The following is a 56,098-nucleotide window of genomic DNA, read 5'->3' as shown; positions in this document are numbered from 1 at the left end:
GGCGTCGACCTCACGCACCCGGCCGTCGCCACTGACCACCGCCTGCTCGCGGATCTCGCGCACCTCGTCGGTGATGACGTCGACCTGCGGCTGCATCAGCGCCGGATAGTAGTCATTGGAGATCAGCACGCGCTTGCAGCCGATCCGGTAGTTCGGCGTCAGCTTGGCGCGCAGCCCCGCGTCCGGCACCTGCCGCTCCATGTGCTTGCGCGCCTGGCGCTGCACCAGCGCCATGATCTTCGGATTGACGACGAAGCCGAGCACGCGCGTTTCGAGAAAGGCGTAGAGCCCGGCGCGCATCAGCGTCTGCGTGAACGGCAGGCGGCGGAACAGCTTGCGCTCGACGGCCGAGATCGGGCGATCCGGCTTGGGCATGATCCACGGCGGCGTGCGCTGGTACAGATCGAGGTGCGCGACCTTCGGCACGATCTGCGGCACGAACTGGATCGCGCTGGCGCCGGTCCCGATCACGGCGACGCGCTTGCCGGCCAGATCGTAGTCGTGATCCCACTGCGCCGAGTGGAACAGCTTGCCCTGGAAGCGATCGAGGCCGGCGATCTTCGGCAGCGCCGGATTGCTCAGCGCGCCCATGCCGGAGACCAGCACGCGGCCGGCGAACTCGCGGCCGTCGGCGCTGCGCACGCGCCACAGTGCGGCGGCCTCGTCGTAGTGCGCGCTGCGCACGTCGGTGCCGAAGCGCACATGGCGCAGCAGATCGTAGCGCTCGGCGACGCCCTGCAGGTAGCGCTCGATCTCCGGCTGCTGCGCGAACATGCGCGACCATTCCGGGTTTTGGTCGAACGAGAACGAATACAGATGCGACTGCACGTCGCAGGCACAGCCCGGGTAGCGGTTGTCGCGCCAGGTGCCGCCGACACTCTGCGCACGCTCGAGCAGCGCGAAATCCTCGAAGCCGGCCTGGCGCAGCCGCACCGCCATGCCGAGCCCGGAAAACCCGGTCCCGATGATCAGCACCGACATCGGCTGCTCGCCTGCCCGGCTCGTATCGAACGCCATCGCCGCTCCCCTCGTTAATTGACAACCAGTGTTGTCACGTTACATTTTGACAACCGTTCATGTCAACATTGGTCGATGACAAGGTCGAAGCCCCCCGCACCCGGCCGCCGCTTTCGCGGCCTCGATCCGCAGGAACGCCAGCGCCAGCGTCGCGAACAGCTGATCGCGGCCGGCCTCAACGCGTTCGGCGGCAAGGGCTATCACGCCGTCGGCGTGCGCGAGATCTGCGCCGAGGCGCACCTCACCGAGCGCTATTTCTACGAGTCCTTCGCCAACCGCGAAGACCTGTTCCTGGCCGTCTACCACCAGGCGATCGGCACCATTCGCGCGGCGGTGATGCGCGCGCTCGGCCAGCCGCCGCGCGACGTGCAGACCATGGCACGCGCCGCGGTCCGCGCCTTCCTGGAAACGCTGCGCGACGATCCGCGCCTGTCGCGCATCCTGCTGATCGACGCGCTGACCGTCAGCGCCGAGGTCAGCCGCCAGTCGCAGCTGGCGACGCAGAGCTTCGCCGACATCGTCGGCTCGCTGATCCTGTCGCTGTATCCGCAGCTGCCCAAGCACGGCGTCGACGCGCAGCTGGTCGCCAACGGCCTGGTCGGCTCGACCGTCTACCTGGTCATGCACTGGGCCTTCAACGGCTTCAAGGCGCCGCTGGAGACCATCGTCGAGCACTGCGTGCTGTTCTACGACGCCGCCGGCACCGAGGCCGAGCGCCGCATCGGCCAGCTTGCGGCAGCCGGCAAGCCGCCGCCCGCCCGGCGCGGCTGAGCGCCGCCAGCGCCGATCGGTACATCATTCAAACCATCACCAAAGGGGGAGTTTCCAGATGAAGTTTCTGTTCAAGCTGCTGGCTGCGCTCGTGCTCGTCGCGATCGTCTACGTCGGCGCCGATCACCTGTTCCCGAAGCCGATGGCGCACGGCGCGATGGCCGTGCAGCACGCGCTCGGCGGCCTGACGCGCAAGACCGTGCAGATTCCGGGCTTCGAGATCGCCTATCTCGACGGCGGCCGCGGCGAGCCGCTGGTGCTGGTGCACGGCATCGGCGCCGACAAGGACAATTTCGCGCAGGCCGCGCCGTTCCTGCGTGGTGTCGGCCGCCTCGTCGCGCTCGACCTGCCGGGCTTCGGCGAGAGCAGCAAGCCGGCCGACGCCGACTACTCGATCCAGGCGCAGGTCGAGCACCTGGCGCAGTTCCTCGACGCGCTGCAGATCGCGCGCGCGCACCTCGGCGGCAGTTCGATGGGCGGTGCGATCGTGCTCGCCTTCGCGCGCGCCCATCCGGAACGCGTGCAGAGCCTGTGGCTGCTGGCGCCGGCCGGCGTCGGTTCGGCGCAGGAATCGGAAATGTTCCGCGCCTACCGCGAGCGCGGCGAGTTCCTGCTATTCGCCAAGACCCCGGACGACTTCGCGCGCGTCATGGCCATCGTCATGAGCCACCAGCCGCCGGTGCCGTACAGCGTCAAGCGCGAACTCGCCGCCGCCGCCGCCGCGAACTATCCGCTGCATACGCGGATCTTCCGCGAGCTTTCGGCCACGCCCGCCTTCCTCGAACGGCAGGTCGCCGGCCTGCCGACGCCGACGCTGATCGTCTGGGGCCAGGACGACCGTGTGCTCGACGTCTCCGGCGCCGAAATCCTGCACAAGGCATTGCCGAACTCGCAGCTGATCGTCATGCCCGACACCGGCCATCTGCCGATGCTCGAGGCGCCGTACCGTGCCGCCGCCGACTACAAGGCGTTCCGCGCCGGCCTGGCGCCGGCTCCCTGAGCTGCGTGCTAAGAACCAGGAGCATGGCCATGGACGGCATCGAATACCGCCGGGTTGCGGCGAACGGTCTGAACTTCAACGTGGCGCTGGCGGGCGAAGGTCCGCCGGTGCTGCTGCTGCACGGCTTCCCCGACACGCACCGCGTCTGGCAACAGCAGATCGGCGTGCTCGCGGCGGCCGGCTACCGCATCATCGCGCCCGACCAGCGCGGCTGCGGCGACAGCGATCTGGCGCCGCGCGTGCGCGACTACTGCCTCGAACACCTGCGCGACGACATGCTCGGCCTGCTCGACGCGCTCGACGTGCGCGAGCCGGTGCGCCTGGTCGGTCACGACTGGGGCGCGGTGGTCGGCTGGCAGCTGGCGATCGACGCGCCGCAGCGCTGGCACAGCTACGTGGCGATGTCGGTCGGCCACCCGGCCGAGTACCGGCGCGGCATCGAGCAGAAGCTGCGCGGCTGGTACGCGTTCATGTTCCTCGTCCCCGGTCTCGCCGAAACGCTGCTGCCCGCCGGCAACTGGCGCGCGCTGCGCAGCCTCAGTGCCGCCGACGAAGCCGAGGCGCGCGTCGCGGCGCTGTCGCGCCCAGGCCGGCTGACCGCCGGTCTGCGCTGGTACCGCGCCAACGCCTGGCGCGTCCTGACCGGCCGCTACGGCAAGACGCCGCTGCCGGTCTTCGGCCTGTGGAGCGACGGCGACTTCGCACTCGCCGAAAGCCAGATGCGCGATTCGCAGCGCCAGGTCACCGGGCCGTGGCGCTATGCGCGCATCGAGCACGCTTCGCACTGGCTGCAGATCGACCGCGCCGACGACATCAACCGCCTGCTGCTCGACTGGTTCGCCGCGCGCAGCCCCTGAGCCCGGCGCCGGCGGGTGCGGCCGCATGGCGCCCGCCGGATCGACGATAATGCGCGGCCGCCCCGCCGCGCCTGCCGATGCCTGTTTCCGTCCGCCCCGATCCGTCCAGCCCCTGGCGCTTCTGCGTCGCGCCGATGCTCGACTGGACCGACCGCCACTGCCGCTATTTCCTGCGCCAGATCTCGCGGCATGCGCGGCTGTACACGGAGATGGTGACGACCGGCGCGATCCTGCACGGCGACCGCGAGCGACACCTGCGCTTCGACGCTGCCGAGCATCCGCTGGCGCTGCAGCTCGGCGGCTCGGACGCCGATGCGCTGGCCCGCTGCGCCGAGATCGGCGAGCAGTTCGGCTACGACGAAATCAACCTCAACTGCGGCTGTCCGTCCGACCGCGTGCAGGGCGGCGGCTTCGGCGCCTGCCTGATGCACGAGCCGGCTCAGGTCGCCGCCGCCGTGCGCGCGATGCGCGCCGCGACCGCGCGGCCCGTCACCGTCAAGCACCGCATCGGCGTCGACGATTCGGACGAGTACGACTTCATGCGCCGCTTCGTCGACGCCATCGCCAATGCCGGCTGCGAGGTCTTCATCGTCCATGCGCGCAAGGCCTGGCTCAAGGGCCTGTCGCCGAAGGAGAACCGCGAGATTCCGCCGCTGCGCTACGAGGCGGTCTACCGCCTGAAGCAGGAATTCCCGCAGCTGACGATCGTGCTCAACGGCGGCGTGCGCAGCCTCGACGCCTGCACCACGCATCTGGCGCAGGTCGACGGCGTGATGCTCGGCCGCGAGGTCTACGAGAACCCTTACGTGCTCGCCGACGTCGACGCGCGCCTGTTCGGCGACGAGCATCCGGTCGCGAGCCGCGACGAGATCCTGGCGCGCATGCAGGACTATGCCGCGCAACAGCTCGCCGGCGGCGGTACCGCGCTGAACCACATCACCCGTCACATCCTCGGCCTGTACCGCAACCAGCCCGGCGGCCGCGCCTTCCGCCGCGTGCTCTCGGAGCGTGCCACGCGGCCCGGCAGCGACGCCACGCTGCTCGCCGCGGCACGCGAGGCGATGGATGCGCTACCCTCGCCGGCCGCTGCATAACGACATTCGAAATCCCACCACCGGAAAACCGTCATGACCGACACCAGCCCCGTCCGCGTCCGCATCGACACCACGCTCGGCGCGATCGAACTCGAACTCGACGCCGCCAAGGCGCCGAAGACCGTCGCCAACTTCGTGCAGTACGCCAACGACGGCCACTACGACGGCCTCGTCTTCCACCGCGTGATCAAGGGCTTCATGATCCAGGGCGGCGGCTACGACAGCGAGTACGGCCAGCGCCGCACGCGCGCGCCGATCGCGATCGAATCGAACAACGGCCTGAAGAACGACCGCGGCACCATCGCCATGGCGCGCACCTCGGATCCGAACTCGGCGACCTCGCAGTTCTTCATCAACCACGGCGACAACGACTTCCTGAACTATCCGGGCCAGGACGGCTACGGCTACGCGGTGTTCGGCAAGGTCACCTCGGGCCTCGACATCGTCGACAAGATCGCCGAAACGCCGACCGGCAACGCGCGTCCGTTCGGCCGCGACGTGCCGGTCACGCAAGTCGTCATCGACAAGGTCACGGTGCTCTGAGCGCCCGGCTTCGTCATTGCGTGCGCGAGCGCCGCGAGTGGGAAATCATGCAGCCGCCTGGCCGGATCGGATGACGCTGCGGGATGGCATCGTCGCCGCGCGCCGCGCACTGCCGAAGCATCCCGCAGCCGGGACCGCCGCATGATCCTGCTGCTGTCGGACCTGCACCTGCCGAACGAGCCCTCGCCGCTGCGCGAGGGCTTTCGGCATTTCCTCGCCGGCCCGGCGCGGCAGGCGCAAGGCGTCTACATCCTCGGCGACCTGTTCGAGTACTGGGTCGGCGACGATGTCGGGCTCGAGGACTACGCGCCGGAGATCGCCGCACTTCGCGCGCTGACCGCGAGCGGCGTGCCGGTCTACTTCATCGCCGGCAACCGCGACTTTCTGGTCGGTCGCCGCTGTGCGCAGGCGAGCGGCGTGCAGATCCTGCGCGATCCGCTCGTCGTCGAACTTGGCGGCGTGCCGACGCTGCTGTCGCACGGCGATCTGCTCTGCACCGACGACCGGCGCTACCAGCGCTGGCGGCGCTTCGCGCACAACCGCGTCGCACAATGGCTGTTCCTGCGTCTGCCAAAGGCGCGCCGCCACCGCATCGCCGGCGGCCTGCGCCGGCAGAGCGGCGCCGAAAAGCGCAACAAGCCGGCGGCGATCATGGACGTCAACGAGCAGACCGTGCAGGCGACAATGCGGCGCTACGGCGTGACGCGCCTGATCCACGGCCACACGCACCGGCCGGCCGACCATCTGCTGCGGCTCGGCCCGCAGCGCGGCACGCGGCTGGTGCTGGCCGACTGGCATCCGCAGCGCATGGAGTATCTCAGCGTCGACGCGCAGGGCTGCGTGCGGCGCTGCATCGAGCGCTGAGGCGGCGTCGCGAGCGGCTCATCAGTCGACGCGCAGCCGTGCCGCCGGCGTCGGCTCGCCTTCCGAGGTCAGCAACAGCTCGCCAGCGTCGGCGCTCCAGGCGATCGCCTCGATCTGCGGATCGTCCGGCACCGCGTACGATTTCGGTGGACGCGCAAAGGCCTGCGCCCAGCTCTCGCCCTCGGCGCGCGTATAGATGTAGGCGCGAGTCAGCGTGACGACCGCGGCGCGGCGCGCATCGGCCGCGAAATCCATCGACGTCACCCAGTTGATCGACTCCGGGTCCGGCGCGTCGGCGGCCGCGCGCGGGATGCTGATTTCGCCGAGCGCTTCGGCGACGACCAGCGGCGAAACCGGATGCAGCGGCACGCGATACAGCCGCGGCACGGCGTCGCGCTTGCTGAGCAGGTAGACGCTGCCTTCCTCGGCGTCGACCGCGACCGCCTCGCAATCGCGCGGCCCGTCCGGATAGACCAGCGCGAAGCTGCGCGATACGCGGGTCTCGAGCGCCGCGCCGGCCGCGTCGAGCGCCGGCTCGTCGAGCACGTAGAGGCGCACGGCCGGACGCAGGGCGCTGTTGTCGCCGACGTCGGCGACCAGCAGGCGCGGCACGCCGTCCTCGACGAAGCCGCTGATGTCTTCCCAGTCGAGATTGAGCGCACCCTGCACATGCAGCACGCCGCGCGCCGCTCCCTGTGCGTCGAAGGCGTAGAGGTCGGTCGGACCGCCGCTGTCGTTGTGACTCCAGTACACGCCGGGGCTGCGCCCGGAGCGGGCCAGGCCCGATGACTCGGTCAGCGCCGGCTGCGCGACGACGAAGCGCTCGATCGCCGCCCCGCCCGACGGGCCGGAGCCTCCGTCCTGGCAGCCCGGCAGCGCCACGAACGCGCAGGCGAGAAGCAGCGGAGCAAGCATGCGCATCGGACGAACCCGGGTATCGCGTGGAGCGGGGCGCGCACGCTAACCGGCAGCGATGACAGACGCGTGAAGACGCACCGGCCGCACCGGCGACCCGGCACCCGTCAGGGCACGCAGCCGACGCCGGCGCAGGCCTGCTCTTCGATCTGGATCGTGCTGTGGGTGATGCCGAAGCGGGCCTGCAGCACGCGCTGGATCGCCGACAGGGCGGCGTCGCGGCCGACGTTCTCGCGCAGCGTCGCGTGCAGCGTGACGACCGGCCGGTCGTCGGTCAGCGACCAGGCGTGGACGTGATGGACGCTCGCCACCGCTTCGACGTCGGCTTCGATCGCGCTGGCGATCGAACGCTCGTCGAGTCCTTCCGGCGTGCCTTCGAGCAGCACGTGCGCGGCCTGGCGCGCGATCGACCAGCCGGTGCGCAGCATCAGCAGGGCGACCAGCGCCGACAGCAGCGGATCGGCGATCATCCAGCCGAAGCCCCAGATCAGCGCACCGGCGACCAGCGCCGCGACGCTGCCGAGCAGATCGCCCATCACGTGCGCGAGCGCGCCGCGCACGTTGAGGTTCTGTTCGCCGCCGGACAGGATCGCGAACGAGGCGAGATTGACGAGCAGGCCGAGCACGGCGATGACGACGACGACGCGTCCCTGCACCGCGACCGGCTCCCAGAGCCGGGTCAGCGCCTCGGCCAGGATCCAGACCGCGAGCGCCAGCAGGCCGAGGCCGTTGACGAAGGCGGCGAGCACCTGCCAGCGGTGATGGCCGTAGCTCATCGCCGGCGTCGCCGGCCGGCGCGCGGCACGCACGGCGACGAAGGCCATCGCCAGCGCCGCCGCGTCGGTCAGCATGTGCGCGGCGTCGGCCAGCAGCGCCAGCGAACCGGCGACCAGGCCGCCGATCGCCTCCGCGAACATGAAGCCGCCGGTCAGCAGCAGCGCCCAGAACAGCTTGCGCTCCGACGCGCCGACGCCATGCAGGTGCGGACCATGACCGTGATGGTCGTGGCCGTGCTCATGATGGCCGGCGCCGTGGACGTGCGGCGCAGCGTGCACGGCGTGCGGCGCATGCCGGTGCGCGGACGCGTGATCGTGCGCGTGGTGGTGATCGTCAGGGGCGTGATCGTGCGGCATCGCGAACGGCGGGGGTGGCGAGACGGTCTACAGTATCGCCGTTCGGCGGCCGTCACGCATGCGCCGGCGGCTCGTGGCCGCACAGCTCGGCGTCGGCGAAACCGGCGGCGCGGCGCGCGTCGAGATTGAACGGCGGATGCAGACGCACGCCGTGCTCGTCGAGCAGGCGCCGGAACGTCGCGTCCGGCTCCAGGCCGCGCGCCGCGCACAGATGGCGGAACCAGCGCGTGCCGATCGCGACGTGCCGCACTTCCTCGCGCAGGATCACTTCGAGCACGGCGATGGTGTCGTGATCGCCGAGCTCGCGCAGGCGCTGGATCATGCCTGGCGTCACGTCGAGGCCGCGCGCCTCGAGCACGCGCGGCACCAGCGCCATGCGCACGAGCGGATCGTGTGCGGTCTTCTCGGCCGCTTCCCACAGACCGTTGTGCGCCGGCAGCGCGCCGTAGTCGCTGCCCAGCTCGCGCAGCCGCGCCCGCATCAGCTGGAAGTGGCGCGCCTCATCCTGCGCGACGCTGAGCCAGTCGGCATAGAACGCCGCCGGCAGACCCTCGAAGCGCCAGCCGGCGTCGAGCGCGAGATTGATGGCGTTGAATTCGATGTGCGCGACCGCGTGCGCGAGCGCCGCCCGCCCCTCGCGCGTGCCGAGACCGCGGCGCGGCACTGCGCGCGGCGCGACCAGCGGCGGCTGCGCCGGACGCCCCGGCACCGGGCGCGGATCGTCGCTGCCTTCGTCACCCGCGTCCGGCGCGGCCTCGGCGCGCAGCGCCGCGACACGCGCGCACTTGGCGTCCGGATCGGTCTCGACCAGCGCCGCGTGCCAGGCACGCCGCGTCCGCGCGTCCACGGCGTCTCAGGCCTGCAGGCCGCGCGCCAGATCGGCGCGAAGATCCTGCAGATCCTCGAGACCGACGGCGAGGCGCAACAGACCTTCGGTGATGCCGGACTGCGCGCGCGCCTCGGCGCTGATGCGGCCGTGCGTGGTCGTGGCCGGATGGGTGATCGTCGTGCGCGTGTCGCCGAGGTTGGCGGTGATCGAAATCAGCCGCGTCGCGTCGATGACGCGCCAGGCCGCCTCGCGGCCGCCGTCGACCTCGAAGGCGACGACCGCGCCGAAACCGGACTGCTGGCGGCGCGCCAGCTCGTGCTGCGCGTGCGTGACCAGACCCGGGTAGAACACGCGCCGCACCGCGGCCTGCTCTTGCAGCCACTCGGCGAGGCGATGCGCGTTCTCGCAGTGCGCTTTCATGCGCACCGCCAGCGTCTCCAGGCCCTTGAGGAAGACCCAGGCGTTGAACGGGCTCATGCACGGCCCGGCGGTGCGCATGAAACCGAACACGTCCTTGCCGACGCGCTGGGCATCGCCGACGATCGCGCCGCCGACGCAGCGGCCCTGCCCGTCGATGTACTTGGTCGCCGAGTGGATCACGAAGTCGGCGCCGAGCGTCAGCGGCCGCTGCAGCACCGGCGTCAGGAAACAGTTGTCGACCGCCAGAAGCGCACCATGGCGATGCGCGATGTCGGCGAGCGCGGCGATGTCGACCAGCTCGACCAGCGGATTGGTCGGCGTCTCGGCGAACAGCAGCCTGGTGTTCGGCCGCACGGCGCGCTCCCAGGCCGTCGTATCGGTCTGGTCGACGAAGCTCACCTCGATGCCGAACTTCGTCAGGATGTTGCCGAACAGGCTGAGCGTCGAGCCGAACAGGCCGCGCGACGACACGATGTGGTCGCCCTGCTTGAGCAGCGCCAGGCACAGCGTCAGCACCGCCGCCATGCCGCTCGCGGTCGCCACGCAGCTCTGCCCGCCTTCCATCGCCGCGAGGCGTTTCTCGAAGGCCTCGGTGGTCGGATTGGTGAAGCGCGAATAGATGTAACCGGGCTCCTGCCCGGCGAACACGGCCGCCGCCTGCGCGGCGCTCTCGAACACGTAGCTGGACGTCATCGAGATCGACGCCGAGTGCTCGCGGTTGCCGGTACGCGGCTCCGCGGCGCGCACGCCGAGCGTCGCGCTGCCCCAATCCGGATCGAACAATTCACTGCTCACGGCCTGACTCCTGCGGGCCATGCAAAAGCCCGCCAGCATCGTTCCATGCCAAACGGGCTCACGCCCCGTTTAGCGACATTTGTTGGAAGACCGCGACGGTCTTCCGCGCCTGCAAGCTGGGAGCAAATCGGCGCGCGCGCAAAGGTACGGCCAAATCCTGCCCGCTTCAAGCGGCCGGTCGAAGATGTGCGCGATGGCGTCGCGAGCAAGCGCCAAGGCCGCGTCCGCGGCACACGGCTGTGCGAAGCACAGCGAACCCCACGGGCGCAGCCTTGGCGCGCGCAGCAGCCGGATCGCGCATCTTCAGGCGTTGGGCAGCTCGAGCAGGGTCTGCGCCTTCTTGCGCGCTGCCCGGGCGGCATCGGAGCGGAACAGCTCCAGCTGGTTCAGATACTCGGTGGTGACGTCCTGCGTGATGTACTCGCCGTTGAACACCGAGCAATCGAAGCGCGTGATGTTCGGGTTGCCGGTGCGCACGGCCTCGATCAGGTCTTCCAGATCCTGGTAGATCAGGCGGTCGGCGCCAAGCATCTTCTGCAGCTCCTCGACCGAGCGGCCGTGCGCGACCAGCTCGCTCGACGTCGGCATGTCGATGCCATAGACGTTCGGGTAGCGCACCGGCGGCGAGGCCGAGGCGAAGTAGACCTTTTTGGCGCCGGCGTCGCGCGCCATCTCGATGATCTCCTTCGAGGTCGTGCCGCGCACGATCGAGTCGTCGACCAGCAGCACGTTCTTGCCGCGGAACTCGACGCCGACCGGGTTCAGCTTCTGGCGCACCGACTTCTTGCGCTGCGCCTGGCCGGGCATGATGAAGGTGCGGCCGATGTAGCGGTTCTTGATGAAGCCCTCGCGGTACAGCACGCCGAGGCGCGTCGCGAGTTCAGCACCGGCGACGCGCGAGGTGTCCGGAATCGGGATCACGACGTCGATGTCGTGGTCCGGCCACTCGCGCAGGATCTTCTCGGCGAGCTTGACGCCCATGCGCAGGCGCGCCTTGTAAACGTAGATATCGTCGATCACCGAGTCCGGACGCGCCAGGTAGACGTGCTCGAAGATGCACGGCGAGTAGATCGGATTGGCCGCGCACTGGCGCTTGTGGAGCTTGCCGTCGAGCGTGATCAGCACCGCCTCGCCGGGCGCGATGTCGTCGATCAGCTCGTAGCCGAGCGCGTCGAGCGCGACCGACTCGGAAGCGATCATGTACTCGGGCCCCTTGCTGGTCTCGCGCCGGCCGTAGACCGCCGGGCGGATGCCGTAAGGATCGCGGAAGCCGACGATGCCGAAGCCGGTGATCATCGCCACGCAGGCATAGGCGCCACGGCAGCGCAGGTGCACGCCGGAGACAGCAGCGAAGATGTCGTCCGCGGTCAGGCGCAGCACGCCGCGCTGCAGCAGCTCGTGCGCGAAGACGTTCAGCAGCACCTCGGAATCCGACTCGGTATTCAGGTGGCGGCGATCCTCGAGAAACAGCTCCTGCTTGAGCTCCTCGGCGTTGGTCAGGTTGCCGTTGTGCGACAGCGAGATGCCGAACGGGGTGTTGGTGTAGAACGGCTGCGCCTCGGCCGAAGTCGAGGAGCCGGCCGTCGGATAGCGGACGTGGGCGACGCCCATGTTGCCGCGCAGCTTCGCCATCTGGTCATCGGCATGGAAGACGTCGCGGACCAGGCCGTTCTCCTTGCGCAGGTACAGGCGGTGACCTTCATTGGTGATGATGCCGGCGGCGTCCTGTCCGCGGTGCTGCAGCATGGTCAGGGCATCGAACAGGTCCGAATTGACGGCTGAACTCTGCGAAACGATTCCGGCGATTCCACACATGGCTTAAGAATCCGTAGAAGAAGACTGGGTTGCCGTCGGCGACGCGGCGGGAGACTGCAGATAATCGAGCCAGCGCTGCGGCACGAGCGTCTCGACACCGCGCGCGATGCCGACGAAATGGGGAACGATCGCCGAGCGCTGCCACCAGTTGTCCTGGGCGGCGCCGAGACGGCCGGCGACGAGCACGAAGACGACCAGCGCGATGCCCGCGCGCAGTACGCCGATCCCGCCGCCAAGGGTGCGGTCGGAAGCCGAAAAACGGCTGTCGCGGACCGCCTGCACGGCGATATGGGTGACGATGGCGCCGACGATCAGGGCGGCGAAGAACACCAGGCCGCAGGCCACGGCCTCGCGCAGCGCCGGATCGGCGATGCGCCCGGCGAGCAGGCCGGCCGCCTGGCCGCCGAACAGGGCCGCAGCGGCGAAAGCGAGAATCCAGGTCAGCAGGCTGAGCACTTCGCGGGTGAAACCACGCAATACGCCGATGAGAACAGAGATCAGCGCGAGGGCGACGATGCAGTAGTCGATCCAAGTCATGCGGCACGCGCGGCGTGGGCTGGGCGGGATTTTACCACTGCGTGACGTTCGCTGCGGCGGGAAAAACCCGCTGACGCGACAAGATGGTGCATGGATTCGGATCGGACCGTGCGAAACGGGCGCCGATCGCCGGCTTCAGGCGGCGATCGGCGGCTTCAACAAGCGGCGACGGCCGCCGCACGCTCAGGGCGCAATCAGCTTGGCGTCCGGATAACCGTTGCCGGCGAGCTTGTCGAGCGCTGCCTGCGCCGGTTCGCGACCGGCGTACGGGCCGGCGCGAACCCGGTACAGCGTGCCCTTGCTGGTCTCGGTCGGCGACAGGATGCTCGGCTGCCCGAGTGTCTGCAGCCGCGCCTGAACCTGCCGCGCATTGCCGATATCGGCGAAACCGCCGACCTGCACGAACCAGCTGCCGACGGCGGCCGGCTTGGCAACGGCCGGATCCGGCACTGCCGGCTTCGCTGCCGGGGTGGGCCGCGGCTCGGCCGGCTTGGCCACCGCCTTCGGTTCGGTCGCCTTTGGTTCGACGGCCTTCGGTTCGGTCGCCTTCGGTTCGACCGCCTTTGGCTCGGTCGACGGCTTCGGCGCGCTGGCCGCATCGGGCTTACCGCCCGCTTTCGCCGGCGGCGCCGTGCCGGGTGCTGCCGGCGGCGCGACTTTCTTCGCCGTTTCGTCGGGCCCCGCTGGCAGCGGCTTTTGCGCATCGCCGGTGTCGGCGCCGGCATCGTCGTCGCCCGAGATCACGGTCTCGGCGGCGCCCTCGCCGTCCTCGCCGGCGGGCGTTGCGACGCCAGCGTCGGCCGGGGCCGCGGCGATCGTCGCCGGCGTCGCGGTCGCCGACGGCGGCGGCGGTTCCGGGTTGACGACCTCGTGCAGCGCAATGGTGACGACATCGGTGTCGCCCGGCTGGGCCGCCTGCTCGGGCGTCGGCAGCACCGACACGATCACGAACGCCACCAGCAGCAGCACCGCTGCGCCGGCGAGCCGCCGCTTCAGCTTGTCATCCATGTGCATCCGGATTTCTTTCCAGTTCGTTGAGGGCGGCGGCGACGGTCAGGAACGAGCCGGTCACGACGACACGCCCGCCGGCGCCGGCCTCGCGCCGCGCCTGCGCCAGCGCGACGCCGATATTCTCGCAGGTCTCGGCGCGGATCCCGGCGGCGGCGAGCCGCGCCTGCAGGGCGGCGGCATCGAGGCCGCGCGGACCGCCGAGACCGACGGCGAGCAGGCGTGTCGCGGTGGCGGCGAGCAGGCGCCCGACCGCCTCGACCGGCTTGTCGGCGAGCATGCCGAGCACCACGACCGTCGGCGCCGGCGGCTGCGCCGCGAGAAAGCCGGCCAGCGCCTGCGCCGATTCCAGATTGTGGGCGACGTCGAGCAGCACGCCGCGATATGTCTCGCAGCGGCCACGCAGCCGCAGCAGCGCCAGGCCGCGCTCGCAGTCGTCGCGCCGCAGCGGACGCTGCGCGAGGCCGGCGTGCACGGCGGCGAACACGCCGGCGGCATTCTGGTACTGCACCGCGCCGGCCAGCGCCGGCGGCGGCAGGCGCGTCCAGGTTTCGCCGCGGAGGCGCCAGTTCCAGTTGTGGTCCGGCAGCACCACGTAATCGAAATCGACGCCGAGTCGCAGCGTGCGCGCGCCGAGTGCATCGGCGGCGGCGAGCACCGACGCCGGCGGCTCGCGCTCGGCGATCACGGCGACACGGCCGCTGCGGAAGACGCCGGCCTTCTCGCCGCCGATCTGTTCGCGGTCGTCGCCGAGCCAGTCCTGGTGGTCGAGGCCGACATTGGTCAGCAGCGCGACGTCGGCATCGATCAGATTGACGGCGTCGAGACGACCGCCGAGTCCGACTTCGAGCACCTGTACGTCGACGCGCGCGCGGCGGAACAGCCAGAGCGCCGCCAGCGTGCCGAACTCGAAATAGGTCAGCGCCACCTCGCCGCGCGCCGCGTCGATCGCCGCGAAGGCCTCGCACAGCTCGGCGTCGCCGACCACGGCGCCGTCGATCTGCACGCGCTCGTTGTAGCGCAACACGTGCGGCGAGGTGTAGAGGCCGACGCGATAGCCGGCAGCGCGATAGATCGCAGCCGCCAGCGTCGCGCTGGATCCTTTGCCGTTGGTGCCGGCGACCGTCAGCGTGTACGCAGCGCCGGCTTCACGGCGGGTCGGCAAGCCGAGCCGCGCAGCGACCGCGCGCACGCGCTCGAGGCCGAGCGCGATCGCGCGCGGGCTCAAGGTCTCCTGAAAGCGCAACCACTCGTCGAGGCTGCGCAGGCGCGGCGGGGGCACTGCGGGGGAAACGGCTTTGCTCGGCGATTACTCGGAGGCGGCGCTCTTGGCCTCGGCCGGCGCGAAGTGCGTCAGCATCGCCAGCAGGCGGAAGATCTTCTCGCGCATCTCACGACGATCGACGATCAGGTCGATCGCGCCCTTTTCGAGCAGGAACTCGGCGCGCTGGAAGCCTTCCGGCAGCTTCTGGCGCACGGTCTGCTCGATGACGCGCGGGCCGGCGAAACCGATCAGCGCCCTGGGTTCGGCGATCTGGATGTCGCCGAGCTGCGCGAAGCTCGCCGAGACGCCGCCCATCGTCGGGTGCGTCAGCACCGAGATGAACGGCAGACCGCGGTCGGCGAGCTTGGCGAGCGCCGCCGAGGTCTTGGCCATCTGCATCAGCGAGAACAGCGACTCCTGCATGCGCGCGCCGCCCGAAGCGCTGAAGCAGACGTACGGCACGCCGTACTCCAGGCAGGCGTTGACGCCGCGCACGAACTTCTCGCCGACGACGCTGCCCATCGAGCCGCCCATGAAGCTGAACTCGAAGGCCGAGACCACCAGCGGCAGGCCCATCAGCTGGCCGCGCATGACGACCAGTGCGTCCTTCTCGTCGGTGTCGGCCTGCGCTTCCTTGATGCGGTCGCTGTACTTGCGGCTGTCCTTGAACTTCAGCGGATCGCGCGGCGCGATGTCGTTGCCGATCTCGACGCGCGGCTCGGCGTCGAGGAAGGTGTTGAGGCGGTCACGCGCCGAGATCGGGCGGTGGTTGCCGCACTTCGGGCAGACTTCGAGGGTGCGCTCGAGCTCGGCGCGGTACAGCACCGACTGGCAGCTCTCGCACTTGGTCCAGAGGCCTTCCGGCACGTTGCGCTTGCGCGCGCCGGAAGTCAGCAGCTTCGATCCCGCGATCTTGTCGAGCCAGCTCATCGAATCCGTCATGGCGTTGAGGAAGCGCTAATGGTAACCGGTCTGTCGGTTTTAACGTTGTGCCGCGTCGGGGCCGAGGCTGTCAAGCGCCGCGCGCAACGCCGCGAGCTTTTCCTGCAGCACCGCCGGCAATTCCTGCGGCCGCTCCTGAAGGCGCTCGATCTCGGCGACCAGCGCGCTGCCGACCACTACGCCGTCGGCGATGCCACCGACCGCACGCGCCGACGCGGCGTCACGGATGCCGAAGCCGACCGCGACCGGCAGTTTGGTATGGCGGCGGATCTCCGCCACCTGGGCCTCGACGCTGGCCACGTCGAGCGTGGCGGCGCCGGTCACGCCCTTGAGCGACACGTAGTAGAGATAGCCGCTGGCCGCGCGGGCGATCGCCTCGATGCGCGCCGGCGGGCTGGTCGGCGCCAGCAGGAAGATGCAGTCGAGTCCGTGCGCACGCAGCGTCGGCAGATAGTCCGGCGCCTCCTCGACCGCCAGGTCGACGAGCAGCACGCCGTCGACGCCGGCCGCCTGGGCGCGCGCCGCGAAGGCTTCGAGACCGCGCATCTCGACCGGGTTCAGGTAGCCCATCAGCACCACCGGCGTGTCGGCGTCGCTGCGCCGGAACTCGGCGACCATGTCGAGGATCTGCCAGAGCCCGGTGCCGTACTTGAGCGCGCGCTCGCAGGCCAGCTGGATGGTCGGGCCGTCGGCCATCGGATCGGAGAATGGCACGCCCAGCTCGATGACGTCGGCGCCGCCGCGCACCAGCGCGTGCATCAGGCTAACCGTGACGTCCGGCTGCGGATCGCCGGCGGTGATGTACGGAATCAGGGCCTTGCGGCCCGCGGCGCGCAGGCGCTCGAAGCGCGCGGCCAGTCGACTGCTGTTCATGGCGTCAATCGGTGGGAAACGGGAAATGGAAAGTCCGGGATCATGTCCCGAAGCCTTTTTCGAACACCATCTTCGCGCCGAGGCGGCGCAGTTCCGGGCCGCCGGCGTCGAGCGCGTCGATGATGCGCGCGACGCCCCAGCAGCGGTCCGGCGAGCCGGGCTCGGCGAACGCCTTGCGCAGGCGTTCCTGCTCGGCCGGGCTTTGCTCGACGACGAACTGGCGCACGGCGATCTGCACCAGCAGCCGGTCATCGTCGCCGAGCGGCGGCGAGACGGCGCCGTCGTCACGCGCCGTGGCCATCAGCACGGCGACGAATTCGTCCTGTGCGGCTGCCGGCAGGCGATCGAGCATCGTGAAATAGAGCGGAGCCTTGGCGTCGCTCATGATCGCGTCGCACTCGACCGGCGTGGCGTTGGCGAACAGCGGCCGGAACGCCGACAGCATGCGCACCTTGAGCGCGTCGCTGGCGGTGCGCGTACGGTCGTGCATCAGGCGTCGGCCGATCAAGTAGCCCAGCTGGCGCGAATCGCCCTGGCCGAAGCCGGCGACCTCCTCGTCGCTCATGCCCTGCACGAAGTCGCGCGAGAACGCCGGATCGCCGAGCAGCGCGAACCACGCGGAGGCGTACTTGCGGGCGGTCTGCGAAGTGCCGGGCGCACCCATCAGGCGCGCGCCGAGCGCCGGATCGCGCGCCAGCACCGCGGCCAGACGATTCAGCTCGTCGGCGAGCTTGCTGCGCGCCGGCGTCAGCGGATAGCGCGGCGCCGGCGCCGGCACGGCGGCTGCGGCCGGTGCCGCCGCCTGTACCGGCGCGGCGGGCGCAGCGGCCACGGGCGACGCCGGCCGTGACGCCGGGCCGGCACAGGCGGCCAGCGTCGCCAGCACGCAGACGAGCGCGGCGCGCGGCGACCTCATGTCAGCGTGATGCCCTCGAGCTTGGCGATCGTGAAAATGTCCTTGTCGCCGCGGCCCGACAGATTGACGACGATGCGCTTGCCGGCGCCGAGCCGCGGCGCCAGCTTCTTGGCATAGGCGATGGCATGCGAGGACTCGAGCGCCGGGATGATGCCCTCGGCGCGCGTCAGCTCGTGGAACGCGGCGAGCGCCTCGTCGTCGGTCGCCGACACATAGCTGACGCGACCGCTGTCCTTGAGCCACGAGTGCTCCGGACCGACGCCCGGATAGTCGAGGCCGGCGGAGATCGAATGCGTGCCCAGGATCTGGCCGTTCTCGTCGGCCATGACGTAAGTGCGGTTGCCGTGCAGGATGCCCGGCCGGCCGGCGCTCAGCGGCGCGGCGTGGTCCGGCGTGTCGACGCCGCGGCCGCCGGCCTCGACACCGTACATCGCCACGTTCTCGTAGCCGATGAACGGATGGAACAGGCCGATCGCGTTCGAGCCGCCGCCGACGCAGGCGACCAGCGCGTCCGGCGGGCAGCCGAACTTCTCCTGGCTCTGCACGATCACCTCGCGGCCGATCACCGCCTGGAAGTCGCGCACCAGCATCGGATACGGATGCGGGCCGGCGACGGTGCCGATCACGTAGAAGGTGTCGTCGACGTTGGTCACCCAGTCGCGCAGCGCTTCGTTCAGCGCATCCTTGAGCGTCTTCGTGCCGCTGTGCACCGGCCGCACTTCGGCGCCGAGCAGCTTCATGCGGAACACGTTCGGCGACTGCCGCTGCACGTCCTCGGCGCCCATGTAGACGACGCACTGCAGGCCGAGGCGCGCGGCGATCGTGGCGCTGGCCACGCCGTGCTGGCCGGCGCCGGTCTCGGCGATGATGCGCTTCTTGCCGAGATGCTTGGCAAGCAGCGCCTGACCGATCGTGTTGTTGATCTTGTGCGCGCCGGTGTGGTTCAGATCTTCGCGCTTGAGCCAGATCTCCGCCCCGCCCCAGCGCTGCGTCAGGCGCTTGGCCGGATACAGCGGCGACGGCCGGCCCACGTAGTCGCGCAGATCGGCGTCGAATTCGGCGAGAAAGGCCGGGTCGTCCTTGAGCCGCAGATAGGCCGCCTCGAGCTCGCGCAGCGGCTCCATCAGCGTCTCGGCGACGAACTGGCCGCCATACGGGCCGAAGTGCCCCTTCTTGTCCGGAAAGTCGTAACTCATCGTTTCACCGCTTGCAGTTTCTTTTCGGCGCGCCGCACGGCGTCGACGAAGGCGCCCATCTTTGCCTCGTCCTTGACGCCCGGCTTGCGCTCAATGCCGCTGGAGACGTCGACCGCGTACGGCGCGAGCATGGCGATGCCGCGACCGACGTTGCCGGCGTTGAGGCCGCCGGCGAGCACCAGCGGCTTGTTGATCTTCGGTACCGCAGCCCAGTCGAAGGCCTCGCCGCGCCCGCCGAGTCCGCCCGGCGCATGGCCGTCGAGCAGCAGCGCCGCGGCGCTGCGGTAGTGCCGCGCCGCGCCGCGCAGCGAAACCTTGCCGCCCATCGCGATCGCCTTCAGGTACGGCACGCCGAAGCTCGCGCAGAACGCCGGCGCCTCGTTGCCGTGAAACTGCAGCAGATCGGGGCGCACGGCGTCGATCGCGTCCTGCACGTAGCTGGCGTCCGGGTCCTTGAACAGCAGCACGCTGCTGACGAACGGCGGCAGGCTCGCGCGCAGACGCGCGGCGAGCGCGAAGTCGACGGCGCGCGGGCTCGCCGGGACCAGGATCAGACCGATCGCATCGACGCCCAGCGCCACAGCGGCCTCGACGTCACGGGGACGGCGCAGACCACAGAACTTGATGCGAATGCGGGACACTGGAACCTTGTTCGTTGCTTCACGGCCGCTGCGCGGCCCTCACCCCACCATTCGCTTCGCGAACGGTCCTCCCCTCTCCCGCTACGCGGGCGAGGGGCGGTGGCGTCGCCGCGCGACCCTTACGCTCCGGGGAACCACGGCTGCGGCGGTTTCGGGAGCGCGAATTCTGCCGGATATTGCGGCCCTACGAAATAGAGCCCTTCGGCCGGCGCCGTCATGCCGGCTTTCGTGCGGTCGCGTGCGGCGAGCACCTGCGCGACCCAGGCGACCGGCTGCTTGCCGAGTCCGACCTCGACCAGGGTGCCGGTGATGTTGCGCACCATGTGGTGCAGGAAGGCATTGCCGGCGATGTCGAGCACGACGAAATCGCCGCGCCGCTGCACCTCGATGCGGCGCACGTTGCGCATCGGCGTCGGCGACTGGCACTGCGAATCGCGGAACGAGCTGAAGTCGAGCTCGCCGACCAGGGCCTGCGCGGCCTCGTGCATCGCCGCGGCGTCGAGCGGCCGCGGCCAGTGCGCAGTGCGGCCGCCGAGCAGTGCGCTGCGCGCGCGCCGGTTGTGGATCACGTAGCGGTACGAACGCTCCACGGCGCTGTGACGCGCGTGAAACCCGATCGGCACCGCCTGCACCCAGCGCAGGCTGACGTCGGCGGCCAGATTGCTGTTGGTGCCGAGCAGCCAGGCGTAATCGCTGCGCACGGCGTCGCTGTCGAAGTGCACGACCTGCTGCATCGCGTGCACGCCGGCGTCGGTGCGGCCGGCCGCGGTCACCGTCAGCGGATGGTCGGCGACGCGGCCGAGCGCGCGTTCGAGCTCGGCCTGGATCGTGTGCAAGCCGGTCAGTGCCTGCCAGCCCGAGTACGCCGCGCCGAGATACTCGACACCGGCCGCGTAGCGCGCCACGCGCCCGGACCCGTCAGCGCGCTGCGCGCATCAGCCGAGGCGGCCGAGCAGGTTGCGCGCTTCCTGCTGCTGCGCGTCGTTGCCCTGCTGCAGCACCTCGTTCAGCAGGCCGCGCGCCATCTCGTTGTCGCCCATGTCGACGTAGGCCCGCGCCAGATCGAGCTTGGTGCCGGCCTCGTCGCCGGAGATCTCGCCGGCATCGGTCGGCACCACGTCGAAGTCGAACTCGTCGAGACGGATGCCGGCGCTCGCCTCGGCAGCAGGCGCAGCCGCGCCCGCAGGCGCCGGCGCGGCGGGCGCCTCGATGTCGAAAGCGCTGAGATCGAATTCGACGGTGTTGCCGGCATCGGCCGCGGCCGGCGGCGGGGCCGGCGTGGCGGCAGGCGTCGGATCGAGATCGAACTCGCCGAGGTCGAACTCGACCGTCTCGGCCGGCTTCGGCGCCGGCTCATCGAGCTTGCCGGCGTCCAGCGACGCCAGTTCGAGATCCTCGAGGCGGAATTCCAGCGACTCCTCGCTCACGGCGTGCGTCGTCGCGGCCGGCGTCTCGGTGGCGGACGGCGTCTCCAGCGGCGTATCGAAGCTGAAATCGAGATCGGTCTCGAGCGGCACGTCGGCGCTGGCGCCGTCGGCGAACAGCGGCGACGCCGGCGCGATCTGCCGCCCCATGATCGCCAGCTTCTGCCACTCGGCCGGCGGCACGCGGTCCTTCAGTACCGCAGCGGTCTGCTCGAAATCCTCGGCCTTGCCGGCGGCGAAGTAGGTCTCGGCCAGCTTGAGGCCGATGTCGAGGCGCTGCGGTTCCTTCTCGGCGGCCTGGCGCAGCAGCAGCGCGGCTTCGTCGTAGAGCCCGTAGGCCAGATGGAAGTCGGCTTCCGACACCGGGTCGTTGGCGTCGAGGTCGATCTGCACCGTCTGTGTCGCGAACTGTCCGGTGAGATCGAAATCGACCGGCGGCAGATTGGCGTCGGCGGTCGCCGGCGCGGCATCGAACACTTGCGCCGCGGTGGGCGCGGCCACGTCCGCTTCCGGCGCCGTGTCGAGGCTGTCCTGCAGGCGTTCCAGCGCCTCGCGCGCGCTGAGCTTGTCGGCCGCCACGTCGGCGACCGGCGCGGCGGCAGCCGCGGCGACGCCGCCGGCAGCGGCCATCTTGCCGGCCGACGGCCGCGAGCGCATGTCGCGCATGTCGGGAGCGAGCGCGGCCGGTGCGGCGTGGGCATCGCGACGCTGCTTCCAGCGCGTGTAGAGATAGCCGATGCCGCCCAGCGCGAGCAGGCCGAGCACCAGCGGGATCAGCAGGCTTTCCAGCAAGCCAGCTTCCTCGCCGCGGGCCGGAGCCGGGGCCGGCGGGGTCGCCGGCTTGGGTGCCGGCGCGGCGCTCGGTTCGCTGGCGGCCGGAGCGGCGCTCGCATCCGGCGCCGGCGCGGCATGCTCCGCCGCCGGCTCGGCCACGGGTTCAGCGCTGGCGGCAGCCGGAGCGGCCGATGACGGCGACGCGGCGCTCGGCGCTGCGACGGCAGCCGGCGCCGGTTCGGGCAGCGCGGCGGCCGGCGCCGCGGCTTCGGGAGCCGGGACGGCCGGCGCCTCGGCGGCCGGCGTCACCGCCGGCGGCGGCGCGATCTGCGCCGGTTCGATCTGCGGACGCCGCGGCCGCGGCGCGACGCGACGCGCGGCAGCGCCGGCCGGCAGCGCGCGCAGGCGCGCGACCTCGGCCTTGGCGTCGGCGGCGCCGGTCGCCGTCATGTCGGCGGCGCTCGGCACGCGCAGCATCGCGCCCTTCAGCAGGCCGTTGAGGCCGCCGTCGAAGGCGCGCGGATTGCTGTTGTAGATCGCCAGCAGCACCTGATCCATGCTGATGTCGGGACTCGGCCGCATCCGCGTGGCGATGCTCCACAGCGTCTCGGCCGGCTTGACAGGACCGTACAGCTCGCCCGCTTCGGCCATGCCGGTTTCGCCTGCGGCGGCGGGCGCGTCGCTGGCCGCCACCGGCGCCTGGGCGCGCGGCGCCGGCTTGCGCGGCGCCGAACGCACCGGCTCTTCGAAGACGATCGTCGGCTTGGCCTCGCCTCCCGCGGCGGCGGGCGCCGGCGCGGCGCTCGCCAGGCCCGGCGGATCGAGCAGCACGGTGTACTGGCGCAGGATGCGGCTGCCACCGCTGCGGATCTCGAGCAGCAGCTGCAGATAAGGTTCACGCGCCGGCTGCGCGCTGCTGATCTCGATGCGCGCCGGACCATCGGTGCGCACGGCGAAGCGCAGCGTCGACAGATAGGCGTTGCGGTCGAGGCCGGCGCGGGCGAAATCGTCGACGCTGGCCAGCGTCACGCGCAGACCGTCCGCCTCTTCGGCGCTGACCGCGGTCAGCGGAATCGTGGCGCTGAAATGCTGGTTCAGATGCGAACGCACCTGAATGTCGCCAAGGCCCAGCGCGGCCGCCGACGACAGCCACAGTCCGACGACGATCGCCGCCGCAGGCTTCACGATGCGCTTCATAGCCCTCCAAGCCCCCCTTGGACCCGTCGCGAGCGCCGCACCGAATTTCATGCTGCGGCTTAAATAAAGCATATAAGCCCTTTTATACATGATGATTTATAAATAGTCACGGACGACGATTTCGGCATTCGCCAATGCATTCAAGGCACTGCAGCGACGGATGTTGTCGGCGGTCAGCCACAGCGCCAGCGCATGCGGCTCGCCGCGCACCGCGCGCAGCCGGCCGAGGCGCACGTCGGTACTCATCGCCGCGTCGGTGACCGGAGTGGCGCCATCCTCGGCGAGGCGCGAAGCCTCGAGCGAGAAGCCGGGCAGCGCCGACAGGCGCTCGGCGGCGAGTTCGAGATCGACCGGCTGTCCAAAGCGCAGCTCGATGCTGGCGGCGTCGCCGTAGAACACCGGGACCTGCACCAGCGTCGCCTGCACCGCCAGCCGCGGCCGGCCGAGCAGCGCCGGCAGTTCATCGGCGATGCGACGCTCGCGCTCGGTATAGCCGTCGACGCCGGCGTCGCCGTCCTGGCCGAGCACGTTGAAGGCGATCTGCCGCGCGTAATAGCGGCGCTCGTAGAAACGGGCGTTGAGCAGCGCCGTGGTCTCGCGGGCGAGATCCTCCAGCGCGGCGCGGCCGCCATCGGAGGCGGCGATCAGCCCGGTCAGCGTCACCGCGGTCAGGCCGAACGCGGCATCGAGCGCGGCGAGCACCGGCGCCAGCGCGACGTTGAGGCGATCCGGCGAGGCGACGATGCCGCGCTCGTTGAAGGCGGCCAGCGCCTTCGCGTTGACCTCGGGCACGACCACCGGGATCGCCGAATCAGGCCAGGCCTGGCCGCTGGCGTCGATCACGACGACGCCGGCATCGGCGGCACGCTCGGCCTGCGCCGACAGCTCCGGATCGTCGTCGGCGAGGAACGCGAGCTGCACCTGCGTGAAATCGAACTGGCGGGCGTCTTCGAGCAACAGCGCCTGCCCGACGAAGCGGACGTCGGCCTCCGAGGCCGGATCGAGCACCAGCGCCGAAGTCTCGCCGGCCGGGAAGCGACGCTCGGCCATCAGTTCCAGCAGCGCCTCGGCGATCGGGCTGTCGGCGCCGATCACTGCGATCTCATACCGCTTCGACATGCACTCTCCTCTGTGAACGATCCGTACGGCGGCCTTGCAGCGTAGCGCGAACCGGCCGTGCGCTGACGACCCGGCTGACGCACGGCGCGCATGACGCCGCCCAACGAAAAAGACCCGCCGGCGAGACGCCGGACGGGTCTGCGCGAAGGGGCGCCATTCTAGGGCCTGTCGGCGCGGCTAACATCGCGCCGACAGGCCCGCGGGCGACCGCGCCGCGATGTTCAGCGCGCGAGCAGGATGCGCAGCATGCGACGCAGCGGCTCGGCAGCGCCCCACAGCAGCTGGTCGCCGACGGTGAACGCGCCGAGATAGGTCGGGCCCATGTTGAGCTTGCGCAGGCGGCCGACGGCGACGTTCAGCGTGCCGGTGACGGCGACCGGGGTCAGCGCCTTCATCGAGTCCTCGCGCGTGTTCGGCACCACGCGTACCCATTCGTTGTGGGTGCGGATCATCTGCTCGATCTCGGCGACCGGCACGTCGCGCTTGAGCTTGATGGTCAGCGCCTGCGAGTGGCAGCGCATCGCGCCGATGCGCACGCACAGGCCGTCGACCGGGATCGGGTCGGCCGCGCGGCCGAGGATCTTGTTGGTCTCCGCCTGACCCTTCCATTCTTCCTTGGACTGGCCGTTGTCGAGCTGCTTGTCGATGTACGGGATCAGCGAACCCGCCAGCGGCACGCCGAAGTGCTGCGTCGGGAAATCGGCCGAGCGCTGCGCGGCGGCCACCTTGCGGTCGATGTCGAGGATCGCCGACGCCGGCTCGGCCAGTTCGGCGGCGACCGTGCGCTCGAGCACGCCCATCTGCGCCAGCAGCTCGCGCATGTTCTGCGCGCCGGCGCCGGACGCGGCCTGGTAAGTCATCGCGCTCATCCACTCGACGAGGCCGGCTTCGTACAGCGCGCCGACCGCCATCAGCATCAGCGACACCGTGCAGTTGCCGCCGATGTAGTTCTTCACGCCCTTGTCGAGCGCGGCGTCGATCACGGCGCGGTTGACCGGATCGAGAATGATGACGGCGTCGTCGGCCATGCGCAGTGCCGAGGCGGCGTCGATCCAGTAGCCGTCCCAGCCGGCGGCGCGCAGCTTCGGGAACACCGCGTTCGTATAGTCGCCGCCCTGGCAGGTGATGATGATGTCCATCGCCCGCAGCGCCTCGACGCTGTTCGCGTCCTTGAGCGCCGGCGTGTCGCGTCCGCCGATCTTCGGGCCCGCGCCGCCGACGGCGGACGTGCTGAAGAAATGCGGCTCGACGTGAACGAAGTCGTTCTCCTCCTGCATGCGCTGCATCAGCACCGAGCCGACCATGCCGCGCCAGCCGACCAGACCTAGCTTCTTCATCTCTCTACCCTTCAGGACATCTCGTGTGCGGAGCGCCGTCGCTCCGCGTTGGAAATCATGCGCGCCGACGCGCGCGTCTCAGGCCAGGCGCTTGAGCGCCGCGACCACCGCGTCGCCCATCTCGCGCGTGCCGATCACCTTCTCGCCCGGCTGCGCGATGTCGCCGGTGCGATAGCCGTCGCGCAGCACCTGCTTGACGGCGGCGTCGATGCGATCGGCGACGTCGCCGCGGCCGAAGCTGTAGCGGAACATCATGCCGACCGACAGGATCGTCGCCAGCGGATTGGCCTTGTTCTGGCCGGCGATGTCCGGCGCGCTGCCGTGGATCGGCTCGTACATGCCCTTGTTGTTCGCATCGAGCGAGGCCGAGGGCAGCATGCCGATCGAGCCGGCCAGCATCGAGGCTTCGTCGGAGAGGATGTCGCCGAAGATGTTGCCGGTGACGATCACGTCGAACTGCTTCGGCCGCTTGAGCAGCTGCATCGCCGCGTTGTCGACGTACATGTGCGTCAGCTCGACGTCCGGATACTCCTGGCCGATGCGGATCACCACCTCGCGCCACAGGCGCGAGGTCTCCAGCACGTTCTCCTTGTCGACCGAGCAGACGCGCTTGTGGCGCTTGCGCGCGGCCTCGAAGGCGACGCGGGCGATGCGCTCGATCTCCGGCACGCTGTAGTGCATGGTGTCGTAGCCTTCGAGCTGGCCGTCGGCATTGGTGCGGCGGCCGCGCGGCTGACCGAAGTAGATGTCGCCGGTCAGCTCGCGCAGGATCAGGATGTCGAGCCCGGCGATCACCTCCTTCTTCAGCGACGACGCGTCGGCGAGTTCCTCGAAGGCCAGCGCCGGCCGGAAGTTGGCGAACAGGTTCAGATCCTTGCGGATGCCGAGCAGGCCGCGCTCCGGGCGCAGCTCGCGCGGCAGCTCGTCGTACTTCGGGCCGCCGACCGCGGCGAGCAGGATCGCGTCGGCCTCGCGCGCCGCCTTCTGCGTGCTCGGCGGATACGGATGGCCCTCGGCGTCGTAGGCGGCGCCGCCGAGCAGGCCGAAGCGCCACTCGATCGCCTCGCCGCCCGCCTTCAGCACCTCGAGCACCTTGACCGCCTCGCCCATGATCTCGGGGCCGATGCCGTCGCCGGTCAGAATCAGGATCTTCTTCGTCGTCATTGTCGTGTCGTCTGTCGTTCGTGAAATCGATGGGAACGGCGTGCCGCGGCCCCTCAGGCCGGCCGCCGCTTCATGGCGATGAAACGCAGCCGGACGTAGTCGGCGGTCCACTGTCCCGCCGCGCTGGCGAGCCGCGGCGCCAGCGCGCTGCGCACCTCGTCGACCAGCGCCGCGCGCCCGGCCTCCGGCACCGCGGCGAGAAAGGCCTGCGCGAAGGTCTGCAGCCAGCCGCGGATATCGCCCGGCAGCCGCGTCGGCCGCGCGAAGGTCTCGATGCCGGCGATCTCGAAACCGGCCGCCTGCAGGCGGCGGCGATAGTCGGCGAGCGTCGGGAAGAACCAGGGATCGGCGGCGGCGGCGTCGAGGCCGCGCCGCGCCATCGCCTCATGCACGGCACCGCGGATCGCAGCGACGTTGCCGGCCGCGCCCATCTCGGCGACGAAGCGGCCGCCGGGCTTCAGCGCGCGCGCCACGCCGGCCAGCACCGCGTCGGGATCGCGCTTCATCCAGTGCAGCGCCGCGTTCGAGAACACGGCGTCGAACTCGGCGTCGAACGGCAGCGCCTGAGCGTCGAGCACGCGCGCGTCAAGGCCGCGCGCCCGCGCCGCCGCAACCAGTTCGGGGCTGGCATCGGCGCCGACTACCGTGGCGCCGCGCTCGACCAGCTGCTCGGTCAGCGCGCCGTCGCCGCAGCCCAGATCGAGCACGCGCTCGCCCGGCGCCGGCGCCAGCCAGTCGACCAGATCGGCGGCCAGATCGGCGACGAAACGGCCGTTACGCGCGTAGGCGCCAGCGTCCCAGGCCTGACCGGCGGCGATCGCGTTCACGCCTGGAACAGCCACGGCGCTTCTCCGCGGCGGCGCGCTTCGTAGGCGCGGATCGCGTCCGCCTGCTGCAGCGTCAGACCGATCTCGTCGAGACCGTTGACCAGGTTGTGCTTGCGGCCGGCATCGATCTCGAACGAGAAGGCCTTGCCGCACGGCAGCCGCACCTGCTGCGCCGGCAGATCGATCGTGAACTGCGCATCCGCATTCTTGGCGATGCCGTCGAAGATCGCCTGCACTTCCTCGGCCTTCAGCACCACCGGCAGCACGCCGTTCTTGAAGCAGTTCGAGAAGAAGATGTCGGCAAAGCTCGGCGCGATCACGGCGCGAAAGCCGTAGTCGTCAAGCGCCCACACGGCGTGCTCGCGCGACGAGCCGCAGCCGAAGTTGTTGCGCGCGATCAGGATCTGCGCGCCCTTGTGCGCGGGCTGGTTCAGCACGAAATCCGGATTGACGCGGCGCGTGGCCGGATCGATCTCCAGATCGCCGGCGTCGAGATAACGCCAGTCGTCGAACAGGAACGGGCCGAAGCCGGTGCGGCGGATCGACTTCAGGTACTGCTTCGGGATGATCGCGTCGGTATCGACGTTCGGACGATCGAGCGGCGCGATCTTGCTGCTGACGACAGTGAAAGCTTTCATTCTGATTCTCCGGTGCGCCGCTCAGAACGAGCGCACGTCGACGAAGTGGCCGGCGATGCCGGCGGCGGCCGCCATCGCTGGGTGAGCCGGGGCTTTCAAGGACTGCCCGTGGCAGTCCTTGCCCGGCGAACGCCCGATCGCCGGCGATCGGGCCGGGGCGGTGCTCCGGCGATGCAGGGCAACGCTTGCCATCACGACAAAGTCCTGACGTCGACGAAATGCCCGGCAATCCCCGCCGCGGCCGCCATCGCCGGAGAAACCAGATGCGTACGACCGCCGGCGCCCTGGCGGCCTTCGAAGTTGCGGTTGGACGTCGACGCGCAGCGCTCGCCCGGCTCCAGACGGTCGGCGTTCATCGCCAGACACATCGAGCAGCCCGGCTCGCGCCATTCGAAGCCGGCCTCGACGAAGATCCGGTCGAGCCCTTCGGCCTCGGCCTGCTGCTTCACCAGACCCGAGCCGGGCACGACCATCGCCAGCTTGACGTTCGCCGCCTTCTTGCGGCCCTTCACGACGGCCGCGGCGGCGCGCATGTCTTCGATGCGCGAGTTCGTGCACGAGCCGATGAAGACCTTGTCGATGGCGATCGCATCGATCGGCGTGCCGGCGGCGAGACCCATGTAGGCCAGCGCCTTTTCCATGCCGTTGCGCTTGACCGGATCGGCCTCGCGCGCCGGGTCCGGCACGCAGGCGCCGACCGGCAGCACCATTTCCGGCGAGGTGCCCCAGCTGACCTGCGGCTCGATCGATGCGGCGTCGATCTCGACCACGCGGTCGAAGCGCGCGCCCGGGTCGCTCTTCAGCGTCTTCCAGTCGGCGACCGCCGCGTCCCAGTGCTCGGGCTTCGGCGCGTACAGCCGGCCCTTCACGTAGGCGATGGTCTTGTCGTCGACGGCAACCAGGCCGGCGCGCGCTCCGCCCTCGATCGCCATGTTGCACAGGGTCATGCGACCTTCCATCGACAGGTCCTCGATCACCTCGCCGGCGTATTCGATGACGTGTCCGGTGCCGCCGGCGGTGCCGATGCGGCCGATGATCGCCAGCGTGATGTCCTTGGCGGTGACGCCGGGGCCGACGTGACCGCTGACGCGGATCAGCATGGTCTTGGCTTTCTTGAGCACCAGCGTCTGCGTCGCCAGCGCATGCTCAACCTCGCTGGTGCCGATGCCGAAGGCCAGCGCGCCGAACGCGCCGTGCGTCGAGGTGTGCGAATCGCCGCAGACCACGGTCATGCCCGGCAGCGTCGCGCCCTGCTCCGGGCCGATCACGTGGACGATGCCCTGGCGCAGGTCGTTCATGCGGAATTCGGTGATGCCATATTCCGCGCAGTTGGCGTCGAGCGCGTCGACCTGGGCGCGCGAGATTGGATCCTTGATGCCCTGCACGCGATCCGGCGTGGTCGGCACGTTGTGGTCGGCGACCGCCAGGTTGGCGCCCAGGCGCCAGGGCTGGCGATGGTTCAGGCGCAGGCCGTCGAAGGCCTGCGGGCTGGTCACTTCGTGCACCAGATGGCGATCGATGTAGATCAGCGCCGAGCCGCCGCCGAGATCCTTGACGACGTGGGCGTCCCAGATCTTGTCGTACAGGGTGCGGGGGCTGGCTGCGGTCATCGTGGCTCTCCGGTAAGTCGTGTCGGGCGGCGTCGCGGCGGACGCAGCCCTCATCAGGCGGCGGCGATTCTAGGTCCGCCGCTTCGATAACTCCAATGAATCGTTTTTATGCAGTCCATTCCACAATAGAATGCGAAGGTCCCGCCGCCCGGAGCCCCGATGGAAACCCAGTTCCTCGCCGCCTTCGTCGAAGTCGCCGACGGCGGCTCGTTCACCCAGGCCGCCGCAAGCCTGCATCTGTCGCAGCCGGCGATCAGCAAGCGCATCACCGCGCTCGAGGCGCAGATCGGCCACGCGCTGTTCGACCGCGTCGGCCGCCGCGTCACCCTGACCGACGCCGGCCGCACCCTGCTGCCGTACGCGAAAAAGACCCTGCAGGACATCGAGGACGGCAAGCGCGCGCTGTCGAAGCTGCACGAGGAAGTCGGCGGCCGCCTGTCGATCGGCACCAGCCATCACATCGGCCTGCACCGTCTGCCGCCGGTGCTGCGCGCCTACACGCAGCAGTATCCGAACGTCGATCTCGACATTCACTTCATGGATTCGGAAGTCGCCTGCGAGGCGGTGCTGGCCGGCAAACTGGAACTCGGCATCGTCACCTTGCCGACCGTGCCGCTGCCGCAGCTCGAACAGCGCGTCATCTGGCCGGATCCGCTGGTCGTCGTCATCGCCGCCGGCCACCCGCTGCTCGGCCGCCGCCGCGTACCGCTCGCCGAGCTCGCGGCGCTGCCCGCGGTGTTCCCGGACGAGCAGACCTACACGCGGCGCATCGCCACCCGCGAGCTCGAACGCCACGGCCTGAAGCCGCGCATCCGCCTGTCGACCAATTATCTGGAGACGCTGAAGATGCTGGTCGGCATCGGCCTCGGCTGGAGTGTGCTGCCGGAGTCGATGATCGACGACACGATCCGGCCGCTGCCGATTCCGGAGCTGAAGATGCACCGCGAACTCGGCGTCGTCTGGCACGAGCGACGCACCGTGTCCGGCGCCGCCCAGGCGCTGCTGCGCGAGCTGGCCGCGGCCTGAGCGCGCGCCGCCGCGTGATACCGGCGGCCGGAGTTGATAGCATCGCGCCTCAATCGTTCCTCCAATCGCCGCCGGCCCGACCTTGATCGCCCGTCTCCGCCGCAACTGCCTGATGCTCTGGCTCGCGCTCGCCGCGATGCTGGGCCACGGCCTGCTGCCGCAGGGCTTCATGCTCGGCCGCGACGCCGCCGCACCCGACCGCTACGGCCTGATCTTCTGCAGCGGCGGCGAAGCACAAGCCGTGCGCGGCAGCGGCCACGGCCTGCCCGATGGCGGCGCGACGATCGAACTCGGCCAGGCCTGCGCGTTCGCGATGGCGGCGATGGCGGCCCTGCCGCCGCCGCTCGCCGCCGCCCTCGACGTGCCGGCCCGCACGCTGCCGACGCCGCCGCCGACGCCCCTCGATCGGCCGGCCACGCCCTACCGGCGTCCGCACGCCACCGGCCCTCCCGCTCTCGCCTGAAGCCCGCCTCCGCCACCGGCATCGCCGGCGGTGCGTCTTGTCCGCTTCCCAGGGAGAGTCTTCATGTCGTACGCACGCGCGGCGCTGGCCGCGTTCGGTTTCACCATGTCCGCGCTGCCCGCGGCCGCACTGGCGCAGCACGCCGCCACCACACCCACCATTGCGCCGGCAGCATCGGATACCGAGGCGCGGCGCGCCGAACTGCTGCGCCAGCGCGAAGCCATCGAGCGCGAACTGCGCACGCTGGACACGACGCCTAGCGCCCATGCCGAGCCCGCCGCGGCGGCTGAAGTCCCGGCGCGCGGCGACGGCATCGAAACCGTCGTCGTCACCGGTCACAGCAGCGATCCCGCGCCGGCGCAGAGCGCGACGACGCTGACGCGCGAAGACTTCGCGCACGTGCCGGCGCTGAACATCGCCGAAGTGCTAACGATGAGCCCGGGCGTCAGCTTCCAGCCCGGTAACGGCCCGCGCGATGTGTCGATCTCGGTGCGCGGTTCGAACAACCGCCAGACCTATGGCGTACGCAACATCAAGGTCTTCGAGGACGGCTTCGACGTCACCCAGCCGGACGGACTGGCGCGCACCGACCTCAGCGATCCGCATGCCTACGGCGCGATCGACGTGGTGCGCGGCCCCTCGTCGGCCTGGTTCGGCAATTACGCGACCGGCGGCGCGATCGACTTCCGCAGCCGCCGCGGCCGCGAGATCGGCGGCGGCGAAGCCGGTCTCGACGCCGGCAGCTACGGCACGCTCAACGTCTACGCGCTCGCCGGCGACCGCCTCGACGCGCTCGACTACGCGGCCTTCGTCAGCAATGTGCGCGGCCGTTCGGCGACCGCGCACACCGACTATCTGACGACGACGGCCAACCTCTCCGCCGTCTGGCAGGCGACCGCCCGCGATCGCCTGGTCTTCAAGTTCATCGACAACGAACTCGACGCCGACCTCTCGCTGCGCCTGTCGCTGGAACAGTACCGGCTCAATCCGTACCAGCGCGGCTGCGGCGAGCTCGCGGCGGACGGCTGCGCGTCGGTGAATCTGCTCGTCAACGGCTACACCGGCGCGCGCCAGGCGACGAGCGCGGCCGCCGCCGGCCTCGGCCGCCACGACCGTCGCACGATCGCCGGCGCCCGCTGGGAACACGCCTTCGACGCACGCACCGAGTGGCGGACGCAGCTGGTCTTCGACAACCGCGACATCAAGCAGCCGACCAGCGCGCAGTCGTACGACGGCACCTATCCGTCGTTCAATCTGCGCAGCGATCTGACGCGCCGCCACCCGCTGTTCGGCGCCGACGCCGAAACCGCCGGCGGCCTGTTCTACAACTACGAGGAACTCAACTCCACCGTCTACAACGTGACGCCGGACGGCCACGCCACGCGCGGCGGCCTGACGCAGTCGGTCAACGGCCATCATCTCAACGCCGGCCTGCGCCTGCGCGAGCAGATCCGCTTCGACGCGCACTGGAGTCTGGTGACCGGCATCGGCGGCGAGTACACGCAGATCGAAGGGCTCAGCACCAGCTACCGCTACGCCGCCGACGCCACGCCGACGCTGCAGCGCATCGACGCGCGGCGCGAGTTCCATAACCTCGCGCCGGAACTGGCGCTGCAGTACGCGCCGGACGAGGCGTGGACGCTGCACGCGCGCCTCGCCGCCGGCTACGGCACGCCGCAGCTCGGCAATCTGTTCGTGACGCCGGCCGGCGTCGCCGGCAACAACACCAGGCTCGATTCGCAGCGCAACTACGGCCTCGATCTCGGCGCCGAATGGCGGCTCGGCGAGATGCTGCGCCTCAGCCTGTCCGGCTTCTATGAATTGTTCCGCGACGAGCTGGTCTCGCAGTCGGCCGGCGTCAGCCTGCAGAGCTACACCTTCAACGCGCCGCGTTCCGAGCACCGCGGCGTCGAGCTGGGCCTGCACGCGCAGCCGCTGCCGCGGGCGCTGCCGGGCCTGTACCTGAGCGCCGCGTATACCTACGACGACCAGATCTACCGCGACTACGACGAGCGGCTCAGCGCCGGCAGCTACAGCAAGGTGTTCAAGCGCGACGGCAAGAAGATTCCCGGCATCCAGCCGCAGGTGCTCAGTGCGCGGCTCGGCTACGAACAGCAGCTCGGCGCGCTGCAGGGCCTCGGCGCGTATCTGGAATACCACTGGCGCGACGACTTCTACCTCGACAACGCCAACCTGCTGAAGGCCCCGGGCTACGAGCTCGCGAACCTGAACCTGCACTACGACCGGCCGGGCGCCGGCGGCGGTGCCTCGCGCTTCGGCCTGTACCTCGCCGTGCAGAACCTGTTCGACAAGACCTACATCGGCTCGGCCGGCAATCTGTCGAACAGCCTCAATGCGGCGACCGGCGAACAGAACGGCGCCGACCTGCTATCGCTGGCCGGCGGCTCGATCTACGCCGGCACGCCGCGCACCTACTACGGCGGCATTCGCGTGCGTTTCTGATGGAGGCCTCGGCAATGGCAAGCGGTGAATCGACAGCGCCGCGCCGCGCGGCGGCGCAGCGCACGATCTGGCGCTGGCATTTCTATGCCGGACTGTTCTGCCTGCCGTTCGTGCTATGGCTGGGGGCGACCGGCGCGATCTACCTGTTCAAGCCGCAGATCGAGGCCCGCCTCGAACGCGGCTACGAGAACCTGCCGGTCGACGGTGCATCGGCTGCGCCGCACGAACAGGTCGCCGCGGCGCTGGCCGCGGTGCCGGGCGCGACGCTGAACGCCTACGAACTGCCGCGCACGCCGCAATCCGCGGTGCGCGTGCTGGTCGGCCGCGGCAGCGAGCTGACGCGCGTCTACGTGCATCCGCAGACCGCGCAGGTGCTCGGTGCGATTCGCGAGGAGGACCGTTTCATGCGCCAGGTCTTCCGCCTGCACGGCGAGCTGATGCTCGGGCCGCGCGGCTCCTGGCTCGTCGAGCTGGCAGCGTGCTGGGCGATCGTCATGCTCGCGACCGGCCTGTACCTGTGGTGGCCACGCTCGGCGCGCGGACTCGCCGGCGTCGTCTATCCGCGGCTCGGCGCCGGCGGCCGCACGTTCTGGCGCGATCTGCACGCCGTCACCGGCCTGTGGGTCTCGGCCTTCGCGCTGTTCCTGCTGCTCAGCGGCCTGCCGTGGGCGAACTTCTGGGGCGGCTACCTCAAGGCGCTGCGCACGCTCGGCGACGGCGCCGTGGTCGAGCAGGACTGGACCACGAGCCGTGCCGAGGAGCGCGCGCGCCACCTCGCCGCCAACACGCCGCCGGCCGGCCATGAAGGCCACGCGATGGCGGCGTCCGGCCCGCAGGCGCTGCCCGGCACGGCGGGGACGGCCTACGTCGAGCTCGATCGCCTGGTCGCGCCGGTCGCTGCACTGCGGCTCGCGCCGCCGGTGCTGATCGCGCCACCGTCGCGGGCCGCAGCGTCGTGGACGGCGCGCTCGGACGCGGCGAACCGTCCGCAGCGCGTCAACCTGACGCTCGACGGCGAGCGCGGCACGATCGTGCGGCGCGTCGACTTCCGCGAGCGGCCGCTGCTCGACCGCATCGTCGGCACCGGCGTCGCCGCGCACGAAGGCCAGCTGTTCGGCTGGCCGAACCAGCTGCTCGGCCTGCTCACCGCGCTCGGCCTCGCGACACTGTGCGTCAGCGCCGCGACCCTGTGGTGGCGACGCCGGCCGGCCGGCGTGCTCGGCGCGCCGCCGCCATCCGGCGCGCGCGTCGCGCCGAGCCTGATCGCGCTGGCGCTGATTTTCGCGCTGCTGTTCCCCCTGCTCGGCGCCTCGATGCTCGCCGTCTGGCTGCTCGAAGCGCTGCTGCTGCGACGGCTCGGCGCGACGCGCCGCTTCATGGGTCTCGCCGACGCCCGATGAGCGCGATCCGCCGCCATCGTCCGCTGGCGCTGCTGCTCGCGCTGACAGCGCTGCTCGGCCAGCTGCTGCTGCCGCAGCTCTACAGCGGACTGCGTGCCGAGCGGCTCGCCGAGCCGCGTCTCTACGCCTTCTGCGGCGTGGATCGGGCCACGCCGGACGCTCGGGCGCGTGCGCCGCGCGGCGCCGCGCCGGCGCCGGCGCATGACGGCGGCTGCGCCTGGTGCGGCGTCCTGCATGCCGTCCACCACGCCACGCCGACGCTCGCGGCCTTCCATCTGCCGACGCAGCGCCCGCCGCGCCGCGGGGTCGTGCCGCTCGCGCGCGCTCCGGCGGTCCGGCTCGTGCACCTGCCGCAACTGCGCGGACCACCGCTTTCGTTCTGAACCCGCCGTCACCGAGCGACACCCGCGCGCCGCATCCTGCGCCGCGCCTCGCGTCCACCCGACGCCACGCTGCATCCAGAGAACGAAACATGTCACTGCATCATTCCGAACCGGCGACCCCGCGCCGCCACCTGATCGCCCTCGCCGCCTCGCTGTTCGCCGCACCGGCGTTCGCCCAGACCGCCGCAGCGCCGGCGGCCACCGCGACCGAACTGCCGGCCGTCGCCGTCGAGTCCGCCGCCCAGGCGCTGCGCGACGCACCGCTGGCGAGCGCCACGCTGACGGCGGCCGAACTCGAACGCCAGCGCTCGCGCAGCAGCGACGTCGCCGAACTGCTGCAGGGCCTGCCCGGCGTCAGCGCCTACGGCGGCGGCGGCGTGGCCAGCCTGCCGGCGCTGCACGGCCTGGCCGACGACCGCGTCAAAGTCGTCGTCGACGGCCTGCCGATCGACAACGCCTGTCCCAATCACATGAACCCGCCGCTGTCGTACAGCGATCCGCAGACACTGAGCCGCGTGCAGGTCATCGCCGGCATCACGCCGGTCAGCCTCGGCGGCGACAGCCTCGGCGGCACGATCGTCGTCGACAGCGCCGAACCGCGCTTCGCCGCCGCCGGCGCGACGCTGTTCGACGGCTCGCTGAACAGCTTCTATCGCAACAACGGCGACGCCTTCGGCGGCGCGCTCGCCGCGACGCTGGCCAGCGAGCGCTACCACCTCGGCTACAGCGGCTCCGGCACGCGTGCGCGCCACTACGACGGCGGCGGCGACGACGGCGTCGTGCGCTCGACCGAATACGAGAAATACGATCAGACGCTGAAGCTGGCGACGCAGAACACGCTCGGCCTGTTCGAGCTGGCCGGCAATCTGCAGCACTCGCCGTACGAGGGCTTTCCGAACCAGTACATGGACATGACGTTCAACCGCTCGGCGCAGGGCAGCGCGCGCTACCGCGGCGTGTTCGACTGGGGCGATGTCGAGGCGCGCGGCTACTACCGCGACACCGAGCACAAGATGAACTTCCTCGACGACAAGGGCGGCACCGCCAGCGGCGGCATGCCGATGGACACCCGCGTGCGCGGCGCCGGCTACCTCGTCAAGGCCGATGTGCTGCTCGACGGCGGCGACACGCTGCGCATCGGCAACGAACTGCAGCGCCAGAGCCTCAACGATTACTGGCCGCCGGTCGCCGGCAGCATGATGATGGGCCCGGACACCTACATCAACGTCAACGGCGGACACCGCACCCGGCTCGGCACCTTCGCCGAATGGGAGGCGCGCTGGAACGAGCGCTGGTCGACGCTCGCCGGCGTGCGCAACGACACGGTCTGGATGAATACCGGCGACGTGCAGCCGTACGCGACGACCGGCATGATGAATGCCGCCGACATCGCCGCGGCCGCTGCGTTCAACGCCGCCGATCACAAGAAGACCGACACCAACTTCGACGCGACCCTGCTGGTCCGCTACCAGGCCTCGGCGGCGACCGCGCTCGAATTCGGCTACGCGCACAAGACGCGCTCGCCGAACCTCTACGAGCGCTACGCCTGGGGCCGCGGCTCGATGTCGAGCCGCATGATCGGCTGGTACGGCGACGGCAACGGCTACGTCGGCAATCTCGATCTCGATCCGGAAGTCGCCGACACCGTCAGCGCGACCCTGCGCCACAGCGGCGGCCTCGCGCAGCCGTGGACCGTCAGCGTCACGCCGTACTACAGCCTCGTGCACGACTACATCGACGCCGACAAGCTCGCCGACCTGTCGAACGGCTTCGTGCAGCTGCAGTTCGCCAACCACGATGCCGAGCTGTACGGGCTCGATCTCGCCGGCGCGCTGCAGCTCTGGGACACGCCGGCCGCCGGCCGCACTCAGCTCAAGGCCACCGCATCCTGGGGCCGCGGCCGCAACCAGGACGACGGCGGTTCGCTCTACCACCAGATGCCGCTCAACGGCCGGCTCGCGCTGCTGCACGCGCTCGGCGGCTGGGACAGCCAGATCGAGCTGGTGCTGGTCGACGCCAAGACGCGCGTCGATGCGACGCGCCAGGAGCCGGAGACCGGCGGCTACGCGCTGCTCAACCTCGGCACGCGCTATCGCTGGCAGCGCTACCACGTCGACTTCGGCGTCGACAACGTCCTCGACCGCGCCTACGCCGCGCCGCTCGGCGGCCAGTCGATCGGCGACTTCAAGGCGACCGGCGAGCTGCGCCCGGTGCCGGGCCGCGGCCGCTCGCTGAATCTCGGCCTGGGGCTGAGCTTCTGATGCAGGCCGCGCCGCGCGCCGCGGACGATCGCGAGGCCGGCGTGCCCCGCGATCCGCGGCGCGCGCGCCGGCTCGCCGGCGCCGGCCTCACCGCGCTGCTGCATCTCGCGGTGATCGCCGCCCTGCTGCGCGCCGGACCGTCGCCGCCACCGGCGGCGGCACCCGGCGCGGTCAGCGTGCGCCTGCTGCCCGCGCTCGCCGCGCCGCTGCCGCCTCCGCCGACGGCCCGTCCCGAACCCCGAACCGCGACCCCAATGCCCCGCGCGGCGCTGCGCGCGCCAGCCGTGAAACCGGCCGCGACCCTTGCGCACGCAGCCCCGGCGCCTTCCGCAGCGGCCTCGACCGCCGCCGCGCCGGACCTCACGCCCTCGGCATCGCCGCCCGCGTCCGACGCCACGGCAGCCGCCGATCCGCACGCTGTGGCAGCGGTCGACGATGCCCGCATTGCCGCGGCCTACGTCCAGGCCCTGTGGACGCAGATCGCCGCGGCCCGGCCGAGCGGCACGGCCCTGCACGGCGAAGCGCTGGTCGGCTTCTCGCTCGATGCCGACGGCCGGCTCGTCGCACTCGAACTGCTGCAGTCGAGCGGCAACGGCCTGCTCGACCGTCTGGCGCTGCGCACGGTGCGCCGCGCCGCGCCGTTCCCGCCGCCGCCGGCCGCCGCCGGCCGCGAGTTCCGCATCGCCTTTCATTTCGGCTGAGAACGCCCGCGGCGCTGCCAGAGCAGCGCCAGCGCACTGCCAATGTCAGCAGCCAACTGGCAGTCCGCGCCGCCGATGACTGCCACGCGAAAGCTCAACAAACTGATTCGAAAGCGCTTTGCGGATTACCGCCGGCTGGCCCGCATTTTGTTGCGCCGAGCGCAGGCCCGCTGCTGACGCTCGCCATGCGCCTTTCCTCCATCGTCCTGTCCGCATCCCTCGCGTTGCTGGCGTTCGGCGCCGGCGCCGAACCGCCGACCCCCTCTGCCGCCGCTGCCGAAACACCGGCGGCCGCAGCGCAGGCGATCGCCACGCGTTTCCAGCAAACGCTCGGCGCCCGCCTGCAGGCGGCGATGGCCGACGGCGGCCCGGTCAATGCCGTACGCGTCTGCCGCGACGAGGCGCCGGCGATCGCCGCCCGCCTGTCGCGTGAAAGCGGCTGGCAGGTGCGCCGCATCGGCACGCGCGTGCGCAATCCGCTGACCGGCGTCGCCGACGCCTGGGAGCAGACCCAGCTAGCCGACTTCGACCGCCGGCTCGCCGCCCACGCCGCGCCGGATGCGCTGACCACCTACGCCGAGCTCGACGAACCGGCCGGCCGCTATCAGCGCTACATGAAGGCGATCGTCGTCGCGCCGCTGTGCCTGACCTGCCATGGCGAAGTGGACACACAGCCGCCGGCGCTGCGCGCCGCGCTGCAGGCGGACTATCCGTACGACGCCGCCGTCGGCTACCGGCTCGGCGAGCTGCGCGGCGCCTTCTCGCTGAAGCGGCGCGCGCCATGAGTCAGCAACGGCGTCGCGCCGCCCTGCCCTGGGTGTTCGCGCTGATCATGGGCGCCGGCATGACCGCCGTCATCAGCGGCGTGCTCAACGCCGTCAACGGCGGCGACCTGCGCCACTGGCTGCTCAACTGGCTGCTGGCCTGGAGTCTGGCGGTGCCGACCATCGTCTGGCTCGCGCCGCGGGCGCAGCGCCTCGCCGCCCGTATCGTCCTGCCGCCGACGTCCGGAGGTTCCCGATGAGCGCCACCGATTACCGCTACCACCTGCCCGACCTGCATTGCGAATCCTGCGAGCGCGCCGTGCGCCGGCGTCTGGCGCGCGAGCCGCAGGTCGAAAGCGTCGACGTCGATCTGGCCGGTCGACAGATCGTCGTCCACGGCCGCGCGCCGGGCCTCGACGCCGCGCTGCGCGCGGCGCTGCAGTCCGCCGGCTTCCAGCCGCAGCCGGGAGCGCCGGGCGATGCGTGAGTTCTGGGATCAGCGCTACGCCGCGCCCGAATACGCCTACGGCACCACGCCGAACCGCTTCCTCACCACCGCCGCGGCGGCGCTGCCGGCGCATGCCGACGTGCTGCTGCCCGGCGACGGCGAAGGCCGCAACGGCGTGTGGCTGGCGCAGCAGGGCCATCGCGTGCTGTCGGTCGACCAGTCGCAGACCGGCCTCGACAAGGCGCGACGCCTCGCCGAGCAACAGGGCGTGACGATCGACACGCTGTGCGCGGACCTCGCCAGCTGGCAGCCGCCGCCGGCCGCGTTCGACGCGCTGGTGCTGATCTTCCTGCATCTGCCGCCGGCACAGCGCCACGACATCCACCGCCGCCTGCTCGGCGCGCTGCGCCCGGGCGGCCGCCTGATCCTCGAAGGCTTCGAGCGCGGCCACTTCGGACTGCCGGGCGGCGGCCCGCGCGACATCGACTGGCTGTTCACCACCGAGGACCTGCGCCGCGACTTCGGCGGCCTCGAGGACCTGCGCATCGAACCGGTCGAGACGGTGCTCGACGAAGGGCCGTTCCACCACGGCGCGGCGCGCGTGATCCGCTGCACCGGGCGCGTGCCGGCGGCGCGTTAGCCCAGCGCGGCTAGCCTTCGCCGATGTCCTCGTTCCACACCTCGGGCTGCGCGCGAATGTAGTCCGCCAGCAGCTGCGCGCATTCCGGCGAGTCGAGGTCGATGACCTCGACGCCGTTGGCGCGCAGCCAGTCGACGCCGCCGCTGAAGTTGCGCGATTCGCCGACGACGACCGTGCCGATGCGGAACTGGCGGACCAGACCGCAGCAGTACCAGCACGGCGCCAGCGTCGTGACCATGATCTTGTCGCGATAGCTGCGCTGCCGCCCGGCCTTGCGGAAGGCGTCGGTTTCCGCGTGCACCGACGGATCGCCCTCCTGGACGCGGCGATTGTGCCCGGCGCCGAGCAGGCGGCCGTCGCGCGTGAAGATCGCCGCGCCGATCGGCACGCCGCCCTCGGCGAGGCCCTGCCGCGCTTCGGCCAGCGCGACGCGCAGCATCGCCTGATAGTCCGGCTGTTGCGTCGATGTCATCGTCTGCTCCCGATCGTCTTCATCCCGAGCCTTGCCTTCGCGCGCGCCGAACCGCGTGCGCGCCCCGCGTTCAGCCGAACTGCCGCCGGAAGCGCGACAGGCCGCTGGCGACGATCAGCACGCCGAGACCGGCGATGCCGAGCACCGACGGCCAGATCACGTCGAGACCGGCGCCCTTGAGCAGGATCGCGTAGCCGGCATCCGAGTAGTAGTACAGCGGCGAGATGTGCACGAGCATGCGCACCGCCGGCGGCATCGCCTCCGGCGGCGTCCACACGCCGGACAGGAACATCATCGGCGCGAGCACGAGAATACCGAGCATCGCCGCCTGCGCGAGATTGCGCGTCAGCGTCGCGATCAGCAGACCGAGCCCCGACAGCGTGACGATGTAAAGCGTCGTCACCAGCGCGAACAGCAGCAGGCTGCCGCGGATCGGCACATCGAACAGCGGCTCCAGCACCAGCAGCAGCGAGGCCGAGATGCCGATGTGGATCATGATCACCATCGCGATCACCTTCGGCGCGGTGATCTGCAGCGCCGACAGCGGCGAGACCAGCAGCTGCTCGATCGTGCCGCGCTCCTTCTCGCGCACCATCAGCGCCGCGGTCAGCAGGATCGCGAACGCGGTGACGACGTTGAGCATCTCGGAAATGCCCATGAACCAGGCATCCTCCTGGTTCGGGTTGAACCAGACGCGCACGCGGTTCTCGACCTGCGGCAGCTCGGCGGCCGCTGCCTCGCTGATGCCCTGCCGGCGCAGCGCCTGCTCCAGGCCGAACTGCGTGATGATCTGCGTCGCGTCGGCGTAGCCGAGCGTCGCCAGCGCGGTATTGGTGGCGTCGATCTGCAGCTGCACCGGCGCCGTGCGGCCGGCGGCGAGATCGCGCGAGAAGCCCGGCGGCACTGACAGCACCATCAGCGCCTGGCCGCGATCGAGCAGCTTCTGGCCCTCGCCGTCGCGTTCGAGCGGCGCCAGCGGCACGAACTGCGGCGGCTGCAGCCGGCCCGCCAGCTCGCGCGACGCGGCGCTGCGGTCGAGATCGAAGACGGCGACGGCAGCGGACTTGAGCTGCAGGGTGACGCCGGAGGCGGCGTTGTAGACGTCGAAGGTGAAGCCGTAAAAGATCACGAACAGCAGCACCGGGTCGCGCAGCAGCAGCAGCAGCTCCTTGCGCGTCATCGCCGCCAGGCGACGCAGCCAGATGCCCAGGCCCGGCCGGCGCAGTGCCGCGTTCATGTCGCGGTCCGCTTGTGGAACAGGCGATAGCCGGCGGCGAACAGCACGGTCGCGTACAGCGCCAGCGCCAGCACGTCCGGCCACAGCTCGCCGAGATTGACGTCCTTGAGGAAGCTGCCGACGGTGATGTTGGCAAAGTACATGCCGGGCAGCAGATGCGCGATCACGGTCGCCACGCTCGACAGGCTGGAGATCGGAATCAGGATGCCCGAGTACAGCACCGCCGGCACGATGGTCAGGATCGCGGTGCCGAGCATCGCCGCGACCTGCGTGCGCACGGCGACCGACACCAGCAGGCCGATGCCGGTCGTGCAGATCACGTAGAGCAGCGCGGTCAGCGCGAAGAACAGCGCATTGCCCTTGAACGGCGCGCCGAACACGAAGCAGGCCAGCACCCACAGGATCAGGACGTTGAGGAAGGAAATGCCGACGTAGGGCGCCAGCTTGCCGACCAGGAACTCGCCGCGCGTGACCGTCGACGAATAGATGTTGAAGATCGAACCGCTCTCCTTCTCGCGCACGATGCCGAGCGCGGTGAGGAACGGCGGCGAGATCATCATGATCGCCATCAGCAGCTTCGGCGCGATCGACCAGACGCTCTTGACGCTCTGGTTGTAGAGGTAGCGGACTTCGACCGGCACCGGCTGCAACGCCGCGGCAGCGTCCTCGACCGACACGCCGCGCACCTGGGCGATCGCCGTCGCCAGCACGCCGGCGCTGAACGAGGCATTGATCGCGGTGATGTAGCCTTTGCTGGTCAGCGAGCGAAACGGGAACGTGCCGTCGACCAGCGTCTGCACCTCGGCCGGGCGCCCGGACAGTAGACGCTGCGCGAAGTGCTCGGGAATGACGACGACGGCGCGCACCTGGCCGCGCATCAGCAGCGCGTCGGCCTCGCGCAGATCGCTCAGCTGGCCCTTGAAGTCGAAGTAGCGCGAATCGCTGAAGCGGTGCGCGTACTCGCGCGACAGTGCGCTGCGGTCGTAGTCGACGACCGCCAGCGGCACGTTCTCGACGTCGAGCGACAGGCCGAAACCGAACAGCAGCGTCAGCGTCGCCGGCACCACGAAGGCGAGCGCGAAGAACAGGCGGTCGCGCACGATCTCGCGCCACTCCTTGACCACGATCGCGGCGATTCTTTGCAGGTTCATGCGGCTTGGGCGGCCTTGCGGTCCGCCGCCTCCAGGGCAGTGACGCGATGGACGAAGACGTCCTCCATGCTCAGGCTACGGCGCTGTGCGCGCGCCGGGCCGAGTCCGGCGGCGTCGAGCCAGGCCGGCAGCTGCGCCAGATCGCGCTCGGGCTGCGGCGTCAGCACGTGCAGCTGCGCACCGTAGACCCAGCAGTACGCATAGCCGCGCTGTTCGAGCAGCGCGCGCGCCGCCTCCGGTTTGGCGCAGTCGAGCGCCAGCAGCACGCCGGACTCGCGCTCGACGGCGGCCTTCATGCCGGCCGGGCTGTCGGCGGCGACGACGCGGCCCGCATACATCAGCGCCAGGCGATCGCAGCGCTCGGCTTCGAGCATGTAGTGCGTGGTCAGCAGGATCGCCACGCCGTCGTTGCGCGCCAGCTGCTGCAGCGTGGTCCAGAACGCGCGGCGGCCGATCGGGTCGACGCCGGAGGTCGGCTCGTCGAGGAACAGCACGCGCGGCTCGTGCACCAGCGCGCAGCCGAGCGCGAGGCGCTGGCGTAGACCGAGCGGCAGACGCGCGGCGCGCTCACCGCGCCAGGCGCGCAGCTCGGCGCTGTCGAGCACCCAGTCGAGCCGCGCGCCGATGCGGCGGCGGTCGACGCCGTAGATGTCGCCGTAGAGGCGCACGTTCTCCTCGACGGTGAGGTCGAGATACAGCGAGAACGCCTGCGACATGTAGCCGATGCGTTCCTTGATCGCGAAGCCGGCGCTGCGCATGTCGGCGCCGGCGACGCGGCCGCGGCCGGCGCTCGGCTGCAGGATGCCGGTCAGCATCTTGATGACCGTGCTCTTGCCGGCACCGTTGGCGCCGAGCAGGCCGAAGATCTCGCCCGGATGGACGTCGAAGCTGACTGCGTCGACGGCGCGGAACGCGCCGAAGTCGCGCGTCAACGCCTCGCAGACGATCGCCGGCTCGCCGCTTTCGCCGGAGGCCGGCTTGAGCACCGCCGGCGGCGGCAGCGTGGCGATGCCGCGCTGGCGCGCCAGCGCGATGAAGCTGTCCTCGAGATCCGGCGCGTCGTACTCGGCGCGCGCGCCGGGCACCGCGGCCAGCAGCGGACCGAGGCCGGCGCGCGCCGTCTCGCGCGTACCGTCGATGAAGATGCGGATCTGCGCGCCGAGCCGATCGACCTGCGGATAGCGCCCGCCGAGCGCCTGCAGCAGCGCGGCGCCGTCCGGTGCCTGAACGCTCGCCATCGTGCCGCCGACCTGATCGCGCACGTCCTCCGGCGTGCCCTGCGCGAGCAGCTGGCCGCCGAACATCAGGCCGATGCGGTGGAAGCTGCTGGCCTCGTCCATGTAGGCGGTCGACACCAGCGCGGTGATGCCGCGCTCGCGCAGCAGGCGGCCGAGGATCGCCCAGAAATCGCGCCGCGAGACCGGATCGACACCGGTGGTCGGCTCGTCGAGCAGCACCAGCTGCGGCTCGTGGATCAGCGTGCAGACCAGGCCGAGCTTCTGCTTCATGCCGCCCGACAGATGCTTCATCGCGCGATCGCGGAAACGTTCGAGACGCGTGATCGCCAGCAGCTCGGCCTTGCGCCGCTCGGCCTCGGCTTTCGGCACCAGGCGCAGCTGCGCGAAGAAATCGATGTTCTCGTCGATCGACAGCTCGGCGTAGAGGTTCTGGCCGAGTCCCTGCGGCATCAGGCCGATGCGGTCCTTGATACGCTCGGCGTCGGCATCGCCGGCCAGCGACTGGCCGAACACCGACAGCTCGCCTTCCTCGAAGCTGAGCACGCCGGCGGCGGCCTTGATCAGGCTGCTCTTGCCGGCGCCGTCCGGGCCGATCAGGCCGAACAGCTCGCCGCGTCCGACGCTGAGGTCGATGCCGCTGACCGCGCTGCGGCCGCGATAGCGCTTGCCGAAGCCGCGCGCGACGATGGCCGGTGCGTCTACCAATGCGGCCGCTTCCATTCGACGCCGTCCTTCCAGCGGATCACCGCGTCGGCCGGCAGGCCGGGTCCGAGCCGGTGCTCCGGATTGGCGTCGAGATACAGCTTGACGGCGTAGGTCAGCTTGACGCGCTCGTCGGTCGTCTGCACTTCCTTGGGCGTGAACTCGGCGCGCGAGGCGATGTAGCCGAGCTTGGCCGCGAACGGCTGATCCGGCAGCGCGTCGGTATAGATCTGCGCCGGCAGGCCGAGGCGCAGGCGGCCGATCGACGACTCCGGCACGTAGGCTTTCAGATACAGGCGATCGAGATCGACGATCTCGAGCAGCGGTCCGCCGGCGCCGACGACCTCGCCGCGATCGCGGATGCGCGTGGTGACGACGCCGGCGCCCGGCGCGCGAATCGTCAGATCGTCGACCACGCTCTGCGCCTCGGCCAGCGCGGCGCGCGCCTGGCCAAGCTGCGCTTCGAGCGCGCGCACCTGATCCTCCTGCGCGCGTACCCGCTGCGGACCGAGACGGGCCTCATCGGCGACGCGCGCGCCGCGCTGCTGCGCGGCCTCGGCGGCGGCGGCATCGGCCTCGGCGGCGACCGCCGCCAGCCGCGCCAGCTCGGCGCGCTGCGCCGGCGCGGTGCCGCGCTGCGCGAGTTCTTCGAGGCGCTGCGCGTCGCGGCGGTTCTGTTCGGCCGCGGCCCTGGCCTTGGCGAGCGTCGCCCGCGCCTGGCGCACCGCCGCGTCGGCCTGCGCGATCTGCAGCGGCACCTGCTCACGCAGTGCCTGCAGTCCGGTCTGCGCGGCCTGGTGCTGCGCCTCGAGCGCGGCGACCGCGGCCTGCGCCTGACCGAGCTTGGCGCGCAGCTGCGCGTCCTCCAGCTGCGCGAGCACCTGACCGGCGGCGACCGTATCGCCCTCGCGGACCTTGAGCTCGGCGATGCGGCCCGGCAGCTTGGTGGCGACCACCACGGTGTCGCCTTCGAGGCGGCCGTTGGCGAGCAGCAGGCCTTCGGGCATCGACGGGCCCGAGAAGAACAGCCGCCAGACGACGACGGCGCCGATCACCAGCGCGGCCGCGATCATCGCGTACAGCGGCAGGTGCTGGCGGAGGCCGAGCTTCTGGGTCAGAGCGGAAGCGTCCATGGAGCGTCTCGTGAGATCTAAAGCGTGCCGACCGCGCGCCGCAGGCGCAGGCCGGCGAGCACGTTGTCGTAGGTGGCGTCGTAGTAGCCGGTCTGCGTCTTCACGCGCAGCGCTTCGGCGTCCAGCACTTCGGTATTGGTGCCGAGGCCCGAGGTGTAGCGGTCGCGCGCGACGCGCAGATTCTCCTCGGCCTGCTCGCGCGCCTGCGTGGCGACCGCGACGCGGCTCCAGGTTTCGTCGAGCTGCAGCCATTCCTGCTGCACCTGCAGGCGCACCAGCGATTCGGCATCGCGGCGCATCGCGTCGGCGGCGGCGGCCTGGCGGCCGTAGGCGCGCGACTTGGCGCCGCTCAGGCCGCCGTCGAACAGCTTCCACGACAGCGACACGCCGCCGGCCCAGAAGGTGTCGTCGACCAGCTGATCGTTGCGCCAGCTGTAGCGTCCGCCGAACAGACCGACCGTCGGCCACTGCTCGGCGCGCACGCTGGCGGCCTGTTCGCGCAGCGCGTCGACCTGATGGCCGAGCGCCTGCAGCTCGCTGCGCTGCGCGACGGCCTGCGTGCGCAGCTCGGCCAGCGCGCCGGACGACGGTGCCGGCGCCAGCTCGTCGAGTGCGACCGGCGCATCGAACGGCCGGCCGAGCAGGCGGTTGTAGGCGGCGCAGGCCAGCTCGTTGGCGTTGCGGGCGCGCAGCTCGTCCTGCCGGGCGTTGGCCAGCGCGACTTCGGCGGCCAGGCGGTCGTTGCGCGCGACGAAGCCCTTGTCGAACAGATTGCGCGCGTCGGCGACGTGCTCCGTCAGCGTCGCCACGCTGCTGGCGGCGAGTTCCTGCAGATGCCGGCTGCGCAGCACGTTGACGTAGGCCTGCGCGACTTTCAGCTTGAGGTCTTCCTCGCTGCCGCGCAGCTGGGCGCCGGCGCCGTCGTGCGCCGCCTCGGCGGCGCGGATGCCGTGCGTGATGCGGCCGCTGGTGAAGACCGGCACGCTGAGCTGCAGGCCGTAAGCCGTCGACTCACGATCGGCGAGCGCCATCTGCAGCGGCGGCATCTGCAGTACCGCCGGCAGCTCGACCTCCACCTGCGGCGCCTGATCCAGACGCAGGTACGCACCGTCGAAGGCCAGCGACGGCAGCCGCGTCGCCTTGGCGGCCGACAACTGCTCGCGCGCCGCCGCGGTCTGCTCGCGAGCCGCCTGCAGCGCCGCATCCTGCTGTCCGGCGATCGCAAACGCCTCATCGAGCGTTTCGGCATGAGCCGGAACGCTCGCGGCGACGGACAGGCAGAACACGAGGGGTCGTAGACGCAAAGGAAGAAACGTCACGGGGACTGGCCTTTCGACGACGGAACGTGATGGTCGACATCTTAGCGGCTCTATCGCGATGCAGCATTGATGTTCGTCAAACCGCCTCGCCGCGCTCACCGCCGATCGCATGCACAACGCTGACGCGAAACACCGTTTTACGGCGCTGCGATGGACATCGTGCGCCTGCGCCGTACACTGACGCGCGCCCGCTCCCACTCACGCCTGCCCGCAGACTTCGATGAATCCGTCCACCCAGCTGATCGAACGCTATTACGCCGCCTTCAACGCCGCCGAATGGGAAACCTTCTTCGGCCTGCTGACCGAGGACGTCGCGCACGACATCAACCAGGGCGCACGCGAATCCGGCAAGGCCGCGTTCCGCGACTTCATCGCGCGCATGAACCGCAGCTATCGCGAGCAGATCGTCGACATCGTCATCATGAGCAACGCCGACGGCAGCCGCGCCGCGGCCGAGTACGTGGTGCTGGGCACCTATCTGGCGACCGACGAAGGCCTGCCCGAAGCGCACGGCCAGACCTACCGCCTGCCCGGCGGCGCGTTCTTCGACATCCGCGACGGCAAGGTCGCGCGGGTGACGAACTACTACAACCTCGAAGACTGGCTCCGCCAGGTCGGCGCGTGAACGACGCCGCGGCCCTGCGCATCGAAACGCTGCGCGGCGCGCAGATCGCGACGCAGCTCGATGCGCTCGCCGAGCTGCGCATCGCCGTGTTCCGCGACTGGCCGTACCTCTACGAGGGCAGCGCCGACTACGAGCGGCACTATCTGCAGATGTACCTCGATTGCCCGCGCAGTCTCGCGATCCTGGTCTGGGATGGCGCGCGCTGCGTCGGCGCTTCGACCGTGCTGCCGCTGGTCGACGCGCCGCGCGAACTGCAGCTGCCGTTCCTCGACGCCGGACTGGCGCTGGCACCGATCGACTACTTCGGCGAATCGGTGCTGCTGCGCGCGTATCGCGGCCGCGGCCTCGGCGTGCAATTCTTCGAATTGCGCGAACGGCACGCGCGCGAGCTGGGCCTGTCGGTCTGCGCGTTCTGCTCGGTCGAGCGCCGTGACGACGACCCGCGCCAGCCGCCCGGCTACGTACCGAATGACGCGTTCTGGCACAAGCGCGGCTACCGCAAGGAACCGGGCCTGCGCGCGACGCTGTCCTGGCCCGATCTCGGCGAGGCGGCTTCGACCGACAAGCCGATGACCTTCTGGATGCGCAAGCTGGAGGCCGTCCGATGAAGCTCGCCGTCGCACAGTATCCGGTGTCCGAGCCGCGCCGCTGGGATGAGGTCGAAACGCAGCTCGGGCGCTGGGTCGCCGAGGCGGCGCAGGCCGGCGCGCAGCTGCTGCTGTTCCCCGAGTACGCGTCGATGAGCCTGGCCGCGCTGTTCGACGCCGCCACGCGTGCCGATCTGGCGCGGCAGGTCACGGCGCTGCAGGCACTGCGCGACGACTATCTCGACCTGCACCGGCGGCTGGCGCAGCAGCACGGCGTCTATCTGCTCGCCGGCAGCTTTCCGTGGCAGCTGTCGCTGGACTGCACCGTCAACCGCGCCTGGCTTTGCGCGCCGGACGGCCGCGCCGCCTTCCAGGACAAGCAGATCATGACGCGCTTCGAGCGCGAGGTCTGGGACATCTCGGCGGCGCCGGACAGCGGCCTCAAGGTCTTCCGCACGGCGCTCGGCGTGCTGGCCGTCGATATCTGCTACGACAGCGAATTCCCGCTGCTGGCGCGCGCCCAGTGCGAAGCCGGCGCCGAGCTGATCCTGGTACCGAGCTGCACCGACACCGCGGCCGGCTACTGGCGCGTGCGCGTCGGCAGTCAGGCGCGCGCGCTGGAGAACCAGTGCTACGTCGCGCAGGCGCCGCTGGTCGGCGAGGCGCCGTGGTCGGCGGCGATCGACGTCAACGTCGGCCGCGCCGGCGTGTTCGGTCCGCCGGATCGCGGCTTTCCGGATTCCGGCGTGATCGTCGAAGGCCAATGGAACGCGGCGGCCTGGGTCTACGCCGACGTCGACCTCGGCGCGGTGATGAAGGTGCGCAACGAAGGCCAGGTCTTCAATCACCGCCACTGGGCCGAACAGGGCGACATCAGCCTGCCGGCGGTCGACGTCGTCGACCTCTGAACCCGGCCGACGCCGCGGCTACGCGTCCGCCGCCGGCAGGCGCCGGTAGGCGACCCACCAGCCGATCGCCGCGACCAGGCCGGCCGCGAGGTACACCGTTTCCGGCGACTGCGCCTGCCACAGATAGCCGGCCGACAGGCTGCCGACCGAGCCGCCGATGCCGTAGGCGGCAGCGTTGTAGATCGCCTGCCCGCGGCCCTGCAGCGCACCCGGAAACAGGCGCTGCACGTAGTGCATCGCCACCGCGTGATAGCTCGCGAAACTCAGGGCGTGGCTGATCTGCAGCGCGATCAGCAGCGGCCAGGCATCGACGCACAGCGCCGTCAGCGACCAGCGCAGCGCCGTCGCCGCCAGCGCCAGGACCATCAGCCGCCGCGCGCCGACTCGCGCGATCAGGCGTCCGGCGTAGACGAACATCACGATCTCGGCGATCACCGCCAGCGACCACAGCAGACCGGCGACGCTGCGCGCGTAGCCGTGGCGGTCGAGGAACAGCGTGAAGAAGTTGTAGTACGGCGCGAAGCTCAGCTGCGAGCAGAAGCAGACCACCAGCAGCGCGAGCACGCCGGGCTGGCGCAGCGCCGCCAGCAGCGAGGCCGGTGCGCCGGCGGCGGCGGCGCGCAGCGGCGGCGGCTCCGGCACCAGCCAGCTCGACAGCGCCATGCCGAGCCAGAACAGACCGACCAGCCACGGCAGCCACAGCATGCCGACGCGATCGAGCAGCAGGCCGAGACCGAGCACGGTGACGATGAAGCCGACCGAGCCCCACAGCCGCACGCGCGCGTAGTCGCCGCCGCGCGCCGCGGTGTGACTGAGCGCGACGACCTCGAACTGCGGCAGCAGCGCGTGCCAGAACAGCGTGTAGGCGACCATCACGGCGCCGACCCAGAACACGCCGGGCACGAACGGAATCGTCAGGAACGACAGCAGCGCGGCGAGGCTCGCGGCGCGGATCAGGCCGACGCGCTTGCCGCGATGGTCGGCGTACCAGCCCCAGGCCAGCGGCACGAAGGTGCGCATGCCGCCCATCAGCGCATAGGCGATGCCCATCTGCGCCGCCGAGAAACCGCGCGCCGCCAGGTACGGCGACCAGTACGGCATGAAGGCGCCGACCGTCGCGTAGTAGAAAAAGTAGAAGCTCGACAGCCGCCACGCCAGACGGTCGACGCCCGCTCGGGGCTGCGTCATCGGCTCAGGCCATCCGCTCGGCGCGGCAGGTTCGCGCGCCGCCGGCGCCGCGCGCCCGGCGCGGACAGCGGCCGGCGCTCATCCGTGGCGCGCGCCGGGAATGCGCGGCGTCGGCGGCACCACGTCGGCGTTCTGCGCGCGCTGGCGCAGCGCGTGGTCGATCAGCACCAGCGCCAGCATCGCCTCGGCGACCGGTGTCGCGCGCAGGCCGACGCAGGGATCGTGGCGGCCGGTCGTGCGCATCTCGGTCGCCTGCCCGGCTTCGTCGATGCTCAGGCCCGGCGTCGTGATGCTCGACGTCGGCTTGATCGCGTAGCGTGCGTAGACGGTCTGGCCAGTCGAGATGCCGCCGGTGATGCCGCCCGAGTGATTGCCGAGAAAGCCGTCCGGCGTCAGCTCGTCGCGATGCTCGGTGCCGCGCATTCGCGCGACCGCCATGCCGTCGCCGATCTCGACGCCCTTGACGGCGTTGATCGACATCAGCGCGTAGGCGATCTCGGCGTCGAGGCGGTCGAACACCGGCTCGCCGAAGCCCGGCGGCACGTTCGTCGCTTCGACGTAAAGCCTGGCGCCGATCGAGTCGCCTTCGCTGCGCAGGCGGTCGATCAGCGCTTCGAGTTCCGGCACGCGGGCCGGGTCGGCGCAGAAGAACGGGTTCTGCGTCACCGCATCCCAGTCGAGCTGCGCGCAATGAATGTCACCGACCTGCTCGACACAGCCGCGGATCCGGATGTCGTACTTCTCGCGCAGCCACTTGCGCGCGATCGCGCCGGCGGCGACGCGCACGGCGGTCTCGCGCGCGCTCGAACGGCCGCCGCCGCGATGATCGCGGATGCCGTACTTCTGCACATAGGCGTAGTCGGCGTGGTTCGGCCGGAACACCTGCTTGATCTTCTCGTAGTCGTACGAGCGCTGGTCGGTGTTGCGGATCAGCAGCGCGATCGGCGTGCCGGTGGTCCGGCCCTCGAACACGCCCGAGAGAATCTCGACCTGATCGGCTTCCTTGCGCTGCGTGACGTACTTCGACGTGCCCGGCTTGCGCCGGTCCAGCTCCGGCTGGATATCGGCCTCGGACAGTTCCAGCCCCGGCGGACAGCCGTCGACCACGCAGCCGATGCCGGCGCCGTGCGACTCGCCGAAGCTGGTGACGCAGAAGAGTTTCCCGAACGTGTTTCCCGACATCGTAAGCTCAGTTCCTAGCGATCGTCCGCGGCCGGACGGCATTGCCCGATGAAGCCCGGCCCGTGCGCCTCACAGGTTCGCGACCAAATCGGCGCGCGAGATGATGAAGACGCCGTCGCCACCGCGCTCGAACTCGACCCAGGTGACCGGCAGCTTCGGCCAGCGTGCCTCGAACTCGGCGACGCTGCCGCCGACCTCGCAGACCAGCCAGCCTTCGTTGGTCAGATGGCGCGCGGCACTGTCGAGGATGCGCGCGACGATATCCATGCCGTCGGCACCGGCGGCCAGCGCCATTTTCGGCTCGTGCCGGTACTCGGTGGCGAGCGCCTTCCACTCGGCATTCGGCACGTACGGCGGATTGGTGACGATGAGGTCGTAGACCTCGTTGACGAGCCCGTCGAAGACGTCCGACTTGATGACGCGGACCTGGTTGCCCATCGCATGGCGGGCGACGTTGCGGCGCGCCACGGCGAGCGCCTTGGCGCTGATGTCGGCGAGATCGACCTGCGCGTCCGGAAAGGCCGCGGCACAGGCGATGCCGATGCAGCCGCTGCCGGTGCACAGATCGAGCACGCGCACCGGCGCCTGCGTCAGCCACGGCGCGAAGTGGCGTTCGATCAGCTCGCCGATCGGCGAACGCGGAATCAGCACGTTCTCGTCGACCTCGAAGTCCAGGCCACAGAACTCGATGTGGCCGAGCAGATAGGCGGCCGGCTTGCGCGTGGTGATGCGCGCGCGCAGCAGCTTGAGCACGGCGGCGCGCTCGCGCGGCGTGACGTTGCTTTCGAGATAGAGCGCCGGCACGTCGGCCGGCAGCGGCAGCGCGTGCAGGACCAGATGGAAGGCTTCGTCGAGCGCATTGTCGGTGCCGTGGCCGAAGCTCAGGCCGGCTTCGATGAAGCGACTGGCGCCCCAGCGCACGAGGTCGCGGACGGTGACGAGGCTGGCCGTATCGTCGGCGTGGACGGATCGGGAAGAGCGTGGCATGGCCGCAGACGTCGTGGCGAACGAGGGCGCGAATTATGCGGTGCCGCGGTCCATACCGACAAACCGGCGCACGGCGGACCGCGGCGCCTGTGGAATAATGACGCTTCCCGCGCCGCCTCCGCCGCCATGCCCTCGAACCACGCCACGCCCCGCAGTCTGCTGTTCGTCATTTTCGGCGCCGGCGCGCTGGCCGTCGGCCTGCTCGCGGCGATCTGGCTGCAGAAGCCGGCGACGGTCGCCCTGCAGTCGGGCACCCTGCTGCAGCAGCCGCGCGCGCTGGCCGAGTTCAGCGCCACCGACCAGGACGGCCGGCCGTTCACGCGCGACAGCCTCACCGGCCACTGGACGCTGATCTTTCCCGGCTTCACGTCCTGCCCCGACGTCTGCCCGACCACGCTGGCGATGCTCAAGAACGTGGTCGCGCAGCTGGGCCCCGACGCCGCGTCGCTGCGCGTGGTGTTCCTGTCGGTCGACCCGGAACGCGATACGCCGCAACGCCTCAAGCAGTACGTGCAGTATTTCGATCCGGGCTTCACCGCCGCGGTGACGCCGGAGCCGGGGCTGCAGCGCCTCGCGCAAATGCTCGGCGTGGCCTACGCCAAGGTGCCGGGCGCGACGCCGGAGGCCTACACGATGGACCACTCGGCGGCGCTGATCCTGATCGACCCGCAGGCGCGCATCGCCGGCTACATGACGCCGCCGTTCGACGCCGCCCGACTCGCCGCCGACCTGCGCGCCGTGGCGGCGCGCTGACCAGCCCTTCTTCCTCCTCTGTCCCGACGCCCCATGACCCAGGCGAGCCCCGACGCGCCCACCGATGCCCGCTTCACCGACCGCGCCTTCGTGCTGCTGCAGCTGTGCCTGCCGACGCGCTGGCTGTCGCAGCTGGTGTTCCGGCTGACGCAGATCCGCAACCCCGGCTTCAAGAACGCGCTGATCCGCCTGTTCCTGCGCGGCTACACGATCGATCTGTCGGAAGCCGAGTTCAGCCGCATCGAGAACTACAACAGCTTCAACCACTTCTTCACGCGCGCGCTCAAACCCGGCGCACGGCCGATGCCGGCCGACCCGCAGGCCTTCGTCAGCCCGGTCGACGGCACCGTCAGCCAGTTCGGCACGATCGGCGAAGACCGCCTGATCCAGGCCAAGGGCCATGCCTACAGCCTCTACGACCTGCTGCCGGGTGACGCCGATGCCAAGGCCTTCGTCGGCGGCGAGTTCTGCACGATCTATCTGGCGCCGTACAACTATCACCGCATCCACATGCCGATCGACGGTCGCCTCGCGCACTGGACCTACGTGCCGGGCCGCCTGTTCAGCGTCAACGCCGCGACGGCGCGCGCGCTGCCGAACCTGTTCACCCGCAACGAGCGCCTCAACGCCCGCTTCGACACGCCGGCCGGACCGGTCGCACTGTCGATGGTCGGCGCGCTGTTCGTCGGTTCGCTGGAGACGGTCTGGGCCGGCCGCGTGACGCCGCCGCACCTGCGCCGCCGCGACAGCGAGCAGTACGCGCCGATGAGTCCGGTGACGCTGGCACGCGGTGCGGAGATGGGCCGCTTCAACATGGGCTCGACCGTCATCCTGCTGGCGCCGCCCGGCGGCATCGAATGGAAGGCCGGACTTGCGCCCGGGCAGCCGGTGCGACTCGGCGACACGCTCGGCCGCTGGCGGCCGCGCGCCGCTTGAAGCGCGATCGCCGCTGTTCGAGACGGCGCGAACTTCCGCTCGCGCCGGCGCTCTAAAGCGGCGTACGTATCCACCGACAGGCAGCCTCCCTCCCGCATGAACGCTCTGCTGCGATCGCCCCTGGCGCGCCGGATGCTGCCGCTCTTCGTCGCCGCCACGGTCCTGGTCAGCGGCCAGGCCGCGGCGGTCTCGACCTCGGCGCTCGATCTGCCGCAACTCGGCGAGCCGGCCGACAACACCCTGTCGCCGGCCCAGGAGAAGGCGCTCGGCGCCCGCGTCACCGCCGAGCTGTACCGTGAGAACTACACGATCGAAGACCCGGAGCTGATCGACTACATCAACGCGGTCGGCTACCAGCTCGCCGGCGCCAGCAGCACGCAACCGCCGCCGCTGACGGTTTTCATCGTTCAGGATCCACGCATCAACGCCTTCGCGCTGCCCGGCGGCTACATGGGCATCAACGCCGGCACGCTGCTCGCGGCCAACAGCGAAAGCGAACTCGCCGGCGTCATGGGCCACGAGCTCGCGCACATCACGCAGCGCCATATCGCGCGCACCGTCGAGGACACCGAAGTCGGCACGATCGCCACCTGGCTCGCGGTGATCGCCGCGATCATCGCCGGCTCGGCGAACCCGGACGTGGTGATGGGCGCGCTGGCGATCGGCCAGGGTATCAACTACCAGCGCCAGGTCAGCTACACCCGCGCCCACGAGCAGGAGGCCGACCGCATCGGCATCCAGACCATGGCCGCGGCCGGTTTCGATCCGAACGGCATGGCCAGCTTCTTCGGCAAGCTGCAGCAGCAGTCGCGCCTGTACGGCAACGGCATTCCCGAGATCCTGCTGACGCACCCGCTCAGCACCAATCGCATGGCCGAAGCCACGGCGCGCGCCGCCGAGCTGCCGAAGGTCCGCCACGAGGATTCGACCGAATTCGCGCTGATGCGCGCACGGGCACGCGTGCTGTCGTCGGACCGCACCAGCGAGGCGCTCGACTACTTCGCCAGCCAGCTGAAGTCGGGCCGCGACAGCGCCGAGAATCGCTACGGCCTGGCTTACGCGCAGCTGCTGCAGAGCCAGGTGCCGGCCGCCATGGACACGCTGCAACCGCTGCTCGAGCGCTATCCGCGCCAGGCCAACATCCAGTTGCTGAACGCCGCGCTGCTCGCGCAGAACAGCCGCCGCGACGTCGCGCTGGCCGCCTACGAGCGCGTGCTGCAGATGTATCCGCGCTACGCGCCGGCCGTGCTCGGCTACGCCGAAGCGCTGATGAACGCCGGCCAGCCGGACGCCGCGCGCCAGTATTTGGTCGGCCCTGAACAACCCGCCCGCCCCTTACCCGGCGCGGGCTGAGCACCCTTGAGGCCTTGCCGAATCCTCCAGTTTCCAGTGCAATCGCATTCACTTTCTGGAAGATTTGGAGCGCAGGTTTTCAATGACCACCCCGGACTTTTTCCGCGCCCGGCTGGATGCGATGATCGATCTGCGTCACCCGCTCGCGGTATTGGCAACCCGCATGCCGTGGGCCGAGATCGAATCGGCGCTGGCGCCGTGCTTTGCCCGTCAGGACCGGCAGGGACGCCCGATCGAAGGCCTGGATCTGTTCGGCCC

54 protein-coding genes and 1 pseudogene (1 of these 55 cut by a window edge) are annotated in these 56,098 nt (G+C 70.6%); 24 read left to right on the top strand and 31 right to left on the bottom strand.

Features of this window, described 5'->3' with window-relative positions; genetic code table 11:
- A protein-coding gene (locus H149_RS21010) for a flavin-containing monooxygenase (protein WP_020650305.1) crosses the window boundary here: on the bottom strand, nt 1–1,017 show its 5' portion. It extends 507 nt beyond the left edge of the window; 1,017 of the gene's 1,524 nt are visible here — the first part of the coding sequence; it begins with the start codon at nt 1,015–1,017; the stop codon falls past the left edge of the window.
- Nucleotides 1,018–1,092: 75 nt separating this feature from the next.
- Here H149_RS21010 and H149_RS0113535 point away from each other — a divergent pair, with 75 nt between their 5' ends.
- From H149_RS0113535 to H149_RS0113510, 6 genes are all read left to right on the top strand, one after another.
- Nucleotides 1,093–1,788 (top strand): TetR/AcrR family transcriptional regulator, encoded by a 696-nt coding sequence (locus H149_RS0113535; RefSeq protein WP_020650304.1) that lies wholly within the window; start codon nt 1,093–1,095, stop codon nt 1,786–1,788.
- 58 nt (nt 1,789–1,846) lie between these two features.
- Complete coding sequence (locus H149_RS21005) at nt 1,847–2,788, top strand: alpha/beta fold hydrolase (RefSeq protein ID WP_020650303.1); 942 nt, start codon at nt 1,847–1,849, stop codon at nt 2,786–2,788.
- Nucleotides 2,789–2,817: 29 nt separating this feature from the next.
- Nucleotides 2,818–3,645: an alpha/beta fold hydrolase gene (locus H149_RS0113525; protein ID WP_020650302.1), complete on the top strand. Its 828-nt coding sequence runs from the start codon at nt 2,818–2,820 to the stop codon at nt 3,643–3,645.
- A 77-nt stretch (nt 3,646–3,722) separates the two neighbouring features.
- On the top strand, nt 3,723–4,739 hold the full coding sequence (gene dusA, locus H149_RS0113520) for a tRNA dihydrouridine(20/20a) synthase DusA (RefSeq protein ID WP_083930971.1): 1,017 nt from the start codon (nt 3,723–3,725) through the stop codon (nt 4,737–4,739).
- Between the two features lie 33 nt (nt 4,740–4,772).
- Nucleotides 4,773–5,282: a peptidylprolyl isomerase gene (locus H149_RS0113515; protein WP_020650300.1), complete on the top strand. Its 510-nt coding sequence runs from the start codon at nt 4,773–4,775 to the stop codon at nt 5,280–5,282.
- 141 nt (nt 5,283–5,423) lie between these two features.
- Nucleotides 5,424–6,146: a UDP-2,3-diacylglucosamine diphosphatase gene (locus tag H149_RS0113510; RefSeq protein ID WP_020650299.1), complete on the top strand. Its 723-nt coding sequence runs from the start codon at nt 5,424–5,426 to the stop codon at nt 6,144–6,146.
- A 21-nt stretch (nt 6,147–6,167) separates the two neighbouring features.
- Here the strand turns inward: H149_RS0113510 and H149_RS0113505 are convergent, their stop codons facing one another.
- The 21 genes from H149_RS0113505 to leuC all read right to left on the bottom strand — a co-directional run bounded on the left by H149_RS0113505 (nt 6,168) and on the right by leuC (nt 29,520).
- Nucleotides 6,168–7,061: a hypothetical protein gene (locus H149_RS0113505; RefSeq protein ID WP_154654805.1), complete on the bottom strand. Its 894-nt coding sequence runs from the start codon at nt 7,059–7,061 to the stop codon at nt 6,168–6,170.
- 107 nt (nt 7,062–7,168) lie between these two features.
- Nucleotides 7,169–8,194 (bottom strand): cation diffusion facilitator family transporter, encoded by a 1,026-nt coding sequence (locus H149_RS0113500; RefSeq protein WP_020650297.1) that lies wholly within the window; start codon nt 8,192–8,194, stop codon nt 7,169–7,171.
- Nucleotides 8,195–8,246: 52 nt separating this feature from the next.
- Nucleotides 8,247–9,041, bottom strand: coding sequence for a ferritin-like domain-containing protein (locus H149_RS0113495; RefSeq protein WP_020650296.1), 795 nt, complete (start codon nt 9,039–9,041; stop codon nt 8,247–8,249).
- 6 nt (nt 9,042–9,047) lie between these two features.
- Complete coding sequence (locus H149_RS0113490; RefSeq protein ID WP_245540526.1) at nt 9,048–10,238, bottom strand: O-succinylhomoserine sulfhydrylase; 1,191 nt, start codon at nt 10,236–10,238, stop codon at nt 9,048–9,050.
- A gap of 303 nt (nt 10,239–10,541) precedes the next feature.
- Entirely contained in the window at nt 10,542–12,053 is a 1,512-nt protein-coding gene (purF, locus tag H149_RS0113485) for an amidophosphoribosyltransferase (protein ID WP_020650294.1), read from the bottom strand.
- A gap of 3 nt (nt 12,054–12,056) precedes the next feature.
- Nucleotides 12,057–12,590: a CvpA family protein gene (locus H149_RS21000; protein WP_020650293.1), complete on the bottom strand. Its 534-nt coding sequence runs from the start codon at nt 12,588–12,590 to the stop codon at nt 12,057–12,059.
- Nucleotides 12,591–12,773: 183 nt separating this feature from the next.
- Nucleotides 12,774–13,598: an SPOR domain-containing protein gene (locus H149_RS0113475; protein WP_020650292.1), complete on the bottom strand. Its 825-nt coding sequence runs from the start codon at nt 13,596–13,598 to the stop codon at nt 12,774–12,776.
- Nucleotides 13,591–14,880 (bottom strand): bifunctional folylpolyglutamate synthase/dihydrofolate synthase, encoded by a 1,290-nt coding sequence (locus tag H149_RS20995; RefSeq protein ID WP_020650291.1) that lies wholly within the window; start codon nt 14,878–14,880, stop codon nt 13,591–13,593. Before H149_RS20995 ends, H149_RS0113475 begins: the two co-directional genes overlap by 8 nt.
- A gap of 27 nt (nt 14,881–14,907) precedes the next feature.
- Nucleotides 14,908–15,792, bottom strand: coding sequence for an acetyl-CoA carboxylase, carboxyltransferase subunit beta (accD, locus tag H149_RS0113465; RefSeq protein ID WP_039749020.1), 885 nt, complete (start codon nt 15,790–15,792; stop codon nt 14,908–14,910).
- Nucleotides 15,793–15,843: 51 nt separating this feature from the next.
- Nucleotides 15,844–16,677, bottom strand: a complete 834-nt coding sequence (gene trpA / locus H149_RS0113460; protein ID WP_020650289.1) for a tryptophan synthase subunit alpha — start codon at nt 16,675–16,677, stop codon at nt 15,844–15,846.
- A gap of 40 nt (nt 16,678–16,717) precedes the next feature.
- Nucleotides 16,718–17,509 carry a hypothetical protein gene (locus tag H149_RS0113455; RefSeq protein ID WP_154654804.1) on the bottom strand — a complete coding sequence of 264 codons (792 nt, stop codon included), beginning with the start codon at nt 17,507–17,509 and terminating at the stop codon, nt 16,718–16,720.
- An 80-nt stretch (nt 17,510–17,589) separates the two neighbouring features.
- The gene (gene trpB / locus H149_RS0113450; protein ID WP_020650288.1) at nt 17,590–18,789 is read right to left on the bottom strand and encodes a tryptophan synthase subunit beta; all 1,200 of its coding nucleotides are present in this window, start codon (nt 18,787–18,789) and stop codon (nt 17,590–17,592) included.
- The gene (locus H149_RS0113445) at nt 18,786–19,430 is read right to left on the bottom strand and encodes a phosphoribosylanthranilate isomerase (RefSeq protein ID WP_039749010.1); all 645 of its coding nucleotides are present in this window, start codon (nt 19,428–19,430) and stop codon (nt 18,786–18,788) included. Before H149_RS0113445 ends, trpB begins: the two co-directional genes overlap by 4 nt.
- Nucleotides 19,431–19,549: 119 nt before the next feature.
- On the bottom strand, nt 19,550–20,335 hold the full coding sequence (gene truA, locus H149_RS0113440) for a tRNA pseudouridine(38-40) synthase TruA (RefSeq protein ID WP_020650286.1): 786 nt from the start codon (nt 20,333–20,335) through the stop codon (nt 19,550–19,552).
- A gap of 30 nt (nt 20,336–20,365) precedes the next feature.
- Nucleotides 20,366–22,825: a motility hub landmark protein FimV gene (locus tag H149_RS22260; RefSeq protein WP_020650285.1), complete on the bottom strand. Its 2,460-nt coding sequence runs from the start codon at nt 22,823–22,825 to the stop codon at nt 20,366–20,368.
- A 96-nt stretch (nt 22,826–22,921) separates the two neighbouring features.
- Nucleotides 22,922–23,944, bottom strand: coding sequence for an Asd/ArgC dimerization domain-containing protein (locus H149_RS0113430; protein WP_020650284.1), 1,023 nt, complete (start codon nt 23,942–23,944; stop codon nt 22,922–22,924).
- A gap of 221 nt (nt 23,945–24,165) precedes the next feature.
- Nucleotides 24,166–25,281, bottom strand: coding sequence for an aspartate-semialdehyde dehydrogenase (gene asd / locus H149_RS0113425; RefSeq protein ID WP_020650283.1), 1,116 nt, complete (start codon nt 25,279–25,281; stop codon nt 24,166–24,168).
- A 78-nt stretch (nt 25,282–25,359) separates the two neighbouring features.
- Complete coding sequence (gene leuB / locus H149_RS0113420) at nt 25,360–26,445, bottom strand: 3-isopropylmalate dehydrogenase (RefSeq protein WP_020650282.1); 1,086 nt, start codon at nt 26,443–26,445, stop codon at nt 25,360–25,362.
- Between the two features lie 53 nt (nt 26,446–26,498).
- On the bottom strand, nt 26,499–27,287 hold the full coding sequence (locus H149_RS0113415) for a class I SAM-dependent methyltransferase (RefSeq protein ID WP_211213604.1): 789 nt from the start codon (nt 27,285–27,287) through the stop codon (nt 26,499–26,501).
- Complete coding sequence (leuD, locus tag H149_RS0113410) at nt 27,269–27,910, bottom strand: 3-isopropylmalate dehydratase small subunit (RefSeq protein WP_020650280.1); 642 nt, start codon at nt 27,908–27,910, stop codon at nt 27,269–27,271. Before leuD ends, H149_RS0113415 begins: the two co-directional genes overlap by 19 nt.
- Nucleotides 27,911–28,101: 191 nt before the next feature.
- Entirely contained in the window at nt 28,102–29,520 is a 1,419-nt protein-coding gene (leuC, locus tag H149_RS0113400) for a 3-isopropylmalate dehydratase large subunit (protein ID WP_020650278.1), read from the bottom strand.
- Nucleotides 29,521–29,679: 159 nt separating this feature from the next.
- Here leuC and H149_RS0113395 point away from each other — a divergent pair, with 159 nt between their 5' ends.
- The 11 genes from H149_RS0113395 (at nt 29,680) to H149_RS0113345 (ending at nt 40,069) form a co-directional block, all read left to right on the top strand.
- Nucleotides 29,680–30,546: a LysR family transcriptional regulator gene (locus tag H149_RS0113395; RefSeq protein WP_020650277.1), complete on the top strand. Its 867-nt coding sequence runs from the start codon at nt 29,680–29,682 to the stop codon at nt 30,544–30,546.
- A gap of 82 nt (nt 30,547–30,628) precedes the next feature.
- Nucleotides 30,629–31,009, top strand: a complete 381-nt coding sequence (locus H149_RS0113390) for a hypothetical protein (protein WP_020650276.1) — start codon at nt 30,629–30,631, stop codon at nt 31,007–31,009.
- A 63-nt stretch (nt 31,010–31,072) separates the two neighbouring features.
- Nucleotides 31,073–33,472, top strand: a complete 2,400-nt coding sequence (locus tag H149_RS0113385) for a TonB-dependent receptor family protein (RefSeq protein WP_020650275.1) — start codon at nt 31,073–31,075, stop codon at nt 33,470–33,472.
- Between the two features lie 14 nt (nt 33,473–33,486).
- Nucleotides 33,487–34,872: a PepSY-associated TM helix domain-containing protein gene (locus H149_RS0113380; RefSeq protein WP_020650274.1), complete on the top strand. Its 1,386-nt coding sequence runs from the start codon at nt 33,487–33,489 to the stop codon at nt 34,870–34,872.
- Nucleotides 34,869–35,255, top strand: coding sequence for a DUF2946 family protein (locus tag H149_RS0113375; protein WP_020650273.1), 387 nt, complete (start codon nt 34,869–34,871; stop codon nt 35,253–35,255). Before H149_RS0113380 ends, H149_RS0113375 begins: the two co-directional genes overlap by 4 nt.
- A gap of 89 nt (nt 35,256–35,344) precedes the next feature.
- Nucleotides 35,345–37,516, top strand: a complete 2,172-nt coding sequence (locus tag H149_RS0113370) for a TonB-dependent receptor (protein ID WP_020650272.1) — start codon at nt 35,345–35,347, stop codon at nt 37,514–37,516.
- Nucleotides 37,516–38,217 (top strand): energy transducer TonB, encoded by a 702-nt coding sequence (locus H149_RS23830; protein ID WP_020650271.1) that lies wholly within the window; start codon nt 37,516–37,518, stop codon nt 38,215–38,217. The genes H149_RS0113370 and H149_RS23830 overlap by 1 nt, the downstream gene beginning before the upstream one ends.
- A 185-nt stretch (nt 38,218–38,402) precedes the next feature.
- The gene (locus H149_RS0113360; RefSeq protein WP_026353152.1) at nt 38,403–39,002 is read left to right on the top strand and encodes a Tll0287-like domain-containing protein; all 600 of its coding nucleotides are present in this window, start codon (nt 38,403–38,405) and stop codon (nt 39,000–39,002) included.
- On the top strand, nt 38,999–39,241 hold the full coding sequence (locus tag H149_RS0113355; RefSeq protein WP_020650269.1) for a DUF2798 domain-containing protein: 243 nt from the start codon (nt 38,999–39,001) through the stop codon (nt 39,239–39,241). The genes H149_RS0113360 and H149_RS0113355 overlap by 4 nt, the downstream gene beginning before the upstream one ends.
- Nucleotides 39,238–39,468, top strand: a complete 231-nt coding sequence (locus tag H149_RS0113350; RefSeq protein WP_020650268.1) for a heavy-metal-associated domain-containing protein — start codon at nt 39,238–39,240, stop codon at nt 39,466–39,468. Before H149_RS0113355 ends, H149_RS0113350 begins: the two co-directional genes overlap by 4 nt.
- Nucleotides 39,461–40,069, top strand: a complete 609-nt coding sequence (locus H149_RS0113345) for an SAM-dependent methyltransferase (RefSeq protein ID WP_020650267.1) — start codon at nt 39,461–39,463, stop codon at nt 40,067–40,069. The genes H149_RS0113350 and H149_RS0113345 overlap by 8 nt, the downstream gene beginning before the upstream one ends.
- Before the next feature lie 10 nt (nt 40,070–40,079).
- Here H149_RS0113345 and H149_RS0113340 read toward each other — a convergent pair whose 3' ends face one another.
- From H149_RS0113340 to H149_RS0113315, 6 genes are all read right to left on the bottom strand, one after another.
- Nucleotides 40,080–40,541, bottom strand: coding sequence for a nucleoside deaminase (locus tag H149_RS0113340; protein WP_020650266.1), 462 nt, complete (start codon nt 40,539–40,541; stop codon nt 40,080–40,082).
- 70 nt (nt 40,542–40,611) lie between these two features.
- A complete protein-coding gene (locus tag H149_RS0113335; protein WP_020650265.1) occupies nt 40,612–41,778 on the bottom strand; it encodes an ABC transporter permease in 1,167 nt (388 codons plus the stop codon).
- Nucleotides 41,775–42,929: an ABC transporter permease gene (locus H149_RS0113330; protein WP_020650264.1), complete on the bottom strand. Its 1,155-nt coding sequence runs from the start codon at nt 42,927–42,929 to the stop codon at nt 41,775–41,777. Before H149_RS0113330 ends, H149_RS0113335 begins: the two co-directional genes overlap by 4 nt.
- Nucleotides 42,926–44,887, bottom strand: coding sequence for an ATP-binding cassette domain-containing protein (locus H149_RS0113325; protein WP_020650263.1), 1,962 nt, complete (start codon nt 44,885–44,887; stop codon nt 42,926–42,928). The genes H149_RS0113330 and H149_RS0113325 overlap by 4 nt, the downstream gene beginning before the upstream one ends.
- Nucleotides 44,866–46,002 carry an HlyD family secretion protein gene (locus H149_RS0113320; RefSeq protein ID WP_020650262.1) on the bottom strand — a complete coding sequence of 379 codons (1,137 nt, stop codon included), beginning with the start codon at nt 46,000–46,002 and terminating at the stop codon, nt 44,866–44,868. Before H149_RS0113320 ends, H149_RS0113325 begins: the two co-directional genes overlap by 22 nt.
- Before the next feature lie 17 nt (nt 46,003–46,019).
- Nucleotides 46,020–47,288 (bottom strand): TolC family protein, encoded by a 1,269-nt coding sequence (locus H149_RS0113315; protein ID WP_020650261.1) that lies wholly within the window; start codon nt 47,286–47,288, stop codon nt 46,020–46,022.
- Nucleotides 47,289–47,541: 253 nt separating this feature from the next.
- Here H149_RS0113315 and H149_RS0113310 point away from each other — a divergent pair, with 253 nt between their 5' ends.
- The 3 genes from H149_RS0113310 to H149_RS0113300 are packed head-to-tail and all read left to right on the top strand — an operon-like array spanning nt 47,542 to nt 49,441.
- Nucleotides 47,542–47,946, top strand: a complete 405-nt coding sequence (locus tag H149_RS0113310) for a ketosteroid isomerase-related protein (RefSeq protein WP_020650260.1) — start codon at nt 47,542–47,544, stop codon at nt 47,944–47,946.
- Nucleotides 47,943–48,554, top strand: coding sequence for a GNAT family N-acetyltransferase (locus H149_RS0113305; RefSeq protein ID WP_020650259.1), 612 nt, complete (start codon nt 47,943–47,945; stop codon nt 48,552–48,554). Before H149_RS0113310 ends, H149_RS0113305 begins: the two co-directional genes overlap by 4 nt.
- Nucleotides 48,551–49,441 (top strand): carbon-nitrogen hydrolase family protein, encoded by an 891-nt coding sequence (locus tag H149_RS0113300; protein ID WP_020650258.1) that lies wholly within the window; start codon nt 48,551–48,553, stop codon nt 49,439–49,441. The genes H149_RS0113305 and H149_RS0113300 overlap by 4 nt, the downstream gene beginning before the upstream one ends.
- Nucleotides 49,442–49,459: 18 nt before the next feature.
- Here H149_RS0113300 and H149_RS0113295 read toward each other — a convergent pair whose 3' ends face one another.
- The 3 genes from H149_RS0113295 to prmB all read right to left on the bottom strand — a co-directional run bounded on the left by H149_RS0113295 (nt 49,460) and on the right by prmB (nt 52,798).
- Entirely contained in the window at nt 49,460–50,629 is a 1,170-nt protein-coding gene (locus H149_RS0113295; RefSeq protein ID WP_020650257.1) for an MFS transporter, read from the bottom strand.
- 78 nt (nt 50,630–50,707) lie between these two features.
- Nucleotides 50,708–51,811, bottom strand: coding sequence for a chorismate synthase (gene aroC / locus H149_RS0113290; protein WP_020650256.1), 1,104 nt, complete (start codon nt 51,809–51,811; stop codon nt 50,708–50,710).
- Nucleotides 51,812–51,880: 69 nt separating this feature from the next.
- Entirely contained in the window at nt 51,881–52,798 is a 918-nt protein-coding gene (gene prmB, locus H149_RS0113285) for a 50S ribosomal protein L3 N(5)-glutamine methyltransferase (RefSeq protein WP_020650255.1), read from the bottom strand.
- Between the two features lie 126 nt (nt 52,799–52,924).
- Between prmB and H149_RS0113280 the strand changes: the two genes are divergently transcribed.
- The 4 genes and pseudogenes from H149_RS0113280 to H149_RS23275 all read left to right on the top strand — a co-directional run.
- The gene (locus tag H149_RS0113280; RefSeq protein WP_020650254.1) at nt 52,925–53,551 is read left to right on the top strand and encodes an SCO family protein; all 627 of its coding nucleotides are present in this window, start codon (nt 52,925–52,927) and stop codon (nt 53,549–53,551) included.
- 33 nt (nt 53,552–53,584) lie between these two features.
- A complete protein-coding gene (gene asd / locus H149_RS0113275) occupies nt 53,585–54,487 on the top strand; it encodes an archaetidylserine decarboxylase (protein WP_020650253.1) in 903 nt (300 codons plus the stop codon).
- 132 nt (nt 54,488–54,619) lie between these two features.
- Nucleotides 54,620–55,840 (top strand): M48 family metalloprotease, encoded by a 1,221-nt coding sequence (locus H149_RS0113270; RefSeq protein ID WP_169518351.1) that lies wholly within the window; start codon nt 54,620–54,622, stop codon nt 55,838–55,840.
- Between the two features lie 82 nt (nt 55,841–55,922).
- A pseudogene (locus H149_RS23275) lies at nt 55,923–56,098 on the top strand (IS5/IS1182 family transposase); the annotation flags it as partial.

The sequence above is a fragment of the Solimonas variicoloris DSM 15731 genome (assembly GCF_000382285.1).
Classification (GTDB): Bacteria; Pseudomonadota; Gammaproteobacteria; order Nevskiales; family Nevskiaceae; genus Solimonas; species Solimonas variicoloris.
The sequence above is the reverse complement of the archived record's forward strand: the minus strand, read 5'-3'. Positions and strand labels throughout refer to the sequence as shown.

What these genes read in the sequence shown, in the direction of transcription:
- H149_RS0113535 (WP_020650304.1), top strand. Translation starts at nt 1,093, where the DNA reads ATGACAAGGTCGAAGCCCCCCGCACCCGGCCGCCGCTTTCGCGGCCTC.
- H149_RS21005 (WP_020650303.1), top strand. Translation starts at nt 1,847, where the DNA reads ATGAAGTTTCTGTTCAAGCTGCTGGCTGCGCTCGTGCTCGTCGCGATC.
- H149_RS0113525 (WP_020650302.1), top strand. Translation starts at nt 2,818, where the DNA reads ATGGACGGCATCGAATACCGCCGGGTTGCGGCGAACGGTCTGAACTTC.
- dusA (WP_083930971.1), top strand. Translation starts at nt 3,723, where the DNA reads ATGCCTGTTTCCGTCCGCCCCGATCCGTCCAGCCCCTGGCGCTTCTGC.
- H149_RS0113515 (WP_020650300.1), top strand. Translation starts at nt 4,773, where the DNA reads ATGACCGACACCAGCCCCGTCCGCGTCCGCATCGACACCACGCTCGGC.
- H149_RS0113510 (WP_020650299.1), top strand. Translation starts at nt 5,424, where the DNA reads ATGATCCTGCTGCTGTCGGACCTGCACCTGCCGAACGAGCCCTCGCCG.
- H149_RS0113505 (WP_154654805.1), bottom strand. Translation starts at nt 7,061, where the DNA reads ATGCTTGCTCCGCTGCTTCTCGCCTGCGCGTTCGTGGCGCTGCCGGGC.
- H149_RS0113500 (WP_020650297.1), bottom strand. Translation starts at nt 8,194, where the DNA reads ATGCCGCACGATCACGCCCCTGACGATCACCACCACGCGCACGATCAC.
- purF (WP_020650294.1), bottom strand. Translation starts at nt 12,053, where the DNA reads ATGTGTGGAATCGCCGGAATCGTTTCGCAGAGTTCAGCCGTCAATTCG.
- H149_RS21000 (WP_020650293.1), bottom strand. Translation starts at nt 12,590, where the DNA reads ATGACTTGGATCGACTACTGCATCGTCGCCCTCGCGCTGATCTCTGTT.
- H149_RS0113475 (WP_020650292.1), bottom strand. Translation starts at nt 13,598, where the DNA reads ATGGATGACAAGCTGAAGCGGCGGCTCGCCGGCGCAGCGGTGCTGCTG.
- accD (WP_039749020.1), bottom strand. Translation starts at nt 15,792, where the DNA reads ATGAGCTGGCTCGACAAGATCGCGGGATCGAAGCTGCTGACTTCCGGC.
- trpA (WP_020650289.1), bottom strand. Translation starts at nt 16,677, where the DNA reads ATGAACAGCAGTCGACTGGCCGCGCGCTTCGAGCGCCTGCGCGCCGCG.
- trpB (WP_020650288.1), bottom strand. Translation starts at nt 18,789, where the DNA reads ATGAGTTACGACTTTCCGGACAAGAAGGGGCACTTCGGCCCGTATGGC.
- H149_RS22260 (WP_020650285.1), bottom strand. Translation starts at nt 22,825, where the DNA reads ATGAAGCGCATCGTGAAGCCTGCGGCGGCGATCGTCGTCGGACTGTGG.
- H149_RS0113430 (WP_020650284.1), bottom strand. Translation starts at nt 23,944, where the DNA reads ATGTCGAAGCGGTATGAGATCGCAGTGATCGGCGCCGACAGCCCGATC.
- asd (WP_020650283.1), bottom strand. Translation starts at nt 25,281, where the DNA reads ATGAAGAAGCTAGGTCTGGTCGGCTGGCGCGGCATGGTCGGCTCGGTG.
- leuB (WP_020650282.1), bottom strand. Translation starts at nt 26,445, where the DNA reads ATGACGACGAAGAAGATCCTGATTCTGACCGGCGACGGCATCGGCCCC.
- leuD (WP_020650280.1), bottom strand. Translation starts at nt 27,910, where the DNA reads ATGAAAGCTTTCACTGTCGTCAGCAGCAAGATCGCGCCGCTCGATCGT.
- leuC (WP_020650278.1), bottom strand. Translation starts at nt 29,520, where the DNA reads ATGACCGCAGCCAGCCCCCGCACCCTGTACGACAAGATCTGGGACGCC.
- H149_RS0113395 (WP_020650277.1), top strand. Translation starts at nt 29,680, where the DNA reads ATGGAAACCCAGTTCCTCGCCGCCTTCGTCGAAGTCGCCGACGGCGGC.
- H149_RS0113385 (WP_020650275.1), top strand. Translation starts at nt 31,073, where the DNA reads ATGTCGTACGCACGCGCGGCGCTGGCCGCGTTCGGTTTCACCATGTCC.
- H149_RS0113380 (WP_020650274.1), top strand. Translation starts at nt 33,487, where the DNA reads ATGGCAAGCGGTGAATCGACAGCGCCGCGCCGCGCGGCGGCGCAGCGC.
- H149_RS0113375 (WP_020650273.1), top strand. Translation starts at nt 34,869, where the DNA reads ATGAGCGCGATCCGCCGCCATCGTCCGCTGGCGCTGCTGCTCGCGCTG.
- H149_RS0113370 (WP_020650272.1), top strand. Translation starts at nt 35,345, where the DNA reads ATGTCACTGCATCATTCCGAACCGGCGACCCCGCGCCGCCACCTGATC.
- H149_RS23830 (WP_020650271.1), top strand. Translation starts at nt 37,516, where the DNA reads ATGCAGGCCGCGCCGCGCGCCGCGGACGATCGCGAGGCCGGCGTGCCC.
- H149_RS0113360 (WP_026353152.1), top strand. Translation starts at nt 38,403, where the DNA reads ATGCGCCTTTCCTCCATCGTCCTGTCCGCATCCCTCGCGTTGCTGGCG.
- H149_RS0113355 (WP_020650269.1), top strand. Translation starts at nt 38,999, where the DNA reads ATGAGTCAGCAACGGCGTCGCGCCGCCCTGCCCTGGGTGTTCGCGCTG.
- H149_RS0113350 (WP_020650268.1), top strand. Translation starts at nt 39,238, where the DNA reads ATGAGCGCCACCGATTACCGCTACCACCTGCCCGACCTGCATTGCGAA.
- H149_RS0113345 (WP_020650267.1), top strand. Translation starts at nt 39,461, where the DNA reads ATGCGTGAGTTCTGGGATCAGCGCTACGCCGCGCCCGAATACGCCTAC.
- H149_RS0113340 (WP_020650266.1), bottom strand. Translation starts at nt 40,541, where the DNA reads ATGACATCGACGCAACAGCCGGACTATCAGGCGATGCTGCGCGTCGCG.
- H149_RS0113335 (WP_020650265.1), bottom strand. Translation starts at nt 41,778, where the DNA reads ATGAACGCGGCACTGCGCCGGCCGGGCCTGGGCATCTGGCTGCGTCGC.
- H149_RS0113330 (WP_020650264.1), bottom strand. Translation starts at nt 42,929, where the DNA reads ATGAACCTGCAAAGAATCGCCGCGATCGTGGTCAAGGAGTGGCGCGAG.
- H149_RS0113325 (WP_020650263.1), bottom strand. Translation starts at nt 44,887, where the DNA reads ATGGAAGCGGCCGCATTGGTAGACGCACCGGCCATCGTCGCGCGCGGC.
- H149_RS0113320 (WP_020650262.1), bottom strand. Translation starts at nt 46,002, where the DNA reads ATGGACGCTTCCGCTCTGACCCAGAAGCTCGGCCTCCGCCAGCACCTG.
- H149_RS0113310 (WP_020650260.1), top strand. Translation starts at nt 47,542, where the DNA reads ATGAATCCGTCCACCCAGCTGATCGAACGCTATTACGCCGCCTTCAAC.
- H149_RS0113300 (WP_020650258.1), top strand. Translation starts at nt 48,551, where the DNA reads ATGAAGCTCGCCGTCGCACAGTATCCGGTGTCCGAGCCGCGCCGCTGG.
- H149_RS0113295 (WP_020650257.1), bottom strand. Translation starts at nt 50,629, where the DNA reads ATGACGCAGCCCCGAGCGGGCGTCGACCGTCTGGCGTGGCGGCTGTCG.
- aroC (WP_020650256.1), bottom strand. Translation starts at nt 51,811, where the DNA reads ATGTCGGGAAACACGTTCGGGAAACTCTTCTGCGTCACCAGCTTCGGC.
- prmB (WP_020650255.1), bottom strand. Translation starts at nt 52,798, where the DNA reads ATGCCACGCTCTTCCCGATCCGTCCACGCCGACGATACGGCCAGCCTC.
- H149_RS0113280 (WP_020650254.1), top strand. Translation starts at nt 52,925, where the DNA reads ATGCCCTCGAACCACGCCACGCCCCGCAGTCTGCTGTTCGTCATTTTC.
- asd (WP_020650253.1), top strand. Translation starts at nt 53,585, where the DNA reads ATGACCCAGGCGAGCCCCGACGCGCCCACCGATGCCCGCTTCACCGAC.
- H149_RS0113270 (WP_169518351.1), top strand. Translation starts at nt 54,620, where the DNA reads ATGCTGCCGCTCTTCGTCGCCGCCACGGTCCTGGTCAGCGGCCAGGCC.